Source organism: Shimia aestuarii, from assembly GCF_022814865.1.
Lineage (GTDB): Bacteria > Pseudomonadota > Alphaproteobacteria > Rhodobacterales > Rhodobacteraceae > Shimia > Shimia aestuarii_A.
Window position 1 is genome coordinate 1 of sequence record NZ_JAKVRD010000019.1, and the last position, 57,671, is coordinate 57,671.

The 57,671-nt window shown below is 59.4% G+C and carries 53 protein-coding genes and 1 pseudogene (1 of these 54 running past the window's edge); 24 read left to right on the forward strand and 30 right to left on the reverse strand.

What is annotated here, in order from left to right:
• Positions 1–105: 105 nt before the first annotated feature.
• Positions 106–369 carry an AMP-binding protein gene (locus tag MK745_RS15615; protein WP_243614189.1) on the reverse strand — a complete coding sequence of 88 codons (264 nt, stop codon included), beginning with the start codon at positions 367–369 and terminating at the stop codon, positions 106–108.
• A gap of 26 nt (positions 370–395) precedes the next feature.
• Positions 396–2,396, reverse strand: a complete 2,001-nt coding sequence (locus MK745_RS15620; protein WP_243614226.1) for an NADPH-dependent 2,4-dienoyl-CoA reductase — start codon at positions 2,394–2,396, stop codon at positions 396–398.
• Between MK745_RS15620 and MK745_RS15625 the strand changes: the two genes are divergently transcribed.
• From MK745_RS15625 to MK745_RS15710, 18 genes are all read left to right on the forward strand, one after another.
• On the forward strand, positions 2,363–3,706 hold the full coding sequence (locus MK745_RS15625) for an acyl-CoA dehydrogenase family protein (protein ID WP_317275319.1): 1,344 nt from the start codon (positions 2,363–2,365) through the stop codon (positions 3,704–3,706). The two genes, MK745_RS15620 and MK745_RS15625, sit on opposite strands and share 34 nt — an antisense overlap.
• Entirely contained in the window at positions 3,703–4,482 is a 780-nt protein-coding gene (locus MK745_RS15630) for an enoyl-CoA hydratase/isomerase family protein (protein WP_243614190.1), read from the forward strand. The genes MK745_RS15625 and MK745_RS15630 overlap by 4 nt, the downstream gene beginning before the upstream one ends.
• A gap of 9 nt (positions 4,483–4,491) precedes the next feature.
• The gene (locus MK745_RS15635; RefSeq protein ID WP_027264402.1) at positions 4,492–5,652 is read left to right on the forward strand and encodes an acyl-CoA dehydrogenase family protein; all 1,161 of its coding nucleotides are present in this window, start codon (positions 4,492–4,494) and stop codon (positions 5,650–5,652) included.
• A gap of 39 nt (positions 5,653–5,691) precedes the next feature.
• Complete coding sequence (locus tag MK745_RS15640) at positions 5,692–7,071, forward strand: phenylacetate--CoA ligase family protein (protein WP_243614191.1); 1,380 nt, start codon at positions 5,692–5,694, stop codon at positions 7,069–7,071.
• The gene (locus MK745_RS15645) at positions 7,068–8,675 is read left to right on the forward strand and encodes an acyl-CoA carboxylase subunit beta (protein ID WP_243614192.1); all 1,608 of its coding nucleotides are present in this window, start codon (positions 7,068–7,070) and stop codon (positions 8,673–8,675) included. The genes MK745_RS15640 and MK745_RS15645 overlap by 4 nt, the downstream gene beginning before the upstream one ends.
• A 10-nt stretch (positions 8,676–8,685) precedes the next feature.
• A complete protein-coding gene (locus tag MK745_RS15650) occupies positions 8,686–10,692 on the forward strand; it encodes an acetyl/propionyl/methylcrotonyl-CoA carboxylase subunit alpha (RefSeq protein ID WP_043753670.1) in 2,007 nt (668 codons plus the stop codon).
• A 4-nt stretch (positions 10,693–10,696) separates the two neighbouring features.
• A complete protein-coding gene (locus MK745_RS15655) occupies positions 10,697–11,656 on the forward strand; it encodes a hydroxymethylglutaryl-CoA lyase (protein WP_243614193.1) in 960 nt (319 codons plus the stop codon).
• Between the two features lie 12 nt (positions 11,657–11,668).
• The gene (locus tag MK745_RS15660) at positions 11,669–12,583 is read left to right on the forward strand and encodes an SDR family NAD(P)-dependent oxidoreductase (RefSeq protein ID WP_243614194.1); all 915 of its coding nucleotides are present in this window, start codon (positions 11,669–11,671) and stop codon (positions 12,581–12,583) included.
• A complete protein-coding gene (locus MK745_RS15665; RefSeq protein WP_243614195.1) occupies positions 12,583–13,377 on the forward strand; it encodes a citryl-CoA lyase in 795 nt (264 codons plus the stop codon). The genes MK745_RS15660 and MK745_RS15665 overlap by 1 nt, the downstream gene beginning before the upstream one ends.
• A 3-nt stretch (positions 13,378–13,380) precedes the next feature.
• Positions 13,381–14,544, forward strand: a complete 1,164-nt coding sequence (locus MK745_RS15670) for an acyl-CoA dehydrogenase family protein (protein ID WP_028288582.1) — start codon at positions 13,381–13,383, stop codon at positions 14,542–14,544.
• A gap of 11 nt (positions 14,545–14,555) precedes the next feature.
• The gene (locus MK745_RS15675; RefSeq protein ID WP_243614196.1) at positions 14,556–15,395 is read left to right on the forward strand and encodes an FAS1-like dehydratase domain-containing protein; all 840 of its coding nucleotides are present in this window, start codon (positions 14,556–14,558) and stop codon (positions 15,393–15,395) included.
• 211 nt (positions 15,396–15,606) lie between these two features.
• On the forward strand, positions 15,607–16,386 hold the full coding sequence (locus MK745_RS15680; RefSeq protein WP_028288584.1) for an ABC transporter ATP-binding protein: 780 nt from the start codon (positions 15,607–15,609) through the stop codon (positions 16,384–16,386).
• A gap of 4 nt (positions 16,387–16,390) precedes the next feature.
• Positions 16,391–18,388, forward strand: a complete 1,998-nt coding sequence (locus MK745_RS15685; RefSeq protein WP_243614197.1) for an AMP-binding protein — start codon at positions 16,391–16,393, stop codon at positions 18,386–18,388.
• A 15-nt stretch (positions 18,389–18,403) separates the two neighbouring features.
• A complete protein-coding gene (locus MK745_RS15690; RefSeq protein ID WP_028288586.1) occupies positions 18,404–19,288 on the forward strand; it encodes a branched-chain amino acid ABC transporter permease in 885 nt (294 codons plus the stop codon).
• A gap of 3 nt (positions 19,289–19,291) precedes the next feature.
• Positions 19,292–20,344 carry a branched-chain amino acid ABC transporter permease gene (locus MK745_RS15695; RefSeq protein WP_027264390.1) on the forward strand — a complete coding sequence of 351 codons (1,053 nt, stop codon included), beginning with the start codon at positions 19,292–19,294 and terminating at the stop codon, positions 20,342–20,344.
• Between the two features lie 34 nt (positions 20,345–20,378).
• A complete protein-coding gene (locus tag MK745_RS15700; RefSeq protein WP_243614198.1) occupies positions 20,379–21,617 on the forward strand; it encodes an ABC transporter substrate-binding protein in 1,239 nt (412 codons plus the stop codon).
• Positions 21,618–21,678: 61 nt separating this feature from the next.
• Complete coding sequence (locus MK745_RS15705; protein ID WP_028288589.1) at positions 21,679–22,470, forward strand: ABC transporter ATP-binding protein; 792 nt, start codon at positions 21,679–21,681, stop codon at positions 22,468–22,470.
• A 12-nt stretch (positions 22,471–22,482) separates the two neighbouring features.
• On the forward strand, positions 22,483–23,271 hold the full coding sequence (locus tag MK745_RS15710; protein ID WP_043753691.1) for an SDR family NAD(P)-dependent oxidoreductase: 789 nt from the start codon (positions 22,483–22,485) through the stop codon (positions 23,269–23,271).
• 25 nt (positions 23,272–23,296) lie between these two features.
• Here MK745_RS15710 and MK745_RS15715 read toward each other — a convergent pair whose 3' ends face one another.
• Positions 23,297–24,400 carry a CaiB/BaiF CoA transferase family protein gene (locus MK745_RS15715; protein WP_243614199.1) on the reverse strand — a complete coding sequence of 368 codons (1,104 nt, stop codon included), beginning with the start codon at positions 24,398–24,400 and terminating at the stop codon, positions 23,297–23,299.
• Between the two features lie 113 nt (positions 24,401–24,513).
• Between MK745_RS15715 and MK745_RS15720 the strand changes: the two genes are divergently transcribed.
• From MK745_RS15720 to MK745_RS15730, 3 genes are read left to right on the forward strand one after another with little or no spacing between them, the layout of a single operon-like run.
• Positions 24,514–25,302, forward strand: coding sequence for an enoyl-CoA hydratase/isomerase family protein (locus MK745_RS15720; protein WP_243614200.1), 789 nt, complete (start codon positions 24,514–24,516; stop codon positions 25,300–25,302).
• A 16-nt stretch (positions 25,303–25,318) separates the two neighbouring features.
• A complete protein-coding gene (locus MK745_RS15725) occupies positions 25,319–26,557 on the forward strand; it encodes a thiolase family protein (protein WP_152467122.1) in 1,239 nt (412 codons plus the stop codon).
• A gap of 16 nt (positions 26,558–26,573) precedes the next feature.
• Positions 26,574–27,740 carry an acyl-CoA dehydrogenase family protein gene (locus MK745_RS15730; RefSeq protein ID WP_136340189.1) on the forward strand — a complete coding sequence of 389 codons (1,167 nt, stop codon included), beginning with the start codon at positions 26,574–26,576 and terminating at the stop codon, positions 27,738–27,740.
• 42 nt (positions 27,741–27,782) lie between these two features.
• On the opposite strand, the gene MK745_RS15735 is transcribed toward MK745_RS15730, so the two are convergent.
• Complete coding sequence (locus tag MK745_RS15735; RefSeq protein WP_197918530.1) at positions 27,783–28,409, reverse strand: SDR family NAD(P)-dependent oxidoreductase; 627 nt, start codon at positions 28,407–28,409, stop codon at positions 27,783–27,785.
• Here MK745_RS15735 and MK745_RS15740 point away from each other — a divergent pair.
• Positions 28,360–29,337 carry an FAD-binding oxidoreductase gene (locus MK745_RS15740; protein WP_243614201.1) on the forward strand — a complete coding sequence of 326 codons (978 nt, stop codon included), beginning with the start codon at positions 28,360–28,362 and terminating at the stop codon, positions 29,335–29,337. The genes MK745_RS15735 and MK745_RS15740 overlap by 50 nt on opposite strands.
• Before the next feature lie 225 nt (positions 29,338–29,562).
• Here the strand turns inward: MK745_RS15740 and MK745_RS15745 are convergent, their stop codons facing one another.
• From MK745_RS15745 to MK745_RS15790, 10 genes are all read right to left on the reverse strand, one after another.
• Entirely contained in the window at positions 29,563–30,759 is a 1,197-nt protein-coding gene (locus tag MK745_RS15745; RefSeq protein WP_232237126.1) for a phenylacetate--CoA ligase family protein, read from the reverse strand.
• Positions 30,760–30,786: 27 nt separating this feature from the next.
• Positions 30,787–31,596 carry an enoyl-CoA hydratase/isomerase family protein gene (locus MK745_RS15750; RefSeq protein WP_028095226.1) on the reverse strand — a complete coding sequence of 270 codons (810 nt, stop codon included), beginning with the start codon at positions 31,594–31,596 and terminating at the stop codon, positions 30,787–30,789.
• Positions 31,597–31,624: 28 nt separating this feature from the next.
• Positions 31,625–32,776, reverse strand: a complete 1,152-nt coding sequence (locus MK745_RS15755; RefSeq protein ID WP_136340186.1) for an acyl-CoA dehydrogenase family protein — start codon at positions 32,774–32,776, stop codon at positions 31,625–31,627.
• The gene (locus MK745_RS15760; RefSeq protein ID WP_243614202.1) at positions 32,773–33,897 is read right to left on the reverse strand and encodes an acyl-CoA dehydrogenase family protein; all 1,125 of its coding nucleotides are present in this window, start codon (positions 33,895–33,897) and stop codon (positions 32,773–32,775) included. Before MK745_RS15760 ends, MK745_RS15755 begins: the two co-directional genes overlap by 4 nt.
• Positions 33,884–34,333 (reverse strand): MaoC family dehydratase, encoded by a 450-nt coding sequence (locus MK745_RS15765; RefSeq protein WP_136340184.1) that lies wholly within the window; start codon positions 34,331–34,333, stop codon positions 33,884–33,886. The genes MK745_RS15760 and MK745_RS15765 overlap by 14 nt, the downstream gene beginning before the upstream one ends.
• Entirely contained in the window at positions 34,330–35,049 is a 720-nt protein-coding gene (locus tag MK745_RS15770) for a transglutaminase-like domain-containing protein (protein WP_243614203.1), read from the reverse strand. Before MK745_RS15770 ends, MK745_RS15765 begins: the two co-directional genes overlap by 4 nt.
• A gap of 63 nt (positions 35,050–35,112) precedes the next feature.
• Positions 35,113–36,249: a CaiB/BaiF CoA transferase family protein gene (locus tag MK745_RS15775; protein WP_243614204.1), complete on the reverse strand. Its 1,137-nt coding sequence runs from the start codon at positions 36,247–36,249 to the stop codon at positions 35,113–35,115.
• Positions 36,250–36,259: 10 nt separating this feature from the next.
• Positions 36,260–37,117: a MaoC/PaaZ C-terminal domain-containing protein gene (locus MK745_RS15780; RefSeq protein ID WP_243614205.1), complete on the reverse strand. Its 858-nt coding sequence runs from the start codon at positions 37,115–37,117 to the stop codon at positions 36,260–36,262.
• 23 nt (positions 37,118–37,140) lie between these two features.
• Entirely contained in the window at positions 37,141–38,292 is a 1,152-nt protein-coding gene (locus MK745_RS15785) for a thiolase (RefSeq protein ID WP_243614206.1), read from the reverse strand.
• A gap of 3 nt (positions 38,293–38,295) precedes the next feature.
• Positions 38,296–38,673 (reverse strand): Zn-ribbon domain-containing OB-fold protein, encoded by a 378-nt coding sequence (locus MK745_RS15790; protein ID WP_152467115.1) that lies wholly within the window; start codon positions 38,671–38,673, stop codon positions 38,296–38,298.
• Between the two features lie 104 nt (positions 38,674–38,777).
• On the opposite strand from MK745_RS15790, the gene MK745_RS15795 reads away from it, so the two are divergent.
• Entirely contained in the window at positions 38,778–39,923 is a 1,146-nt protein-coding gene (locus MK745_RS15795) for a CaiB/BaiF CoA transferase family protein (RefSeq protein ID WP_243614207.1), read from the forward strand.
• 30 nt (positions 39,924–39,953) lie between these two features.
• The gene (locus MK745_RS15800) at positions 39,954–41,120 is read left to right on the forward strand and encodes a CaiB/BaiF CoA transferase family protein (protein WP_243614208.1); all 1,167 of its coding nucleotides are present in this window, start codon (positions 39,954–39,956) and stop codon (positions 41,118–41,120) included.
• 21 nt (positions 41,121–41,141) lie between these two features.
• Here the strand turns inward: MK745_RS15800 and MK745_RS15805 are convergent, their stop codons facing one another.
• The 16 genes and pseudogenes from MK745_RS15805 to MK745_RS15880 all read right to left on the reverse strand — a co-directional run.
• The gene (locus MK745_RS15805; RefSeq protein WP_243614209.1) at positions 41,142–42,299 is read right to left on the reverse strand and encodes an acyl-CoA dehydrogenase family protein; all 1,158 of its coding nucleotides are present in this window, start codon (positions 42,297–42,299) and stop codon (positions 41,142–41,144) included.
• A gap of 205 nt (positions 42,300–42,504) precedes the next feature.
• On the reverse strand, positions 42,505–43,431 hold the full coding sequence (locus MK745_RS15810) for an electron transfer flavoprotein subunit alpha/FixB family protein (RefSeq protein ID WP_243614210.1): 927 nt from the start codon (positions 43,429–43,431) through the stop codon (positions 42,505–42,507).
• Entirely contained in the window at positions 43,431–44,189 is a 759-nt protein-coding gene (locus MK745_RS15815) for an electron transfer flavoprotein subunit beta/FixA family protein (protein ID WP_090029138.1), read from the reverse strand. Before MK745_RS15815 ends, MK745_RS15810 begins: the two co-directional genes overlap by 1 nt.
• 42 nt (positions 44,190–44,231) lie before the next feature.
• Positions 44,232–45,014 (reverse strand): enoyl-CoA hydratase/isomerase family protein, encoded by a 783-nt coding sequence (locus MK745_RS15820; protein WP_136340178.1) that lies wholly within the window; start codon positions 45,012–45,014, stop codon positions 44,232–44,234.
• Positions 45,015–45,025: 11 nt separating this feature from the next.
• Complete coding sequence (locus MK745_RS15825) at positions 45,026–45,802, reverse strand: enoyl-CoA hydratase/isomerase family protein (RefSeq protein WP_152467190.1); 777 nt, start codon at positions 45,800–45,802, stop codon at positions 45,026–45,028.
• 79 nt (positions 45,803–45,881) lie between these two features.
• Positions 45,882–47,132 (reverse strand): ABC transporter substrate-binding protein, encoded by a 1,251-nt coding sequence (locus MK745_RS15830; RefSeq protein WP_152467189.1) that lies wholly within the window; start codon positions 47,130–47,132, stop codon positions 45,882–45,884.
• Between the two features lie 97 nt (positions 47,133–47,229).
• A complete protein-coding gene (locus MK745_RS15835) occupies positions 47,230–48,468 on the reverse strand; it encodes an ABC transporter substrate-binding protein (protein ID WP_411028170.1) in 1,239 nt (412 codons plus the stop codon).
• Positions 48,469–48,501: 33 nt separating this feature from the next.
• On the reverse strand, positions 48,502–49,311 hold the full coding sequence (locus MK745_RS15840; protein WP_243614229.1) for an ABC transporter ATP-binding protein: 810 nt from the start codon (positions 49,309–49,311) through the stop codon (positions 48,502–48,504).
• Between the two features lie 10 nt (positions 49,312–49,321).
• The gene (locus tag MK745_RS15845) at positions 49,322–50,395 is read right to left on the reverse strand and encodes a branched-chain amino acid ABC transporter permease (protein WP_243614211.1); all 1,074 of its coding nucleotides are present in this window, start codon (positions 50,393–50,395) and stop codon (positions 49,322–49,324) included.
• A 3-nt stretch (positions 50,396–50,398) separates the two neighbouring features.
• On the reverse strand, positions 50,399–51,286 hold the full coding sequence (locus MK745_RS15850) for a branched-chain amino acid ABC transporter permease (RefSeq protein WP_067919594.1): 888 nt from the start codon (positions 51,284–51,286) through the stop codon (positions 50,399–50,401).
• The gene (locus tag MK745_RS15855; RefSeq protein ID WP_243614212.1) at positions 51,287–53,206 is read right to left on the reverse strand and encodes an AMP-dependent synthetase/ligase; all 1,920 of its coding nucleotides are present in this window, start codon (positions 53,204–53,206) and stop codon (positions 51,287–51,289) included.
• Positions 53,199–54,005 carry an ABC transporter ATP-binding protein gene (locus MK745_RS15860; protein ID WP_243614213.1) on the reverse strand — a complete coding sequence of 269 codons (807 nt, stop codon included), beginning with the start codon at positions 54,003–54,005 and terminating at the stop codon, positions 53,199–53,201. The genes MK745_RS15855 and MK745_RS15860 overlap by 8 nt, the downstream gene beginning before the upstream one ends.
• A gap of 37 nt (positions 54,006–54,042) precedes the next feature.
• Positions 54,043–54,897 carry an SDR family oxidoreductase gene (locus MK745_RS15865; RefSeq protein ID WP_243614214.1) on the reverse strand — a complete coding sequence of 285 codons (855 nt, stop codon included), beginning with the start codon at positions 54,895–54,897 and terminating at the stop codon, positions 54,043–54,045.
• A gap of 105 nt (positions 54,898–55,002) precedes the next feature.
• Entirely contained in the window at positions 55,003–56,169 is a 1,167-nt protein-coding gene (locus MK745_RS15870; protein ID WP_243614215.1) for an acyl-CoA dehydrogenase family protein, read from the reverse strand.
• Entirely contained in the window at positions 56,166–57,377 is a 1,212-nt protein-coding gene (locus tag MK745_RS15875; protein WP_243614216.1) for a CaiB/BaiF CoA transferase family protein, read from the reverse strand. Before MK745_RS15875 ends, MK745_RS15870 begins: the two co-directional genes overlap by 4 nt.
• A 123-nt stretch (positions 57,378–57,500) precedes the next feature.
• Positions 57,501–57,671 (reverse strand): annotated as a pseudogene (locus MK745_RS15880) (IS66 family transposase) (its annotated part continues 252 nt past the right edge of the window); the annotation flags it as partial.

The following is a 57,671-nucleotide window of genomic DNA, read 5'->3' on the forward strand; positions in this document are numbered from 1 at the left end:
ATACATCGAGCTGTTCTACAACCCAAAACGCAAGCACACGAACAACGGCATGCTGTCGCCCGTTGACTTCGAAGAAAGACAGCGCAAACTGGAAAAGGCAGGTGTCTAGGAAACTAGGGGCACCTCAGCTGCAAGTTCGACCTCCAGGTATTCTGAGCGGTTATGCGACAGGATCGCGATCCTGTCTCCGGGCGCCACGCCTCGTGCCAGAAAGACAGCCGCCAGACGATCGACCCGCTCCAGCAGTTCTGCATAGGTCAGTTTCCTGCTGCCGTCCTCGATGGCGAGGGCGCGGGCGCAGTCATGTGCGCGGGTTCGAAAGATCGAATACAGATCAGCGCGCCCCGCGCGGATGACGTCGGTCAGCATAGTTTCCCCCTTGCCCGAGCCTCGGTTCAGAGATCCTGCGCCAGGCGCACGCCCTCATCAATGGCGCGCAGCGCATCCAGTTCGGCGGCCTCCTTTGCCCCGCCGATCATCGTAACCGGGACGCTGCGCGCGGCAAGCTCTTGGGCCAGAGCCCGTTCCGGTTCCTGACCGGTGCACAGCACAATAGTATCGGCTGCGATGACCTTTGGCATTCCGTCCGCGACGATATGCAGCCCCGCATCGTCGATATGTTCATAGGTCACGCCGCCCATTGCCTCGACCCCATGTTTGCGCAGCGCGTTGCGCAGGATCCACCCTGTCGAAACACCAAGCCTCGCGCCCGGTTTAGCGGTCTTGCGCTGCAGCATGACGACCTTGCGGCGCGACGGCTTCGGTGCCAGAGGGTCGCCCGCCAGGGCACCCGATGAGACAAATTCGGGGTCCACTCCCCAGGTTTCGCAAAAGACGTCGGAATTCGCGGTCTCGGCGGGTTTGGTCACTAGGAACTCGGCCACATCATGACCGATGCCCCCCGCCCCCATCACCACGACACGGTCGCCCGCCTCGCGGTCACCGGACAGAATTTCGGCGTAGGTCGCGACGCTGGGATGGTCGATACCCGGCAGGTCGGGAATGCGCGGCGTGACCCCGGTGGCGATGACCACATGGTCAAATCCCTCAAGATCGCTCGCCTCTGCCCGCTGTCCCAGACGCTGCGTGACCCCGTGTTTCTGCATCTGACCGGCATAATACCGAAGGGTTTCGTCGAATTCGTCCTTGCCCGGTGCGACGCGGGCCAGATTCAGTTGACCGCCCAGCTTGTCCTGCGCCTCGAACAGCGTGACAGCATGGCCCAGCCGCGCCGCCTCGGCGGCTGTGGCCATGCCCGCGGCACCACCGCCAACGACGGCCACTTTCTTTGGCGTGTCGGCTGGCGTATTCCGGAATTCCGTTTCACGCCCGGCCCTTGGATTGACCAGACATCCGACCGGCCGGTCCGAAAAGATGAAATCCAGACAGGCCTGGTTGCAGGCGATGCAGGTGTTGATCTCGTCCGCGCGGCCCTCTCGCGCCTTTTTCACGAAATGCGGATCGGCCAGAAACGGGCGCGCCATCGAGATCATGTCCGCATCGCCAGAGGCAAGTATGTCCTCGGAGAGCTGGGGTGTGTTGATCCGGTTCGAGGCGACCACCGGGATCGACACCGCCGCTTTCACGTTGGCTGCCGCCTTGCGCCAGGCACCGCGCGGCACCGGATAGGCGATCGTCGGCACGCGGGCCTCGTGCCAGCCGATGCCGGTGTTCAGAATATCCGCACCTGCGGCCTCGATCTTGCGCGCCAGTGCGGCAATTTCATCGGCGGGCGCGCCGCCCTCGACCAGATCGGCCGCCGAAATCCGGTAGATGACCAGAAAGTCGGGGCCGCAACGTTCGCGCACCGCTCGCACGATCTCGACCGGGAATCGGTGGCGGTTCGCGGCGCTGCCGCCCCAGTCGTCTTGGCGCTTGTTGGTGTGGGTGACGGTGAATTCGTTGATCAGGTATCCCTCGGACCCCATGATCTCGACGCCATCAAAGCCTGCGGCCAGCGCATTGGCGGCCGCCACGGCAAAATCCTCGATGGTACGGAGAATGTCGGCTTCGGTCATTTCACGCGGGATGAAACGATTGATCGGGGCGCGGATCGGCGACGGGGCCACACACCCTTCGATCTTGGCATAGCGCCCGGCGTGGAGGAGTTGCGCGCAGATCAGGCTGCCTTCGGCCTGCACCGCCTCGCAGATCGGGCGCAGGTCAAGCGCTTCTTCCGGGTCATCGATTCTCGGACCTTCTGGATCGAATATGCCCTCGGCATTGGGCGAAAACCCGCCGGTGACCAGAATCGCCGCCTCCCCCCGCGCACGCTCAGCGTAAAACGCGATCTGTTTGGCTATGCCGTCAGGCTCGGTTTCCAACCGCGTGTGCATCGACCCCATGATGACACGATTTCGCAATGTATGCTGGCCTGCGCGGATGGGCGAGAGCATGGTTTCAAAGCTTCCATCTGGTCTATTTTTCACTTTGGTTCTCCTCCTCAAAACTGCACTTGATCTACATTCTAACATTTGTTAGATTTTTTTGGAAAGAAGATTTTCGCTCATGGGGAGGAGCACCGATGCAATTCCAGCCTACAGACGATCAGAAGGCGTTTCGCGATACCGCAAAGCGCTTCGCAACTGAAAGGCTTGCGCCCACATATCAAGAACGCGCCAGCGGCCATACATTCGACCGTGCGCTGATCAAGGAGATGGGCGCACTGGGGCTGATCGGAGCCGATCTGCCCGAGGAATTCGGGGGACTCGGCGAAAGCTCTGTCACGTCAGGGCTGATCGTCGAAGAGATCGCCTATGCCGATTTCAATGCAAGTTACGTCCAGCTTCTGGGCTCTCTCATGGGCGGAATGGTTGCCAAACATGCCTCCAAGAACATCGCGTCGGAATGGGTGCCCAAGGTTGTTTCGGGTGATGCCGTCATTGGTCTGGGCCTGACAGAGCCGCGTGGCGGTTCGGATGCGGCGAACCTGATTCTGAGGGCCGAGAAATCCAGCAAAGGCTGGCGGCTGAACGGTGAAAAGACATCCATGAGTTTTGCCAGTCAGGCGGATGCGGCGGTCGTCTTTGCCCGTACCGGCGATCCTAACGGCGGCTCACGCGGGGTCAGCGCCTTTTTCGTCGATCTGAACCAGGAAGGCATCAAGCGCACCCATTTTGACGACATCGGCACCAAGCCTGTCGGGCGCGGCTCGGTTTTCTTTGACGATGTTTTCGTGCCGGCTGAAAACATGATGGCGGAACAGGACCGTGCCTTTGGCACGATCATGGCGGGCTTCGACTATTCCCGCGCACTGATCGGGCTGGAGTGCCTGGGGGCCGCGCAAGCGTCGGTGGATGAAACCTGGGCCTACGTTCAGGAACGCGAGGCATTCGGGGCCCCGATCGTGCAGTATCAGGGTGTCAGTTTTCCCTTGGCCGAGGCCGAGACCCAACTGACCATGATGCGCCAGCTTTGCTATTACACGCTGGACCTGCGCGACCGTGGCCTGCCCCACACCTCTCAGGCCGCCATGTGCAAATGGTACCTGCCCAAAACCGCCTGCGAGATCCTGCACCAGTGCCTGATCCTGCACGGACATTACGGCTACACCACCGACCTGCCCCACCACCAGCGCTACAACGATGTGCTCGGCTTGCAGATCGGTGACGGCACCGCGCAGATCCAGAAGCTGGTGATCGCCCGCGAGAAGGTCGGTCGCATGGCGCTGCAGTATGACAAGAAGGCGAAGGGAGCCTCGAAATGAGCGACCCCATCCTCGTCACTTCCGAGGGCAACACCGGCATCATCGAACTGGCCCGCCCCGAGAAATTCAATTGCCTATCACTTAAGGTGCATGAGCGTATTTCTGTCGCGCGTGCGGAATTCGAGGCGAACCCCGCTATTCGGGCGATCCTCATCCGGGCGCAGGGCAAGCACTTTTGCACCGGTGCCGATCTGGTGGAAGTGAAAGGTAAATTGAACGATCCCGCCGCGCTGGACCATTTCATCGCCTTTGGCATGAACAACCTGCGTGCACTCGAAACCTCCTCCCTCCCTGTCGTGGTGGCAGTGCAGGGGTTGTGTCTGGCCGGCGGGATCGAACTGATGCTGGCATGCGATGTGTGTTTCGCGGCCGAAAGCGCCCAGTTTGGCGATCAGCACGCGCAATTCGGGCTGATTCCCGGTTGGGGTGGCTCGCAGCGGTTGACACGGTTGATGGGGCAGCGCAGGGCGCTCGACCTGATGTTCTCGGCCCGCTGGCTCAAGTCGGACGAGGCCAAAGAGGCCGGATTGGTCAACTACATCGTGCCGGATGCGGACCTGCACAAGTCTGCGCTGGAATACTGCGAGAAAATCGCCACCCGTTCACGTCCCGGCATCGCCGAGATGAAGCGGTTGGCGCGCGAAGGCGCGGACCTTGGTATCGACCAGCAGATGCGGCTTGAGCGCGATGCCGCCGTGCGCGCACTGCCCAGCGATGACGTGGCGGAGGGCCTCGATGCATTCGAGAACCGGCGCGCCCCCGAATTCAAGGCTTGAGGACGAAACATGGATTTCATTTTGAACGACGAACAACGCCAGATTTACGACTATGGCGGCCAGCTGGCGCAGAAGTTCGACAACGATTACTGGCTGAGACACGCACGCAAGCACGAGTTTCCGCACGAAATGTTCCGCCAGATCGCCGATGACGGCTTCCTCGGCATCATGGTGCCCGAGGAATATGGCGGCGCGGGCCTTGGTATGACCGAAATGGCCCTGTTCATGGAGGGCACCGCCAATCACGGCATTCCGCTTTTGATGATGGTGGTCGGGCCGACCATGTCGCTGGCCCATATCGCCAGCCACGGGAGCGAGTTCCACAAGAAAGAACTGCTGCCGGCCGCCTGCCGCGGTGATATTCAGTTCTGTTTCGCGATCACCGAACCGGGGGCCGGGTCGAACACGATGAAGGCCACTACGCTGGCCAAGCGTCGAGGCAACCGGTTCAGCCTGTCGGGCGAAAAGACCTTCATCACCGGGGCCGAAGTGGCCGACTACTGCCTCGTGGTGGCGCGGACCAAACCGCATACCGAGGTCAGCCGCAAGACCGACGGCTTTACCCTGTTCGCCGTGGATCTGAAGAAAAAAGGCGTCGACAAGCAGCGGGTGAAGATCTCGATCCCCCTGCCCGAGGAGCAGTGGACACTGTTCTTCGACGATGTGGATCTCGGCCCCGAGGATGTGGTCGGCGAGGTGGACGAAGGGTTCTCGATCCTGTTCGACAGCCTCAACCCCGAGCGTATCATCCTGGCCGCCTTGTGCTGCGGCATCGGCCGGTTCGCCCTGAACAAGGGCGTGGCCTATGCCTCCGAGCGCAATGTGTTCGGCCAACCCATCGGTGCGCACCAGGGCGTGCAGCATCCTATGGCCAAGGCGCATACGGCAGTCGAAATGGCCAGTCTGATGACCCGGCGCGCGGCATGGGAGTTCGACAACAAGCTGCCTGCCGGTGCGTCGTCGAACATGGCGAAATATGCCGCCGCCGAAGCCGGGATCGAAGCGGTAGACGCGGCGCTTCAGGCGCATGGTGGATCGGGCTTTACCGAAGATACGGGACTTTACGAAATGTACCCGCTGGTCCGCCTGCTGCGCACAGCGCCGGTGAACCGCGAACTGTGCCTGAGCTTTATCGGCGAAAAGGTCATGGGCCTGCCACGATCCTATTGATCGCCACGGCTTGGAACGGAGAACGACATGCAATTTGGAATGCGCTTCCGGCGGGAAGATGCCGCCGACAAGGTAAATGATCGCTTCTGGCACGCGATCGAGGGCACGCCGCTCGACGAGGTGCGCCGTATTCAGGAAGAGCGACTGCGCGATCAGATGGCCTATCTCAAGGCAAACTCGACTTTCTATCAGGAGAAGTTCGCGAAAGCCGGTGTGGAATTCGACGATATCCGCACCATCGAAGACCTGCAGAAACTGCCCTATACCTACAAGACCGAGATCCGCGAAAGCCTGGCCGCCGATCCGCCCTTCGGCAAACACCGCGCCGCGCCCATGTACGAGATCATCCAAATGCAGGCATCGTCGGGCACCACCGGCAGCCCCTCATATGTGGCCCTGACCGAATCCGACGCCGAAATGTGGCACGAGATGACGGCACGCTGTTTCTTTGCCAATGGCGTGCGGCCGGGCGACATGGTGCTGCACGCGTTTTCGCTCGCCAAGGGCTTTGTCGGCGGCATCCCCGTGATGCAGGGATTGCAGTACATGGGCACGATCGATGTGCCGGTGGGCGCCGATGGCGGTGCGGAACGGCTGCTGCGCGCCTGCGCCGACACCCGCCCGCGTTGCGTGGTCGGCGCCCCGAACTTTGTGCTGCACCTGGCCGAAAAGGCGCCCGAGGTACTTGGCTGCAAGGCCAGCGAACTGGGTATCGAGCGCGTGATCGTCGGCGGCGAACCCGGCGGCGGCATTCCCGCAATTCGGGCAAAGATCGAAAAGGCCTGGGGTGCGAAATGCACCGAGATGCTGGGCGGCACCGATCTGGGCGTGACATACTGGGCCGAGTGCGACGCCCAGTCGGGTATGCACATGGTCAACATGGATTATGTCCTGACCGAGCTGCTCGACCCGGAGAGCGGCAGGATCATTCCCTGGAAAAAAGGCGCAGAAGGCGAGATGGTCTATACCGCGCTCGGCCGCCAGGCGAGCCCGCTCGTGCGGTTCCGGTCAGGCGATTATATCGAAGTGATCGATACCGAATGCTCCTGCGGCCGCACCGGACCGAAGATCCGCTGCACCGGCCGCACCGACGACATGCTGATCGTGCGCGGGGCCAATGTCTTCCCGTCGGCGATCAACAGCATCATTACCGAAATGGTGCCGGACACCAACGGCGTCATGCGCATCGTGGCCGATTTCGAGGGCCATACCACGCAGGGCGCGCTGACGGTGATTGTCGAACGGGGCCCCGATCGCGATCCGGCCGATGACGTCACCCTCAAAAAGAAAATTGAGCAGCGGCTTCGCGATTCCTTGGTCTTCAAGGCCGACGTTCACCTGGTTGCGGCCGACACTTTCGAAAAACCTGGCGCCGCCAAGGTCGCCTTCGTTCTCAGGAAATATCCAGACCTGCCATGACTAGAATGAAATCCCTTCTCGACAGCGGGTCGGACGACTTCCGCGCCAACGACGTGTCTTACCGCGAAAAGGTCGATGAACTACATGCCCTCCGGCTCTCACAGCGCGTCGGCGGCCCCGAAATGGCGCGCAAACGTCATGTGGACAAAGGCAAAATCCTGCCGCGCGAACGGATCGAACGGCTGATCGACCCGGGCACACCATTTCTGGAACTCGGCGAGTTGGCCGGACTGAATATGCACAAGGGAGTTCCACCCGGCGCCGGCATCATTACCGGTATTGGCGTGATCGAAGGCCGTCAGTGCATGATCATCGCCAATGATGCCACCGTAAAGGGCGGCACCTATTTCGGGATCACCTGCCGCAAACACGTCCGGGCACAGAAAATTGCCTGGAAAAACCGCCTGCCCGTCATCACCCTCGTGGACTCCGGCGGTGCCTTCCTGCCCGACCAGGCCAACCTTTTCCCCGACGAAGGCCAGTTCGGCTCCATCTTTCACCAACAGATCGGCATGTCTGGCGATGGTGTGCCGCAAATCGCCGTGGTCATGGGGCCCTGCACCGCGGGTGGTGCCTATATCCCCGCGCTCTGTGACGAAGTGGTGATCGTGCGCGGTCAGGGCTTTATGTATCTGGGCGGACCAGAATTGACCTTTGCCGCAACCGGCGAAAAGGTCGAAGCCGAAGAACTGGGTGGCGGCAAGATGCATTCGTCCGTTTCCGGTGTGACCGACCATTTGGCCGAAGATGACGCCCACGCTCTGGCCATCACGCGCGAAATTGTCAGCCATCTTGGCGAAAAACCCCAACCCCGCAAGACGCCCGAAACGCCCCGTGCGCCCGCCTACCCGGTCGAAGAGATTTATGGGCTCATCAGCCGCGACCCCAAGGTGCCGACCGACAACCGCGAAATCGTGGCTCGGTTGGTCGATGAGAGCGATTTTCACGAATTCAAGCCGCTTTATGGCGACACGATCATGACCGGCTGGGGGCGCATCCACGGCCACGAGGTCGGGATCATCGCCAATACAGGCGTGCTTTTCGTCGAAGCCGCGCTGAAGGCGACGCATTTCATCAATCTCTGCGTCCAGCGTGATATTCCGCTGCTGTTCCTGGCCGATGTGAACGGCTTCATGGTGGGCCGCGAGGTCGAGCAGATGGGCATTGCCAAGGCTGGCGCCAAGATGATCACGGCCATGTCTTCGGCCCGGGTGCCGAAATTCACAATCATCACCGGTGGCTCTTACGGGGCCGGATACCTGGCGATGCTGGGCCGCCCGTTCCAGCCGGACGCAATGTTCGCCTGGCCGACGGGACGGTCGGCAATCATGGGGCCGGAACAGGCCGCCAGCGTGCTGGCTCAGGTCCGCGCACAGATCAACGAACGCGAAGGCAAAAGCTGGACCCCCGAGGAGGAGGAAGCCTTCAAGGCACCGATCCGCAAGGAATACGAAGATTTTCAGGGAGCCTATAATTTTGCTTCCAACCTTTGGATCGACAGCGTGATCGAGCCCTGTGAGACCCGTGACGTCATGGCGCTGATGCTGGATGTGACATCGCGCAGACCCAAGGTCGATACCAACTTCGGCGTGTTCAGGATGTGAGGAGCGAACCGTGAAAATCAAAACGCTTCTGATCGCCAACCGCGGCGAAATTGCCTGCCGGATCGCGCGCACCGCGCGGGCCAGCGGTATCACCCCTGTCGGCGTGCATTCGCAGGCCGATGCCAATGCCCTGCATGTCCGCGAGATCGGCAAATCTGTCTGTATCGGTGCCGGGCCTGCATCCGAGAGCTATCTGAAAATCGACGCGGTGATTGCCGCTGCGCAATCGGTGGGCGCGGATGCGATCCATCCCGGTTACGGCTTTCTGGCCGAAAACCCCGATTTTGCCCGCGCGGTCGAAGCCGCCGGCATGATCTTCATGGGGCCGACGCCGGAAACGCTTGAACGTTTCGGCGACAAGGCCAGCGCCAAAGAGGCCGCCGTGGCGGCCAGCGTCCCGGTGATTTCGGGCGCCGAAGGTGCGCGGTCCGATCCCGAGCAGATTGCCGAGGAGGTGCGCCAAATGGGCCTGCCGGTGCTGCTCAAGGCTGTCGGCGGCGGTGGTGGGCGAGGGCAACGGCTCGTCACCGACGAAACCACGCTGGTCGAGGACATCGAAGGCGCGCTGCGCGAAGCAAAATCCACCTTCGGCTCCGAAGGGCTGCTGTTGGAGCGTTTCCTGCCCGAGGCGCGCCATGTTGAAGTGCAGATCGCAGGTGACGGCAAGGGCCATGTGGTGCATCTGTTCGAACGCGATTGCACGCTTCAGCGCCGCCACCAGAAGGTCATCGAGGAAGCCCCGGCCTGGGGTCTGCCCCGGACGCTTATGGACGACATCGCGCGCGACGCGGTGCGCCTTGGTGAAACGCTGGACTATCGCGGTCTGGGCACGGTCGAATTTCTGGTCGCGGGGGACGAGTATTTCTTCCTTGAGGTGAACCCGCGCATTCAGGTGGAACATCCCGTCACCGAAGCGATCACCGGGCTGGACCTTGTCGCGCTTCACCTGCGGATTGCCGAAGGCGCGGGCCTTGGACTGGTGCAGGACGATCTGACGATCAACGGCCACGCGGTCGAGGCGCGGCTTTACGCCGAAGATCCGGCGATGCAATTCGCCCCGTCGACGGGCACGCTCTCCACGCTCAGCCTGCCATCGGGCCTGCGCATCGACAGCGGCGTCGAGGAAGGCGATGCCGTCACGCCCTATTACGATCCGATGATCGCCAAGCTGATCGTGCACGCGCCCGACCGGGAAACCGCATTGGCACGTCTGGCCACGGCGCTTGATCATGTCGCGGTCGAAGGTGTCGAGACCAATCGCGCCTTTCTAACGGCGCTGGCGCGAAACCATGAATTCGAACGGATGCAGGTGCATACCCGCTGGATCGACGGCAGGCTGGATGAGCTGACACAAGCACCCGGACTGACCCGCCCCGATCTGTGGAAAGCGACCGCTGCCATTCTCTTCGTGACCCAGTCGCGCAGCGACACAAACGCCAATCCCTGGACCAACCGTGATGCCTTTACCGGCTGGCGGCTTGGCTTGGGCGGTGATGCGATTGAAGCGGGGCAGCGCGTGACGCTTACCGATTCTGACGAGGTATCCGAAGAACTGCGCATCGGCCCTGTCAAACCGGGCGCCAAGTACACCGTCCATTCGGAAAACGGCGAGGCGCTGACACTGTCGGCATGTGAACTGACCCCGGGCCGTTGGCGTGTCGGCGAAGGCGACACCGTCCATCTGATCGACGCGCGCCTGCACGCGGGCGTGATCGAACTGGACACGCCCGAAGGTCGCCTGGTCTTCCGCCCCGCCGCGCCCCTTGCTTTTGCCGGCGGCGATGCCGCGGCGGATCGCGCCGTGACCTCTCCGCTGACCGGAATGATTGTCGAAATCAAGGTCTCCGATGGTCAGAGCGTGGCCGAAGGCGAAGTGGTCGCGGTCATGGAATCCATGAAACTCGAAATCTCGATCCGGGCGGCCGCGGCCGGGATCGCCAGCAATATATCCGTCTCGAATGGAGACATGGTCGATCGTGGCCAAGTCATCGCCGAGATTCTGCCATCCGAGGAGTGATGAAATGAGCGACTTTCCCAAATTCGTCGAGTTTCGCGAAGAAGGCCCGCGTGAGGGTTTTCAGATCGAAAAGAAGATTTATCCGATCGAAGAGCGGATCGAACTGATCGACATGCTCAGCGAAACCGGTCTGAAGCGCATTCAGGTTGGCAGTTTCGTCAGCCCGAAATACGTGCCGCAAATGGCCGACACCGGCGAGTTGTTCCAGCGTATCAAGCGCGAACCGGGCGTGAATTACACATCGCTGTGGCTGAACGACAAAGGGTTTCGCAAGGCCCTGACCGCGCATGAGGTCGATATCGACCCGCGTCTGCTGTTCTATCCCTCCGAGGCATTCGCCCAATCGAACAACAATTGTTCCTCGGCGGAGATGCGGGAAAAACAACGTGACTGGGTCCGTCTTTACAAGGAAGAAGGATATACGGTCGACGCGGCCTATGTGATGACTGCCTTCGGCTGCAACCTCGAAGGCCCCATCCCCCAAGAACGCATCTTGGACGATTTCCGCTTCATTCTTCAGCTGTGCGAGGAAGAGGACATCCCCGTGCCGATCCTTGTGATCGCCGACACAATGGGCTGGGGAAACCCCGAGGCGGTCAAACGCATGATCGGCGCCCTGCGCGAATTGGCGCCCGAGGCGCGCATCGGTATGCACATCCATGACACACGTGGGCTGGGGATCGCCAACGTTTATGCCGCCCTGTCGATGGGCGTGGACATGTTCGAAAGCTCGGTCGCCGGTCTTGGCGGCTGTCCTTTCGCGGGCCACGGCCACGCCCGCGCCGCCGGCAACGTCTGCACCGAGGATGCAGTGTTCCTGTGTCACGAACTGGGCATCGAAACCGGCATTGATCTGGACAAGCTGATCGCGGCGGCGCTCAAGGCCGAAGAAATCATCGGCGTGCCGCTGATGGGCCGGGTCATGCATACCGGCGGGTTGGACAAATACCGCAAGTCACGCTGAGGGAGCAAGAAGATGACAAAAGCACTTGACGGAAAGGTGGTTCTGGTCACCGGGGCCGGCGGTGGGATCGGGCGTGATATCGCCTTGATGGCAGCCGCAGAAGGCGCCGCCGTGGTGGTCAATGATCTGGGCGCATCCCTGAAAGGCACCGGTCAGACAGAAACTGCGGCGCAGAAAGTCGTCGAAGAGATCAAGGCGGCGGGCGGCGATGCGATCGCCGATGGCGGCAACGTCACCGATCCGGACGCCGCGCGCGCGATGATCGAGGCGGGTGTCAAGGAATTCGGCCGCATCGACGCGGTGGTGAACAACGCCGGCATCCTGCGCGACGGGTTCTTCCACAAAATGACCTACGAGGATTTCGACGCGGTTGTGAAGGTCCATCTCTATGGCGCCTTCAACACCAGCCGTGCAGCGGCCGATTATTTCCGCGGACAAGAGGGCGGTTCTCTGGTGCACATGACCTCGACCTCGGGGCTGATCGGCAATCTGGCGCAGGCGAATTACGCGGCGGCAAAGCTGGGCATTGCGGCCTTCTCGAAATCGGTCGCGCTCGACCTGAAACGCTGGAACGTGCGGTCAAACTGCATCGCGCCCTTCGCCTGGAGCCGGATGATCTCGTCGATCAAGACAGACACCCCGGAACAGGTGGCACGGGTCGAAAAGATCAAGGAGATGACACCGGCCAAGGTTGCACCGATGGCCTGTTTCCTGATGAGCGACCGCGCGGCTGACGTGTCAGGACAAATCTTTGCGGTTCGCAAGAACGAGATCTTCCTGTTCAACCAGCCCCGCCCGGTGCGGTCGGTTCATTCCGATGATGGCTGGACCGCCGATGAAATCGCCGAGCGCGCCATTCCCGCGCTCAAATCACAGTTCACGCCGCTCGAAGTTTCGGCGGATGTCTTTTCGTGGGATCCGGTTTGATGGGAAAACGCAAAGAAAAAATCAGCTCCGACATTGCCTGGAGCACCTCTGACAAGATCAGCGTGCGTGGGCTCGATCTGCCCAACGAGATCCTGGGCCACATGAACCTCGGCGATCTGGCGTTTCTGCAGTTGACGGGTCGCAAGGCCACGCCCGAGGAAAGCCGCGTCTTTAACGCCATCGTCATTACCTTGGTCGAACATGGTATCACGCCCTCGGCCCTGGCGGCGCGGATGACCTATATGGGGGCGCCGGAATCGCTTCAGGCGGCTGTGGCGGCTGGCTTGTGCGGGCTGGGCACCGTCTTTGTCGGTTCTATGGAGGGTGCCTCGAAGATGCTTTACGAGGCACTGCCGCAGGACAAGTTGGGCACCGGTGTCGATCTGGATGCGCTGGCCGTCGAGACGGTGGAAAAATTCCGCGCCCGCAAGATGATCGTGCCGGGGCTGGGCCATCCGGTGCACAAGCCGGTCGATCCGCGCACACCTCGCCTGTTCCAGATCGCTGCCGAGAACGGCAAGTCCGGTGAATACATCGAGTTGATCCAGAAAATTCAGGCCGTTGCCGAAGAAGAATCGGGTAAGATGCTGCCGATCAACGCCACCGGGGCGATCGGAGCGATCTGCTGTGAATTTGGCTTCCCCTGGAAGATCGTGCGGGGCTTTGGCGTCATGGCACGCGCCATCGGTCTGGTCGGTCATATCCTCGAAGAGAGCGAAAACCCGATTTCCTATGAGCTTTGGCAGCGTGCCGAGCAGGAAATTCTTGAAACGTCGGGTCCGGGAGCGAAGTAACCGATGCAGACGTCAGCCCCAGACACTCACACCGATCTGCGCGACGCCTTGCGCGCACTTTGCGCGCAGTTTCCGCCAGAGTATCATCGCAAGTTCGGCGAAGACGAAACCTACCCCGAGGAATTCGTCGATGCGCTGACCCGCGAGGGCTGGCTTGCCGCGATGATCCCAGAGGAATACGGTGGCTCGGGTCTGGGGTTGACCGAAGCCTCGATCATCATGGAGGAGGTGAACCGCTGCGGCGGAAACGCGGGCCATTGCCACGGGCAGATGTATAACATGGGCACGCTGCTGCGGCATGGTTCGGATGAGCAAAAGCAGACATACCTGCCCGGTATTGCCAGCGGCGCGTTGCGCCTGCAATCCATGGCCGTGACCGAACCGACAACCGGGACCGACACCACCAAACTGAAGACCATCGCAGTCAAGAAGGGTGACCGGTATGAGATCAATGGCCAGAAGGTCTGGATCAGCCGTATCCAGCATTCTGACCTGATGATCTTGCTGGCCCGCACTACGCCGCTGAGCGAGGTCAAGAAAAAGTCGCAGGGCCTGTCGATCTTTATGGTCGATCTGAAAGAGGCAATCGGCAACGGGATGGAGGTCCGCCCCATCGCCAACATGCCCGGCCACGAAACCAATGAAGTGTTTTTCGACAACCTGGAAATCCCCGCCGAGAACCTGATCGGCACCGAGGGGCGCGGGTTTTACCATATTCTTGACGGGCTGAACGCCGAACGGACCCTGATTGCGGCGGAATGCATCGGTGATGGATACTGGTTCGTTGACAAGGCCCGCGCCTATGCCGGCGACCGCGTGGTCTTTGACCGTCCCATCGGCCAGAACCAAGGTGTGCAATTCCCTATCGCCAGGTCCTATGTGAACATCGAGGCCGCCAATCTGATGCGCTTTGAAGCCTGCAGGCGGTTCGATGCCGGACTGGATTGTGGTGCACAGGCGAACATGGCCAAGTTGCTGGCTTCGGAAGCCAGCTGGGAAGCGGCCAATGCCTGCATCCAGACCCACGGCGGCTTCGGTTTCGCACGGGAATACGATGTCGAGCGCAAGTTCCGCGAGGCGCGCCTCTATCAGGTCGCCCCGATCTCGACCAACCTGATCCTGTCATATGTCGGAGAACATATCCTCGGCATGCCAAGATCGTTCTGAAGGCTAGGATTATGGGTGAGATCGACCTTGACGCGCTGGCGCCCTGGCTGGGACGCACCGAGACTAAGGAAGATGTTCTGACGCACGGGCTGATCGACAAATTCCGCGCCACGCTCGGTCCGCATCTTTGGGACGGAGCGGGCGATGTCCCGCTGGGAATTCATTGGTGCCTTGCCCTTGATACCGTGCCAGCGACCGCCCTGTCAGAAGACGGCCATGCCGCGAGGGGTGGATTTCTGCCCCCTGTTCCGCTGCCCGCCCGCATGTGGGCTGGCGGCGATGTTGCGCATATCGCGCCGCTGAAAATCGGCGAAACCATCACCCGACGCTCTTCGATCAGGGATATTGTGGCCAAGCAGGGCCGTAGTGGACCATTGGTCTTTGTGACCGTCGAACATGAGTATCTGAGTGGCAACCGGCTTTGTATCCGGGAGCAGCAAACGATCGTTTATCGTGAGATTTCCGCCCCCCGCACGGGCGAGAGCGCACCTGACGCGGGTGACCCCACCACGCTCAGATCGACCCTGACACCGGATCCTGTTCTGCTGTTTAGCTATTCGGCGCTGACGTTCAATGCCCATCGCATTCACTATGACCACATCTACGCCACCGAAACCGAAGCCTATTCCGGGCTTGTTGTCCATGGCCCCTTGCAAGCCACGCTACTTCTGAATCTGGCGGCGGATGCGTTGAAAACATCGCCTCACCGGTTTTCTTTTCGCGGACTCGCGCCACTCACCCTGCCCTGCGAATTGCAACTGCACAATGAAGAGACCGGCACCTCCGGGACAGTCTGGTGTCAGGATCAAAACGGTCTTCGAAGCTTTTCCGCAGAGTACGCGGCTGTCTGATCGTTTTTCTTCGGTAGCGAATTCAATTGTTGACCAAATTTTCTAACATCTGTTAGGAATGACGGAGAAACTTGGTAAATAAACCAGGCAAACCTCTGAATTTAGAGGTGGGAGGAGGAACAATGCGAGGAAAACTCGTAACCAACGAAAAACCGTGCGGTCAGGCTATGCGCGCCTCCATGAGGTGTGGGGCAAAAGCACGGGCCGCAACATGACCACGAATAACGGGCACGTATCCTCACCGCTTGCGGTGCGTGGTGCAACTTTGAAATTTGGCGGTGTGACCGCGCTCGACGATGTGAGCATTTCTGTGGCCGACGATGAATTGCTTGCAATTATCGGACCGAACGGAGCCGGAAAAACATCACTTCTGAACGTGACTGCGGGCTTCTACCGTCCGCAGAAGGGCCGTGTCGAATTGTCCGGGCAGGACGTGACCGGCCTGCGTGTTGACCAGATCGCCCGGCGCGGTCTGGCGCGGACGTTTCAGGGCACCCATCTTTTTGCCGGGCAGACGGTGGTGGAAAACATTATGATCGGCCGCCACATGCTGATGAAATCGAATGTAGTCCAGGCCTTTTTCCAGTTCGGTCCCGTGATGCGCGAGGAATCGGAACATCGTGAAGCCGCAGAGGAGATCATCGATTTTCTCGAGATCGAGGCAATCCGCAACCGGCCCGTGGGCACGTTGGGGTATGGGTTGCGCAAGCGTGTCGATCTGGGCCGTGCATTGGCGCAGGAACCGTCGATCCTGCTGATGGATGAACCGATGGCCGGCATGAACTCGGAGGAAAAAGAAGACCTGGCGCGCTTCATTCTCGATGTGCGCGAGGCGCGCAAGATTCCGGTAGTTCTGGTGGAGCACGACATGGGCGTCGTGATGGACCTTGCCGACCGGATCGTGGTGCTGGATTTCGGGCGGGTCATCGCCGAAGGCACCCCGGAAGAAATCCAGAAGGACCCGGCTGTCATAAAGGCATATCTGGGGTAGCGGCATGGTCAAACAACGGACAGCAATGGTCTTTTCGGACCCAGCAGTGACACATAGCGAAACCCTGCCGCAGGTTTTGCTCGCGCGAGCGACATCCACACCGACCAACCTCGCCGAACGGCACAAGCGCCTGGGCATCTGGCGTGAATTCACCTGGGCCGATGTTCTTGACAGGGTTCGCGCCCTGGCTCTCGGGTTGGAGAACCTGGGCTTGTCGGCTGGCGAATCCGTCATGATGATTGGCGAAAACGAACCCGAACATTTCTGGGCTGAATACGCCGTCCAGTCGTTAGGCGGCAAAGTCCTGTCTGTCTATCCGGATCAAAACGCTGAAGAGATTCTGTATCTGGCCGAAGACTCGCAAACGCGGATTCTTCTGGCGCAGGATCAGGAGCAGGTCGATAAATGCATCGAGATTGCGGGCAAGTACTCGGGCGCCCTGGCGGTCGTTTACTGGGACGATTCCGGTCTGTGGGGCTATGATCATCCCCTGTTGCATTCGTTTGAAAGTGTGAGCGCGGCAGGGCGTCAGATCCACGCCAAGGAACCCGCCAGATTTGAAGAACACGTAAAACGTGGACGGGCGGACGATACCGCCTTGCTGTCCTATACCTCGGGTACCACGGGAAAACCCAAGGGCGTTGTCATCAGCCATCGCTACCTGTTCGACAATTGCTCGCGGGTGATGGGGGCAATCGAAATCGCGCCGGGCACCGAATACCTGACCTACATTTCGCCGGCCTGGGTCACGGAACAGATTTTCGGCCTGTCGATCGGTTTGATCGCGCCCATGGTCGTCAATTTCCCCGAAGGCCCTGAAGACGTACTGACCAACATTCGCGAACTGGCGGTCGACGCACTGGTGTTCAGCCCGCGCCAGTGGGAAAATCTCGCCTCCATCGTTCAGGCCCGGATGCTGGGGGCGGGCAAAATCCGCAATGCGATGTACAACTGGGGCATGAAGGTCGGCCACGACGTTTATGTGGAACGGCTGGAGGGGCGTAGCCCCAGCCTTGCCGCACGCCTGCAGCTTCCCTTTGCCGAAGCTCTGGTGCTGCATCACCTGCGCGACAATCTTGGCCTTGGTAAGGCCAAAAACGCAATGAGCGGCGGCGCCCTGATGGCACCTGACGTCTTTCGTATGTTCCACGCGATGGGGGTTAAGCTGCGCAACGTGTATGGCGCGACCGAAATCGGCCTTCTGACCGCGCATGTCGGCGAAAGCTATCAGCTGGAAACCAGCGGCAGCTGGATGCAAAGCAACACGAACTACGGCGAACCGCTGGAATACAGGGTCTCGGACGAAGGGGAGCTTCAGGTGCGTGGCGGATCGGGCTTCGGTGGCTATCACGGCAAGCCCGAAAAGACCGCAGAGGAATTGACCGAAGACGGTTGGTACAAGACCGGTGACGCGGTGTCGATGACCGACGACGGCGAGCTTTTGTTCTTTGACCGTGTCAAGGATATGCGCCGCCTGGCAAATGGGCACAGCTATCCGCCGCAATTCATCGAAACGCGGTTGCGGTATAGCCCCTTCATCAAGGATCTCATGACCTTGGGCGACGAAACCCGGAGCTTCGTCAGCGCGCTTATCAATATCGATATGGAAGTTCTCGGGCGTTGGGCGGAAGAGAACAAGATCAGCTTTTCGACCTACACCGATCTCTCGCAGAAACCCGAAGTTCTGGACCTTATCAAAGGCGAAGTGGCGCGCATCAATGCGCTCCTGCCCGAAGGCTCGCGCGTGGCACGTTTTGCGAATTTTCCCAAGGAACTCGACCCGGATGAAGGCGAGTTGACCCGCAGCCGAAAGCTTCGCCGGGCCTTTCTGGAGGAACGGTATGCCAAGCTCGTCGAGGCGATCTATGCTGGCGATGACGAGACAGATCTCGAAATCGCTGTGACCTATCAGGACGGCCGTCAAGGCGTTCTCAAGACCACGGTTCGCGTGTCGGATGTTGAAAACGCATCGAAGGCTGCCAAGCGGCAGTCCAAATCTTAAAGGAGGTCGGCGACAATGGTCTATTTCATCAATGACATCATTACCGGGGCTTTGATCGGCCTTCTGTATTCGCTGGTGGCCATGGGCTTTGTTGTGATTTACCGCGCCAGCAAGGTGTTCAACTTCGCGCAGGGCGAGCTTGTGATCATCGGCGGGTTCATCGTCTGGTTCACAACGATGCAAGCGGGGCTTAGCCTTTGGTTGTCGATACCCCTTTCGCTGGTTCTGGCCGGGCTGGTCGGGTACGCAATCGAACGGATTTTCCTGACAAAGCTGATCGGTGAATCGGTTTTCTCGATGGTCATGGTCACCGTCGGCCTTTTGATCCTGCTGCGCGGTTTGGTGCTGCTTGTGTTCGGTCCCGCGGTAAGACCCTTCCCGATCATTTTTCCGCTGAAACCCTTGTTCCTCGGCGATATGTTGATCCCGATGAACCTCCTGATAGGTGGGATCATCACCATTGTCGCGGCCGTCGGCCTGTCGTGGTTCTTCAACCGGACCCGGTCCGGCCTCCGTATGACCGCTGTGGCGGAGGACCACGTCGTAGCTTCCTCGATGGGCATTTCGGTGAAAGGCTCGATTGCCGTTGCCTGGGTTCTCGGGGCAATCCTGTCCACAATTGGTGCGATGATCTTTCTCAGCGGCAAATCGCTGACCTTCCTAGCCTCGGATATCGGGTTCGCGGCCCTGCCGGTGGCGCTCTTTGCCGGGCTGGAATCCATCGGCGGGCTTATCTTGGCAGGAATAATCATCGGCATCGCGCAGAGCTTGACCACCAACTACCTTGATCCGTTGATCGGTGGCTCGCTCGGCAGTGTCGTTCCATATATCATAATGCTTGCCATTCTGCTGATCCGGCCGACCGGCCTGTTCGGCTGGCGCACAATCGAACGGGTGTAATCCATGGATCCTTCTGGCGTATTCCCGACAAGCTATCGCAGTGACAGACGTTTGATCCGAACGCGCTGGCAGTTTCTGGCCCTCGTCGTATTCATGGCTCTACTGCTGTTGGCGCCTTACCTGGTGAGCAGCCGTATCATCGCTATCCTGAATATGATGATGATCAGCGCCGTCATCGCCGTCGGGCTTCAGATCTGCACCGGCTATGCGGGCCAGATCAACCTGGGTCAGGCGGCGTTCATGGGGGTCGGCGCCTATACGGCCTCGATACTGGCCTCGAAGACCGGCCTTACGTTTCTGCTGACCATTCCTCTGGCCGGGCTCTCGGCTGCGCTGTTCGGCTTTCTCTTTGGCTTGACCGCGGCGCGGATCAAGGGGTTCTATCTGGCACTGACCACGATTGCAGCTCAGTTCCTGTTCCACTTTGCCGTATTGAACCTGCCGTCAACCTGGCTGGGTGGATCGAACGGTATCACCGTGCCCCCGGCCGAGCTTTTCGGGCTGCGATTTGTCAGCGAATCTTCGCAGTTCTATCTGAATTTCGCCGTGACCGCGATCATGGTGGCGGGCGCGTTCGGGATCGTTCGGTCACGCTTCGGCCGTGCCTTCGTGGCGGTCAGGGATGATGACGTGGCCGCGGGTATAATGGGGATCAATGTCGCGGCCACAAAGGCAAATGCCTTCCTGATCGGCGCTTTCTATGCGGGCGTCGGCGGGGCGCTTTGGGCCTATCTGATCCGCTTCGTGGGGGTAGACCAGTTCACCCTGTTTCACTCGATCTTCTTCGTCGCGATGATCATCGTCGGCGGGATGGGTTCAATCGTGGGGGCCCTGATCGGCGTCTTCATTATCCGCATCATCCAGGAAATTATCGCGACGGTCGGCCCCAATATCGCCGACTCGGTATCATTCCTTGGCGGTGACATCGTGTTCGCTGGCATGAATGTCGTTCTTGGCGGCGTGATCGCATTGTTTATGATCCTCGAACCCAAGGGGCTGATGCACCGCTGGAACATCCTGAAGTCGTCATACCGTATCTGGCCGTTTCCTTACTGAGAAATAGAGCGGCTCTAAACCTGGGAGGAAGAATATGACTTACCAATCGAATCGAGGTCTTCGCGGCTTACTGGCAGCGGCTGCCTTGGCGGCCGCGGCGACCATGCCTTTGAAGGCGCAGGCCGAAGAGACCTATAATCTCGCCCTGCTGTCGGACTTTTCCGGCCCTTATGCTGACATCATGCCCATCCTGGCAGGCGGACGCGAAGCTGTGTTCACCTGGTGGAATGAAACCCGCGGCAAGGAACTTGGCGTCACGCTGAACTACAAAAACTACGAAACCCGCTATGACGCGGCACAGGTGGCAAGTCTCTGGCCCGGGATCAAATCGGAACTGGACCCGATTGCGGTTGTCGGCCTCGGCGGGCCTGACGTCGCGGCCCTTTCCGAACGCCTGCCGGAAGACAAAATCCCGATGTTCATGGCCACAGCGGCCTACGGTTTTGCCTGGCAACCGGATGCCTGGATTTTCAACCCACGCCCGACCTATTCGCACGAAAGTGTCGGCTTTCTGAACTGGATGCGTGAACAGCGCGGAGGAGACGAACCGCTCAAGGTTGCGATCCTCGCCTCCGAAGCATCGCCTGCCTATGTCGACATGGCAAAGGGCCTTGAACTCTATGCCGAAGAGCACCCCGAGGAGATCGACCTCGTCGAGGTCATCTATACCGAAGTTCAACCCACCGATCTGACGGGGCAAATGCGCCGCGTTGTACGAGCCGGGGCCGAGGCGCTGGTAATCCAAACTAACACCTCTATCGTGATTGCCGCGAAACGTGGGCTGCAGGCCAACGGGGCGAACATCCCGATCATGATGAGTTCGCATAACGGGCTTCCAGCCTCGGGTGGCGCGCTTGGCGGGCTTGAGCAAATGGAGGGGGACTTTGAAGCCTACGGCATGGCGATTGCGGCCGATGAGGACACTCCCGCGCGACAATTCTACGAGACATTGGTTGCCGATTACGGACTCGAAGCACATTGGAACGTCGTGACCGCAATGGGCGTATCTCAGGGTCTCTATACCGTGACCGTGATCGATCACGCGATCGAGGCGAACGGCGCCGAGGGCCTGACCGGAGAGATGGTACGTGAGGCGCTTTTTGCCAAACCGATCACCACCGAAGAAACCCATGGGTTCCTGCCGACCTTGTCCTTTACGCCAGAAGCACCGTTCCCATTGGAAGGCCTCAAAGTGAATGTGGGCACCGTCAAAGATGGGAAAATCACCATCGCGGCAACGGGTGTCGACGTTCCGCAAGTTGAGAAATGGTGAATTAATCCGGGCGCCGCAGTCGCGGCGCCCGTTCTGATCCTTAGCCCCGGGCAATATGACCATGCTGGAACTCAACAACGTAGAGGTGACATATTCCGACGTCATCCTGGCGCTCAAAGGCGTGTCCATGACAGTCCGTGCGGGACAATGTGTTGCTCTGCTCGGTGGCAATGGCGCAGGAAAAAGCACGACGCTTAAAGCCATCTCGGGAACGCTCAAATCCGAGGATGGAACCGTTTCGGCGGGGTCCATCGTTCTGGACGGAACTCCCATTCAGAACATGGAAGCCTCGGAAGTCGTGAAGAACGGTCTCATCCATGTGATGGAAGGGCGGCGCGTTTTGCGGCATCTGACGTCAGAGCAAAACCTGATCGTCGGCGGGCACATGGTGCCCAACTCCGCCGAGCTGAAAAAGCGCCTGGACCATGTTTACACCTTGATGCCCCGGCTTGCGGACCTGCGCAACCGCACCTCTGGCTTCATGTCTGGTGGCGAACAACAACTGCTGCTGATCGGCCGGGCCATGATGGCCAGCCCCAAGATCATCGCGATCGACGAACCGTCGTTGGGATTGGCCCCGATGATGATCCGGGATGTTTATGAAGTGCTCAAGCAGCTCAAGTCAGAAGGCACGACCTTCTTCCTGGTCGAACAAAACAGCGCTGCGGCGCTATCGATCGCCGACTATGCCTATGTGATGGAGAACGGCCGGATCGTGATGGACGGCCCTGCCGACAAGCTTGCTGACAACGAGGACATCAAGGAATTCTATCTCGGCGTCACCGCATCGGGCGAGCGCAAAAGCTATCGAGATATCAAACACTATCGCCGCCGGAAGAGATGGCTGGGATAGAAAGGAACGAAGATGAGTAACCTGCTTTCCATCAAAGGTCGTACCGCATTTGTAACCGGAGCGGGGCAAGGCGTTGGTCGGCAAGCCGCGCTTTATCTGGCGGAACACGGAGCCGGTGCCATCGTTGTCAACGATTTTCACGCCGAACGGGCCGAAAGCGTTGCCGCGGAAGTGGAGGCAGCGGGTGCAAAGGCTCTGCCGCTCGCCTTCGACGTCTCGGATTTCGACGCGGTTGGCGCGGCGTTTGCCGAAACGCAGACCACATTTGGCGGCGTGGATATTCTGGTCAACAATGCGGGCAACGCCGGGCCGACATCGCGGCTCGACGATCTGGTCCCTTTTTGGGAATCCGATCCCGACGAATGGCGCCGCTGGATGGCCACCAATTTCGATGGGGTGCTGAACTGCACCCGTCACGCCATGCCGTTGATGGTTAACAGTGGCTATGGGCGCATTGTGACCGTCATTTCCGACGCCGGCCGTGTCGGTGAACCGCATCTGGCGGTTTATTCCGGGGCCAAGGCCGGTGCGGCCGGCTTCATGCGGGCAATTGCAAAGGCCGGCGGCCGGTTCGGGATCACCGCGAATTGCGTCGCCTTGGGGGGCACAAGAACTCCGGCTGTCGCCGACCTGATCCCGGATGCAGAGACCGAGAAGCGGGCATTGTCGCAGTACGTGATCCGCCGTCTGGGCGAGCCGGAAGACCCCGCCGGAATGATCCTGTTCCTCTGCTCGGATGCTGCCAGCTGGATCACCGGTCAAACCTATCCGGTGAATGGCGGGTATTCTTTTGCCTGCTAGAGCCGCCATCGGACGGCTGCCGCCTCTAGTTGGAGCTGTCCGAAAAAACGCTGTCATTATCTGCCCCGAGCTCGGGGGGCAGATCCGGTATCGCGGTTTCGAAACCATCGAATTTCAACGGCTGGACAATAAAAGTCTCGGCCTTGCCGCCGTCATGCGTAATCTTGCGCAGCAGCTGGCGCGCACGCACATGGGGGTCGTCCAACGTTTCGACCAGGGAATTGACCGGACCCCATGGCACCCCCGCCTTATCCAGAAGGTCGCCCCATTCGGCGCGCGTCTTGTTGACCAAAATCGCCGCGATTTCTTCGCGCAGCGCGGCCTTGCCGGCGACACGGTCGCGGCCTGTCAACGGCGCAAGATCCGCCCTGTTGATCACATCGCAGAACGGTTTCCAGAACCAGTCCTCATGCGCGATGGACAAGGTCAAGAGCTTGCCGTCTTTGCAGGTGAACACGCCATAGCCCGGCTCGGCGATAAATTCGCCCAGCGGTGTTCCATTGGCGGCGGGAACGAGGAATGCGGTCAACATCGAAACCACCGCATCCGACATGGACACGTCCACGTAACGCCCCTGCCCTGTGCGCTGGCTCGACACCACCGCCGACAGGATTGCGATCGCCGCGAACAACGCCGCGCCAACATCCGCAAGGGGGATCGGCGGCACAGGGCCGGGCTGCTTTGCATCGGCCTGATCGGCCAGCAAACCGCCAACCCCTTCATAGCTCAGGTCATGGCCAGCCCTGTCACGATAGGGGCCGTCCTGCCCGTAACCCGAAATCGATACATAAACCAGCCGCGAGTTGACACGACGCATGTCCTCGAAACCGGCACCCAAGGCCGCAAGCTTGCCAGGGCGGAACCCTTCGACGATGACATCCGATTCCTTGGCCAGTTCGCGAAACCGTGCCAGCCCCTCGGCCGATTTCAGATCCAACGCAACGCTGCGCTTGCCTCGGTTCAGTGCCCGGAACAAGGGCGGAAATTGCCGGGCCGGATCGCCGACACCCGGTCGTTCGATCATGATCACCTCGGCTCCCATGTCGGACAACAGCATTGTGGCATAGGGACCGGGAAACTGTTCGGCAAGGCTGAGAATTTTCAGGCCGGCCAGGGGTGTAGTGCTCATATCAATCTCCAGCTCTTTTGTTTTCCACGTGCGGGTCCGCCCGAGTGCAGCGCAAATCGCCGCAAAAGACAAGGCGAAAAACCAATAATATGTATAATTATCAGGAGCTTAGCATGAGTGAAGCAAAGCAGACGCTATTCGTTGAGCGGGTCGAAAAAACTGAATGGATTACCTTCCAGCGCACCGAACAGCTCAACGCAATGTCAACGCAGATGCTGCGCGAGATGGCGGCAGCACTGGAATCGGCGCTGGCCGACGATGGGGTGCGTACAATTGTCCTGACCGGCTCTGGCCGGGCATTCTGCGCCGGTGCCGATCTGAAAGAAGTTGCTGGCGCCAAACATGCACCAGGCGAGCCGGATCTTCTGGATCTTGTCGATCACACGTTTGGGCTGATGCGACATGGCCCGAAACCGGTGATCGCCGCAGTGAACGGGCTGGCGATGGCGGGCGGTTTGGAAATGGTGATGGCCTGCGATCTGGTCTTTGCCGCCGAAAGCGCGCAACTGGGCGACGCACATTCCAACTTTGGCGTCTTTCCCGGGGCCGGCGGTGCGGCGATCCTGCCGCGTAGGATTGGCCTGAACCGCGCGAAATACCTGCTGTTCTCGGGCGAGAACGTTTCGGCACGGGACATGATGGACTGGGGACTGGTGAACAAGGTCGTCGCGGACGAAGACCTGCGACAAGCGGTGCAGGTCTTTACCGACAGGCTGGCAGAAAAAAGCCCGGCGGTCTTACGCCGCATGAAGACGGTTGCCAATCGGTCGCTGGACGTGGACGAAACCGCCGCGCTTTCCGAAGAGATGCTGAACCTGCGCGCGCACATGCGATCCTGGGACATGCACGAGGGTCTGTCGGCGTTCAATGAAAAACGAAAACCGCAGTTTCGCGGATACTAGGTCAGGAGGACAAACGATGCAGGACATTTACATCGTTGGCGTCGGGATGACGCCGTTCGGAAAGTTCCGGGACAAAACCATCAAGGACATGACCGGCGAGGCCGTCGCCGCCGCGCTTTCCGATGCCCGAGTGACGGCAGATCGCATCGACGGCGCATTCTTCTCGAACGCGGTGCAGGGCCACATGGAGGGCCAGCACATGATCCGCGGCGAAATCGCGCTGCGTGAAATGGGCATTCAGGGCATTCCGGTGGTGAATGTCGAAAACGCCTGCGCCAGCGCCTCGACCGGGTTCAAACTGGCAGTCGATTTCCTCAAGGCCGGCAATGGCGACTGCTGTCTCGCCGTGGGCGCCGAAAAGATGTATTCTGACGACCGTGCGTTGATGTTTTCGGCCTTCGACAGCGGCTGGGACGTCAGCAACAGCGAAGAGGTCGCGCAACGGCTGGCCGATCTGGGTGCAGGGGTCGAGGAACCCGAAGGATCGAAATCGCCCAAGCCCTACAGCGTGTTCATGGATGTCTACGCAGGCTTCGCCCGGCTGCACATGAAGACCTTTGGCACAACTCAGGAACAGTTCGCCGCCGTCGCCGCCAAGAACCATGCGCATTCCGTGCATAATCCACTGGCGCAATACCGAGAAGCCATGAGCGTCGATCAGGTATTGGCCGCGCCGCCGATCACCTATCCGCTGACCCTGCCGATGTGCGCCCCGATCTCGGACGGGGCCGCTGCGGCCGTTTTATGCACCGGCGAGGGGATAAAACGTCTGGGCCTAGATCCCGCGCGCGCGATCAAGGTCAAGGCCGCGATCCTGCGCTCGGGCACCGATCGTCCGCCGGAAGATTACAAGAACCACCTGACCCGGCTTGCCGCGCTTGAGGCCTATGAACAGGCCGGGATCGGCCCCGAGGATATATCGGTGGCCGAAGTGCATGACGCCACGGCCGTGGGCGAAGTGATCCAGATCGAGAACCTCGGATTTGTCGAATTCGGCGAGGGCGGTCCCGCCAGTCTGCGCGGCGAGACAAAGATCGGCGGACGCATTCCGGTGAACCCCTCGGGCGGGTTGGAATCCAAGGGCCACCCGGTCGGTGCCACAGGAATAGGGCAGGTTTTCGAACTGGTCACGCAACTGCGCGGCGAAGCTGGCGCGCGCCAGGTCGAAGGGGCAAAGAATGCCATCGCCGAAAACGGCGGGGGGTTGCACGGGGTAGAAGAAGCGGCCGCCTGCGTCATCATTCTGGGCCGTTGAAACAAGGAGACGAACCATGGAAAACGTGATCGCCGCCGCTCAGGCAATCTATACAGATGAGCAACGCATGTTGCTGGAAAACTTCCGCAAGATGGCCGAGGCAGAGTTCGCGCCGCTGGCCGAGAAATACGAGAACCTCGGCCACCCCCCCGATGCGAAAACCCTGAAGTCCCTGTTCGCCAAGGTCGAGGAATTCGGGCTGATCAGCGGCCTGATCCCCGAAGAGGAAGGCGGTGCCGGAATCGACCGCATGACCTATGGCATCCTATACGAGGAACTGGCCCGGATATGGGCCGATCTGGCAATCGCGGTGCTGATTCAGGGTCATGCCGTGTTCGCGGTCAACCTCTTGGGAAATGTGGCGCAGAAAGAGGCCTATCTGAAGCCGCTCCTGCGCAGCGAACGGATCTGTGCCACCTGTATTTCCGAACCAGAGGTCGGTTCGAACGTACGCGAGGTCAAGACACGTGCGGACCGAGAGGGCGATAAGATTTTCGTCACTGGCCAGAAGCTCTGGATTTCCAATGGGGCCCAGTCGGATTTCGCCATCGTTGTCTGCAATCTGGACGACGGTATTTCCATGGTCATCGTCGACCGCGACACCGGCAACTATGAGAGCCGCGAATTGCGCAAGATGGGACTTGTCGGTGCATCGACCTGTGAATTGTTTTTCGACCGGGCGGAAACCACCGCCGAGCATGTTCTGGGTAATGCAGGCGGCGGCCTGTTCCAGACGTTGAAACTGTTTGAGAGCGCGCGTGTGTTTGTTGGCCTGACCAGCATCGGCATTGGTCAGGCGGCATTGGAATGTGCGGTCAAATATGCCCAGGAACGCGAGCAGCATGGCAAGCCGATTGGCGGGCACCAGTTGATTCAAGGCTACCTGGCCGACATGGCCACGCACCTGGATGCCGCGCGCCTGTTGTGCCAGCGCGGGCTGCAACTTCTGGACCTGGGCGTGCGCTGTGACACCCAGACCTCGATGGCGAAATGGTATGCAACCGAAATGGCCGTCGAAATCGCCGGCAAAGCGGTGCAGATCCACGGCGGCAACGGCATCACCAAAGAGTTCGACGTTGAACGGCACTTCCGCAATGCAAAGGTCATGCCGATTCCCGATGGCACCACCGAAATCCAAAAACTGGTCATCGGGCGCAACCTGACCGGGCTTAACGCGTTCTGAAATCGTGACTCTAAGAATTGCGGCCGGGGATTCCCGGTCGCCTTATCGTAGGCCCCCGGTCCGGGGGGGGGCGGCCAACGGATCATGCCCCAACCGGCGCTGCGGGACGCGTTTGATCAATGCCTGTCCCGCGTCAGTGGCAAAAAACTCACGGTTCAGGTCGGTTTCGATATAACCGGGGCAGATGGCATTCACCCGGATGCCATGCCGCGCCCATTCAAGCGCCAGAGACCGGGTCAGTTGAATCAGCCCTTCCTTGGACGCGGCATAGGCGGACACATGGCTGGCCACCCGTGTGCCCAGAAACGAGGCGACATTGACGATACAGCCCCCGCGTCCGGCATCAATCATCGCTTTGGCGGCGATACGTGCGACATGAAATGCGCCCTTGAGATTTGTGTCTATGATCGCGTCGATTTCGGCCGGCCCGTGTTCCAATGCGGGAAGAGATGCCGTCGTTCCGGCATTGTTGATGACAGTGTCAAAGACCCGTCCCTTCAGCGCGGCTTCCACCGACTTCGGGTCCGCCACGTCCATCTCTATCACATCGGCCTGCCCCCCTTCCGCCGCTATCTTTGCGGAAAGCTCAGACAAGCGGGCGACGCGGCGGGCGGCCAATGTGACGTCGACATCCTGCCCCGCCAGCAGTTCGGCGAAATGCTCGCCCAATCCCGAAGATCTGGCGGACGACTATCAATTCATCCCGGGCCAGTACGTCACGCTGCGCCGTGCCGATGATATCGATGGTGTGCGGCGATGCTATTCGGTCAGCTCCGGCCGAGACGATGGCGAGTTGCGCGTTCTGGTCAAGCTGCTGGAAGGCGGAGCGTTTTCCTCTTTCGTTCATAGCGAACTGCCACCGGGCACCGAACTTGATGTCATGACGCCCGAAGGCACATTCGGATCAAAGATACGACAAGGCGGACCACGCACCTATCTCGCCCTGGCCCCGGGCAGTGGAACTACTCCAATCATTTCGATCATCCGCTCGGTGCTTGCCACCGAGGCCGGGGCCAACTTCATCCTTTTTTACGGCAGTCGAACGCTAAGTTCCATCATCTTCCGCGACGAATTGAACGATCTCAAGGATACCTATCCCGGACGGTTCTCTCTTTTTCATACACTGACGCGCGAAGGCACCGATTCCCCACTATTCTCGGGCCGGCTTGATGCGGAAAAGCTGCGCAAGTTCTCCGGTGCCCTGTTCGCTCCGGCAGAAATAGAAGATGCTTTTCTTTGCGGCCCCGCCGAGATGATTCAGGAACTCAAGACCGCGCTCCGCGACCTAGGCGTTGAAGAGAACCGTTTTCATGACGAGCTGTTCGCTCCCGCCGATGCTGACAATACCGCCACCGTCACGCTTGCGCCGCTTACGGCGGAAGCCGCCACTGGAAAAGGAGTTCAGGTCACGGCGATCCATGATGGCACCGCCCGCAGCTTTGTGATGACACCTGATCAGGAAAGCGTGGTCTCCGCCGCCGCAGCAGGTATCGAACTACCCTATTGCTGCAAGGGCGCAATGTGTTCCACCTGCCGCGCCAAAGTTATCGAAGGCGAGGCAGAGATGACGCTGAACTATGCTTTGGAGCCTTGGTAGTTGAAGGAGAACTTTGTCCTGACCTGCCAGGCCCGTCCGAAAACCAAAAAACTGACAGTCGATTTCGACCACGTTTGACCTGTGCCGCTTTCCGCGACACCCCACGGGCGCGCGGGGCCGGGATCCCCAAGACCTTCGCCAAGTTGAAAGTCTTGGGTCCACGAAAACCCGCGTGCCAGTGTCGGCTAAAAGGTCGGATTCAGGCAAAGCGCACAGAACCCGATCTCAGCGGTCTTTTTGGTTGACGATCAGTTCTGCATTTTCGGGTAGTTCCGAAACAATGTTCACCTCGTCAGCACGAATTCGTGCATGCAGTTTGAAGGTATCAGCGGCGGCTGCTTCTGCGGCGGAAGCGTCGGCACCGTCTTCCAGCACAAGCGAGAGGCGGATCATGTCGCGATCGTTCTCGCGCGTTACCACGGCCTGCGCGGCCTTTGCGCCCGGCGTGCCGATGACAACTTCTTCAACCACGCGCGGATAAACGAAAATCTCGCGCACTTTGACCGCTGCCCCGACCCGTCCCTGCAATGCTGAAATCCGGCTGACGGTGCCATCCGCGTTGCTTTCCAGGGCAAAGGCGCTGTCGCCGGTGCCGAACCGGATCATCGGCCAGGTGGCATCGCGCGCGGTCACGACAACCTCGCCAGGTTCGCCATGAGCGACCTGTTCGCCGCTGACCGGATCGCAGATCTGCACCACGCGGTCGGGATGAACCAGGTAGCCTTCGCCGCCATCCTCATAGGCGACAAGGCCCAGATCGGCGGTGGCATAGGCGGCCCAGGTGGACACGCCGTATTCGGCCTCGATCCGGCGGCGCTTGGCCATCCAGTCGCCCATCTCACCGCCGAGGAAGGCTGTCTTCACCTTCCATGCGTCGCGGCCATAGGTTTCGATCACCTTGTCCGCCAGCGTCAGGAAAAACGCAGTCGAAGCGCAGATCGAAGTCACGCCGGTTTCGGCGATGATCTGTGCCTGAAGCTCCGTATTGCCGACGCCTCCGGGGATCACCGTGGCGCCTGCGGCCTGTGCCGCTTCGTCGAACAAAAGCCCCGCGGGCACCAGATGATACATCCAGGTGTTCAGGATGATATCCCCCGGCCCCACGCCTGCCGCCTTGAACAGCCGGTCAAGGCCGTGGCCGCCACCGTCCGAAAGGGCCGGTTCGAAAATCGGGCCGGGGGACACGTAGATCCGCCCGACATCCTTCAGATCCGAGGCCAGGAACCCGCCAAAGGGCGGGTTCTCGCGCTGGATCTTCAGAAGCTCTTCTTTTTTCATCACTGGAAGACGCGAGAGGTCCGCCACCGATGTGACAGCTGCCGGATCGAATCCGGCAGCCGTAAATCGCGATTTCAGGCCAGGAGCTTTTTCGGCCGCAGCCGCATAGGCTTGAGCTATATCTTTGTAGATATCATCAGACATTTCCATGCCTCCTCGTCCAATCGGGCGTTAAAGCGGGCAGTCCTTACGGAAGTTCGGCGCGCGCTTCTCGCGGTGCGACAACACACCTTCCTTGACGTCCTCGCTCATGAAGCCAAGCATCTCCAGCGCGGTCGACGCATCAAAGATCGGCCCGGCCTGGCGCAGCCAGTTGTTCAGCGAATACTTGGTCCAGCGAATCGCGCTTTGCGAGCCGTTGGCCAGTTCGACGGCTGTATCCAGCGCGATCTGCTGCAGCTCGTCATCCTCGACGCACATTGATACCAGACCGATACGCTCGGCCTCTTCGCCCGACACCGGCTTGCAGGTCATCAGATAGTATTTCGCCTTGGCCATCGAGGTCAGCAGCGGCCAGATAATCGCCGCGACGTCACCGGCGGCAACACCAAGGCGGGGATGACCATCGACAATCTTGGCCTTCTTTCCGGCGATCGAGATGTCGGCCAGGATGGCAACCACAAGGCCTGCGCCGGCCGCAGGGCCATTGATCGCGGAAATGATCGGCTTGTTGCAGTTGATGATGTTATAGACGAGATCCTTGGCTTCTTTCCACGTCTTCATGATCTCGTGCGAATTGCCAATCATGTTTTCGATCAGGCTGAAATCACCCCCGGCGGAAAATGCCTTGCCCGCACCGGTCACGATGACCGAATTGATGTCTGGGTCACGGTCGATATCGATCCACATGTCCGTCATCTGAGTGTGGGTTTCGGCATCGACCGAGTTGAATGTCTCGGGCCGGTCGAACGTGATGCGCAGGACGCGATCCGCCGGGTAGTCAAATTTCAGTTTATCGTATTTTGCATAACGATCCGACATGGTTCTATTTCCTCCGTGGGGTATTGAGTCAGCCAGGCAGTCCCAGGACGGCCTTGGACAGGATGTTTCTTTGGATTTCGTTCGATCCACCGTAGATCGTGGTAGGTCTGGCCTTGTAGAAACTCGCCAGAACATCGACACTTACGTTGCCGACCTGAAGCGGCCCGATGGAGCCGCCATCGGGACCGGCTGCTTCGATCATCAGCTCGGTGATGCGCTGGAAGCATTCAGTCACCCAAATCTTCAGCATGGACACATCCGCACCGAGCGTCTCGCCACGTTTGAGCTGATCTGCAAAACGGGCATAAAGCGCGGCATGATCTTCCACATCCAGTGCCGCCTGGGCAAAGCGGTCACGGAACACCGGATCGTCAAACGCGCCACGGCCACGGGCAAAGCTTTCAAGCTGTCCCAGAGCGTTCTGGGCCAGACTTGGCGAACCGATGAAAATGCGTTCGAAGCTCAAGAGAGCCTTGGCCATCGTCCAACCCTTGTTCAGCTCGCCCACGAGGTTCTCGCGGGGCGTCCGTGCATTGTCAAAGAAGACCTCGCAAAACTCGGTCTCGCCCGACAGGGTCGTGATGGTGCGCACCTCGACTCCGGGTTGATCCATCGGAGCGAGCAGGAAACTGATGCCCTGCTGTTTCTTCGGCGCATCGGGATCGGTGCGCACCAGCATGAAAATATGCGTGGCGTCATGCGCCATCGTGGTCCAGATCTTCTGTCCGTTGATGACAAAGTCGTCGCCGTCAATCTCTGCGCGTGTGCGCAGGTTCGCCAGATCGGACCCGGCGCCGGGTTCCGAATAGCCCTGACACCAGATATCTTCGCAACTCAGGATACGCGGCAGCCAGTAATCTTTTTGTTCCTGGGTGCCGAATTTGATGATCAGCGGCCCGACCATCTGCACGCCCATGTCGCGGCCGCGATTGACGCCCCAGCGCTGCTGCTCTTCGTAAAAGATCAGCAACTTGGCGGCGTTCAGCCCCATACCGCCGAATTCAGCGGGCCAGGCTGGCGCGACCCAGCCCTTGGCGTGAAGCTTGCGGTGCCAATGTTCGATCTCGGCGAACTTCGGTCGGTGCGGCAGGTGACGCAGCTCCTCGGGATATTCCGCCTCGAAGAACTGGCGCACTTCTTTGCGGAACTCTGCATCGGTCATAGCGTTCCAGTCGGTCATTGTGCTGCCCCCTCTGCTTCGCGTGCCTCGAACCATATCCGCCTGTGATAGGCATCGTCGCCCAACCAGGCCGACAGCACCAGCGCCCGGTTCAGGTAGAGCCCGATATCGAACTCATCCGTGTACCCGACGGCCCCGTGCAGCTGGATGGCGTCGCGGGTGATTTTCTTGGCGGCGGTGACCGCGCGAGCCTTGGCCCGGCTGGCAAGCCGCGCCCGGACTTTTGGATCGGTTTCGCTGTCCATCTGCGCAAGCGCCTCCCGCACTCCGGCCTGCGCGACCTCGCACATCACGTTGAGGTCGACGGCACGGTGCTGGATGACCTGGAATGATCCGATCGGCTTGTCGAACTGCTCCCGCGTCTTGATGTAGTCGAGCGTGATCTCGAAGGCGCGCTCGCTCAGGCCGACAAGCTCGGCCGCGGCAAGCGCCGTTGCATCGGCGACAGCCTCGGCCAGTGCAGTGAGAACCGCACCGCTGCTGGCCAATTCCGCAGCCGGAGTTCCCGAAAACGAAAGCTCGCCCAGAGAGCTGCCATCGGCCTGCGTCCGCTTGTCGATGACAAGCCCCTGCGCGTCTGCCTCAGCCAGAACCAGAACCGGACCATCATCCTGTTCGGCCACGACAAGGAACCCGTGCGAACCGATCGCACCGACGACCCAGGCCTTGCTACCGGTCAGCTTTCCGTCCGCGTATCGGCAGGTCGCATCGGCAGGCGCCCCGTCGGGGCCGCGTTCCTGCCAGGCAACCGCCAATGAAATTTCGCCGCCGATGAGCTGTGCCATCTTCGGATGATCCGGACAAAGGCGGCGCAGAAGGCCGAGGCTCAGACCGATCGTCGACACGACCGGTTCCGGGGCAATCACACGGCCGACTTCCTCGGCGATGACACCCCCGGCGGCTAGGCCCATGCCAAGCCCGCCCTGATCTTCGGGCACCGCCACGCCGAAAACACCGGCCTCGGCCAGTTCCCGGACCATCTCCGGATCGAAACCGCCCCCGGCATCACGGAGTTGTCGGGCTCTGTCACTTCCGCCCGCCCGTTCAAACAACGTGCGCACGCTCTCGCGCAACAGGCGAAGGTCTTCTTGTTCGCTGGAAAGGATATCAGTTTGTGTCATTTTGTTTTCGCTGGATCATCACGGGGGTGTCGGTCGAAAAAACGACCTCGCCCTCGGGGTTTCTGGCGCTGAGCGTATAGTGCAAAACACCTCTGTCGGGCTTGCTTTTTGACGGTGTGACCGAGTTGACCGTCAGTTCGACATCAAGGGGTTCGTTCGGGTGCACAGGCCGCAGCCAGCGCAAATTATCAAAGCCCATGCCGCCGATATTGGCAACATCGACCATCATCTCGGTCATGACCGGCTTGAACACCTCAAGCATGGTCTGAAAGCCCGAGGCGATCAGGCTGCCATGTATGGCGGTTGCATAGTCTTCATCGGTGTGCAGCCGCTGCGGATCCCATTCCTTGGCAAAGGCCTTTATTGAATCCGCGCTCATCGGAGCGCTGCGAAAGCGATAGACTTGGCCCGGCGAGAAGTCTTCCAGATACCTCAAGAGGCACCCTCCTTTGCGAAACCGTCATCGTATCCGCTCGCATCCTTGGATATCCGGATGCGGTTGAATTCTTCCAGCTTCGGATAGGTTTGCTTGAACGCCACCAGGAACTCACCCATCGGCGCGTCGAAATAGAGACCACGGTCGTTCACATATTCCATGTGCCGGTGATTCTGTTGGTCGAACTCGTGAAAGAGCGCGTCGTTATAGCCGTCGAAGACCAGGGGTTTGACCCCGAATCTTTCACACAGTTCCATGTTGAATGCAGGTGTCACTTTGTAGGCCTCATTCCCCAACCACAGCTGAACATAGCCGTGGTAGATAAAGAGATCGGTCCCCATCAACTCCTGCAACTTGGGTGTATTCAGGTGGTTGCGCACATCCGCGAACCCCAGAGCGGCGGGGATACCCACAGCACGCAAACAAGCCGCCAGAAGAATTGCCTTGGGAACGCAAAACGCCGCTTCCGCCCCAGCGATACGGCTGGCACGGTAAGAGTCCTCATCCAGCGCAAAACAATAGGGATCATAGCGAATATCGTCGCGCACCGCTTCGAACAGGCGGATCGCCTTGTCTCGATTGGTTGCGTCCACAGGAAGATCACGCAAAGCCGATGTCACGAAACCCTGCACTTCCAAGCTATCGCTTTCCACAAAGCGCGATGGCATGACATAACGCTCAGCTTCAGTCGGCAGGTCATTGTCAGACTTGTTCATTGGCCCCTCCCTTTTTCTAACAATTGTTAGATTACCGATTCAAAACCTGCCCGTCAACGGGATTTACTCTGTCTTCGGTTGGTCTACGCCATAACGCGTATTGTCTTCGCCCAGAGTGGCTGCAACTCCGACCGAATTTCCCGAAGAACGGAACTCCGGCGCAATTGGCAGCGGCAAAGCAGGCGCGTCCCGGCCGGAGATTTTTACTGTCCGCCCGAACACGTCACGCGCTTTGAAATGCGGGTCATGTGCCGCCTCGGCGGGCGTTTTCACGACCGAACAGCAGCAACCTGCCGCTGCCAGCAAAGCCTCCCAATGGGTCGAGGGATGTTTCCTCAGACGACGTGCAACCTCCGCGGCACAGGCATTTGGATCGGACCAGTCATCGCGAAGGGCCACCGGCAAACCAATGACATCGCAGAACGACTGCCAGAACTTTTCTTCCAATGCGCCGACGGCGATCTGACGCCCGTCCGCAGCCGAATAAAGCCGATACCGGGCAAGGCCACCCGTCAGACGGCTGCCACCGCTTTCGATGTTCTGCCCGGCAATCACACCTTCGGCATGGGCCCAATAGGCAAAGGCGAACGCCCCCTCGGCCATTGCGATATCCAGATGCGTCCCCTGCCCGCTTGCCTGCCGTGCAATCAGGGCCAGCAGGATATTCATCACCGCAGGATAGGTTCCGCCGCCGATATCGGCGACCAGCCCGAACGGGGCCGTTGGCTGGTCATCCGGTCCACGACTGAGCGACAGGATACCCGCATCACCGACGTAGTTGAGGTCGTGGCCGGCGGCGCTGGCCTTTGGTCCGGTCTGGCCATAGCCGGTGATCGAACAATAGATGAGACCGGGATTGATCTTGCGCACCGCTTCATAACCAAGCCCCAGCCGGTCCATCACGCCGGGACGGAACTGCTCTACCAGAACATCGGCCCTCTCGATCAAGGGGCGCAGACGTTCCGCTGCGCCCCTTGACTTGAGGTCGATGGCCACCGATCGCTTGCCGTGGTTCAACACGGCAAATCCGATGCTCTCTCCGTCGATCTTGGGCTCGGTTTGGCGCGCGTCCTCGCCGACTCCGGGCCGTTCGAACTTGATCACTTCGGCGCCGGCCTCGGACAGCATGAGCGTCGCCATCGGACCGGGAAGAAGTGTGCTGAAATCCAGCACCAGGATATCCTTGAGCGGTTGAGCCATCTTCACTGCCTCAGGCGAAGCGCGCCGCGCCGTTGTTCAGAACAACCACGTCGCGTGCCGGTATAGACGCTCGAAACCGGGCCTCGCCGTCCTCTTCCCAGATTTCGAACCGCACGGTTTCGCCGGGATAGACCGGCGCCGAGAACCGAACATCCAGACCGACAAGCCGGGCAGAATCATAGTCCAGCAACGTCTTGAGAATCGCCCGGGCCGCCAGCCCATAGGTCGCCAGACCATGCAGGATCGGGCGGTCAAACCCGACAGAACGGGCAACATCCGGGTCAGCATGAAGCGGATTGAAATCACCGCTGAGACGATAAATAAGGGCTTGGCGCGGCAGGGTATCGATATCACATACATGATCAGGCGCCCGATCAGGCAGCACTGCGGGTGCCGGACCCGCCTGGTTTTCACCGCCAAACCCCCCATCACCGCGACAGAAAGCCGACATCGCCACGCGCGCCAGTTTTTCACCGCTGTCCGCGTCGATAATATCACGGCTTTGGTAAATGACGGCTCCCTTGCCCTCGCCCTTGTCGGCGATGAAGTCGATCTTACTGCGGCCGACAATCCGGCCATGTGTCGGCAGCGGCTTGTAGATGTCGAGCCACTGTTCTCCGTGCAGCACTTTTTGCCAGTTTACGCCGGTCTTGGGATCGCGCAGCCAGAAGCCGGGATACCCCAAAATGACCGCCATAGAGGGAACTGCCTTGAGCCCGTCCTCATAGACATAGGCCAGCTCCTTTCTGTCGGTCGGATCCTCGCCGAACCCAAGGCCGAGTGCATACAGGATGGTATCCCGCTCGGTCAGCGTCTGTTCGATTTCCTCAAAGTCCCAGTTCAACAGTGCATCGAAATCCAATGGCATTTACTTTCCTCCCTTAGTTGCCGTCAAAGCGTGTTTTGCGATCCAAGTATGGCCGTGACCTGACTGGACAGCACACCGCCGTTGCCATGCGCCAGCGCCAGATCGATATCCTTCAACTGAATGCCCGGCGCGTCGCCACGGATCTGACGGGCAGCCTCGATCACTGTGAAGATGCCGTACATCCCGGGGTGCACACAGGACAGGCCGCCGCCATTCGTGTTCACCGGCAAGACGCCGCCAGGCGCGATGCGTCCGCCCTCGACAAAGGCCCCTCCCTCGCCCTTGGCGCAGAACCCAAGATCTTCGAGAAACAAAATCGTGTTGATGGTGAAGGCATCATAGAGCTCGACCGCCTGGATATCCGCAGGGGTCACTCCGGCCGCCGCAAAGGCGCGCGCGCCCGAGTCACGGGCCGCGGTCACGGTGAAATCCTTCATCTGGGAAATCTGCCGGTGCGAGCTTGCCGTCGCACTGCCCAGCACATAGACAGGCACCTTGGGGAAATCCCGTGCGCGGTCCGCGCGGACCATCACGATCGCGCCACCGCCGTCGGTGACAAGACAACAGTCGCGCACGGTCAATGGATCGCCCACCATGCGCGCGCCCAACACGTCTTCTCGGGTCAGCGGGCCGCGCTCGAACGCTTCGGGGTTGTGTTGTGCCCATGCCCGCGCAGCAACGGCCACGTCGGCCAGCTGCTCTCGGGTGGTGCCATATTCATGCATGTGCCGGGCTGCGGCCATCGCATAGGCCGAGATCGGATAGCGCGGATTATATGGCGCCTCGTAGGCCGGCGGACGTGAAGCGGTCACGAGTCTGCCCGATGCGGTGCGCTGGTTGGAGCCATAAACAATCAGCGCGACATCACACAGACCGGCGTCCAGCGCCATGGTCGCGGACTTCAGGTAGTTTACGAAGGACGAACCGCCCGACATCGTGCCATCAATGAAACGGGGCTGGATGCCCAGATACTCCGCCGCCATAAGCGCCGGCATGCTGTCTTCCATCATGGTGCAGAACAGCCCGTCGACGTCGGACAGTTTCAGCCCGGCATCGCCAAGCGCCGCAAGCGCAGATTGCGCCATGACATCATAGGCCGTCAGGCCATGGGCTTCTCCGAAACCGGCATGACCGGTTCCCACGATGGCGGATTTCCCCCGAAGTTCTGTGGTCATGACTTATACCTCCGACGGCTTGAAGAGCACGGCCGGAACACCCTCGGCCTCGCCCACGAAAGCGGTTACAGCCATGTCGATGGCGACCTCACCCGGTGCAATGTCTTCGACCCGGCTCATCATTCGAACGCCCTCTTGAAGCTCGACCATGCACACGTTGTAGTCGCCACCGCGGTTTTGGCTGCGGCGCACGACGGTTGTGGTGTAGACCCGTCCCTTGCCGGTGGCCTGCTTCCACGAAATCGCGGCGCCATGACAATGTGGACACAGGACTCGCGGGAAAAAGTGATAGGCCCCGCAGTCGTCGCACTTGGGCAGCAGGATCTCTCCCTCTGCCAGCGCGCGTTGGAAAAGCTGGTCTGGTCCTTTGGCATCCTGCATAGGCGTTCTCCTTCAAGCGACCCAGTCTTTGTTCAAGCGTATTGATAATCTTTCTAACAATTGTTAGATTTAGTCAACCTTTCAGGATCAATTGAGAGAAACTCATGTCAGGTTCAGACTTAGCCCCCCTTTCCGGCAAACTCGTCGTTGCGCTGGAACAGGCAGTCGCTGCGCCTTTTTGCTCCTCGCGGCTGGCCGACGCCGGCGCGCGCGTGATCAAGATCGAACGCAAGGGCGCAGGCGATTTCGCCCGCGCCTACGATACCGCCGCCAACGGTGAAAGCGCCTATTTCACATGGCTGAACCGAGGCAAAGAATCGGTCGCCTTGGACATTAAAGCCGACGAAGACCGTGAAATCCTGCTCAGGATGCTGGAAAACGCAGATGTGTTTATTCAGAACCTGCTGCCGGGCGCGCTGGCCAAGCTGGGGCTCGATTCCGCGAGTCTGCGAGAGAGCTTCCCGCGTCTAGTGACCTGCGACATCACCGGATATGGCGAAGACGGCCCGATGCGCAACGCCAAGGCCTATGACCTTCTGGTGCAATGCGAGAGCGGTCTGGCATCAGTGACCGGTACACCCGACGGACCAGGACGGGTGGGCGTGTCGGCCTGCGATATCGCCACCGGTATGACAGCCCATGCTGGAATCTGCGAAGCACTTGTCGGGCGTGATCGCACCGGCAAGGGCAGCGGCGTTTCCGTGGCAATGTTTGATGTGATGGCCGACTGGATGTCGGTTCCACTGCTGTATCACGATTACCTTGGCAAGCCGACACCTCGTGTCGGACTGAACCACACGGTCATTTGCCCCTACGGGGCCTATGAATGCAAGGACGGTCAGCTTGTCGTCATTACCGTGCAACACAACGGCGAATGGCAACGGTTCTGTGAACACATACTGGGCGATGCGGCTTTGGCAACCGACCCCCGGTTCCATGACAACACGTCGCGAACTGAAAACAAACCCGCGCTCGAAGTTTTCATCAAGGCCGTGTTCGCCTCGCATGACCGCGCCGAGATGCTGAAGCGGCTTGACGCTGCGGGCATTGCCTCGGGCGCGGTGAACGACGTGGCGACCCTGTCCGGTCACCCCCAGCTTGACCGGTCCGTAATTCGCACGCCTTCCGGTGAAATCAACGTCCCGACCCCCCCGATCCGGCGCAGCCTCGGCGAAACGGCACTGGGCCCCTGCCCGGCCTTCGATGCGCAAGGCAAGGCCCTTCGCGCCGAGTTCGGCCGTTGTTCATAAAAAACGGTAGGCAACTAAGTGGACAATCAAATGACCGATGAGAACAATCCGGCGATCCTTCAAGACGTGAAGATCGTCGATCTGACTTCTGTAGTTTTCGGACCTTTGGCGACGCAGATGCTGGGCGATCTGGGGGCCGATGTGATCAAGGTGGAAGGCCCCGAGGGCGATCTTCTTCGCCAGGTCCAGCCATCGCGCAACAAGCTGATGGGTGCCGCTTTTCTGGGGGCCAACCGTAACAAGCGCAGTGTCGTACTGGACCTAAAAACGCAAACCGGACGCGATCAGTTGCGCAAACTGCTCATCGATGCCGATGTGATGATTTCGAGCATTCGACCTGCGGCGCTGGCCAGATTGTCTTTGGATCCCGAAACTCTACGCCAGGAAAACCCGAACCTGATCACGGTATCCGCCACCGGTTTCGGGCAGGACGGGCCCTATGCCGCCAAGCCTGCATTCGACGATTCCGTCCAGTCGGTGTCGGGATTGGCCAGCCTGGCGACCCTTCGCGACCCCGAGGCACCGCCCGCTTATGCCCCGACAATTCTCGCCGACAAGCTTGGCGGGGTCACCGCTGCCTATGCCGTGATGGGTGCACTATTCCACCGCGAACGTACTGGAGAGGCCCAGCATGTCGAGGTTCCGATGTTTGAGACGCTGGCCGCCTTCCTGTTGGCCGAACATATGGATGGTGCCACCTTTGAAGAGCTTCCGCAGGATTTCGGCTATGCCCGCATGCTGGTTCCGCACCGGCGTCCAGTTCAGACCGCTGATGGCTACATCACAATTCTGCCTTACACCAACGTACAATGGGCGCGGTTCTTCAAGACGGTTGGGCGCAATGACATGATCGACCATGTCTGGGTCACGGACATGGACGCCCGTAGCCGCAACATCGGCGCAGTATACGATATAGTGGCGCACATTGCGCTGACCCGGACCACAGATGAGTGGCTTGACCTCATGGAGCAGGCCGACATACCCGCCATGCCAGTGCGCCACCTGTCAGATTTGCCGAACGATCCCCATCTTGCCGCAACCGGGTTCTTTCAACGGATTGATCACCCGACCGAAGGTGCGATCTGGACGACACGCCCGCCGGTTCGCTTTTCGGCGACCCCTGCGCGACATGATCATCGCCCGGCCCCGCGACTTGGGGAACACAGCGACGAAATTCTGGGACCGGGCAGGGAATAGCCCCACCCGGCACCGGACGGATCAAACATCCATCGAGCGTGCGATCAGTTCCTTCATGATCTCGTTGGTGCCGCCATAGATCATCTGGACCCTGCTGTCGGCATAAAGTCGCGCGATGGGGTATTCCATCATGAAACCGTAACCGCCGTGCAGTTGCAGGCATTCATGCATGACCTCGTTCTGCGTCTGGCTGCCCCACCATTTCGCCATCGAAGCCGTGGCCGCATCAAGTTCGCCCGCTTCAAGACGCGCGAGCCCGTCATTTACGAAAGAACGTAGCAATTCGGCCTTGGTTTTGCATTCCGCCAGTTTGAAGCGTGTATTCTGGAAGTCCATGATCCGGCTTCCAAATGCCTTGCGGTCCTGAACATATTTCACCGTTTCATCGATCGCAAAATCAATAAAACCGAGCGCGGTAATGCCGATCATCAGCCGCTCCCAAGGCAGCTGCTTCATCAGCTGGTAGAACCCCTGCCCCTCTTCCGGACCAAGCAGGTTCGCCGTGGGCACGCGCACATCCTCGAAGAACAGCTCAGCAGTATCCGAACCTTTCATACCCAGTTTCTTCAGGTTCCGTCCCCGGCGAAAGCCTTCGGCGCCCTCGGTTTCCAGAACGATCAACGAAACGCCCTTGGCGCCGGCGTTGCGATCGGTCTTTGCCACGATAACAACGAGATCCGCCGTGTGCCCGTTTGTGATAAAGATCTTCGAACCGTTGATCTTGTAGTGGTTGCCATCCTTTTCCGCATAGGTTTGTACGTTCTGGAGGTCAGAGCCCGTTCCAGGCTCGGTCATGGCAATCGCCGCAACGCTGTCGCCGCTGACCAGTTTCGGCAACCACTTTTTCTTCTGTTCCTCACTGCCATATGCGTTGAGATAATGGATTACGATGGACTGAATCCCATAGCCCCAACCCGTATCACCGGTGCGCCCCTGCTCGTAGACGGTAATCGCGTCGAACCCGATGCCGCCACCGAACCCACCATATTCTTCGGCAATCGAGCCACCCATGACACCCTGCTGACCGACTGTTTTCCAGAAGTCGCGGTCAACAACTCCCTGCTCCGCCCATTTTTCAATCTTCGGAGCCATCTCTGCATCGAAAAGCCTGCGTGTACTATCGGCGAACATCTTGTGCTCATCCACTGCCCAACTCGGGGAGTTCTTGATCAGAGACATGTTTTATTCCTATCGAGTCATGCTTGCATTGAGGAAATCTAACAAGAGTTTTTTTCTCGACAATGAACCCGAGCCGTTCTGACGGAGCGTCACACGGCTTCGGACCGTGCGCATCCGGATTTTTCCAATCAACGCGCCGCCCATTCGGCTCGTACAAAAAGGCCCGACAAAACAGGCGGGCCTTTTTGTAATTTTTGCAATGGACTTACAGCTTGTCGGTCAATTCAGGCACAGCTTCGAACAGGTCGGCGACCAGACCGTAATCGGCCACCTGGAAGATCGGCGCCTCTTCGTCCTTGTTGATGGCGACGATGATCTTGGAATCCTTCATGCCGGCCAGGTGCTGGATCGCACCCGAAATGCCAACGGCGATGTAGAGATCAGGGGCGACCACCTTGCCAGTCTGTCCCACCTGCCAGTCGTTCGGGGCAAAGCCCGAGTCGACGGCGGCGCGCGACGCACCAACGGCGGCGCCCAGCTTGTCGGCCAGCTTCTCGATCAGCGCGAAATCGTCTTCCGAGCCCACGCCACGGCCACCCGACACGACCACGCCGGCCGAGGTCAGCTCGGGACGGTCGCTTTCGGCGACCTTGTCTTCGACCCATTCCGACAGGCCCGAAGCGGATGCGCCGCCCACGGTTTCCACAGTGGCCGAGCCTCCGGTGCCGGCCGCGTCGAAGCTGGCGGCGCGGAAGGACACGACCTTTTTCGCGTCGCCCGATTTCACCGTCTGGATCGCGTTACCTGCATAGATCGGGCGCTCGAACGTGTCGGCATCGACCACGCCCGAGACGTCGGTCAGCATCATCACGTCCAGCAGCGCGGCCACGCGGGGCAGCACGTTCTTGGCGTCGGTGGTGGCGGGCGCCACGATGTGATCGTAATCGCCTGCCAGCGACACGATCAGGTCGGCGGTCGATTCCGCCAGGCGATGACCCAGCGCGGGGTCTTCGGCGACCAGCACCTTGGCCACGCCGTCGATTGTCGCGGCTTCTTTCGCGGCGTCGGCGGCGGATGCGCCGGCGCACAGAACCGTCACGTCGCCCAGGGCCTTGGACGCGGTGACCGCCTTTGCGGTCGCGTCCATCGACAGTTCACCATTGTTGACTTCGGCAAGAAGAAGAACAGCCATCACACCGCTCCCTTTTCCTTGAGTTTCGCAACCAGCTCGTCGACCGAGCCAACCATTTCACCGGCGGCGCGTTCGGCCGGCTCGGACGTCTTGACCACGGTCAGGCGCGGGGTGACGTCGACGCCGTAATCGGCGGCGGTCTTTTCATCCAGCGGCTTTTTCTTGGCCTTCATGATGTTGGGCAGCGACGCATAGCGCGGTTCGTTCAGGCGCAGGTCGACGGAAACGACGGTCGGCATCTTGACCTTGATGGTCTGCAGGCCGCCATCGACCTCGCGGGTGACGACGGCGCTGTCGCCATCGATGCCCACTTCCGAGGCAAAGGTCGCCTGGCTCCAACCGAGGATCGCCGACAGCATCTGGCCGGTGGCATTCATGTCGTTGTCGATCGCCTGCTTGCCGCAGAGAACCAGACCGGGCTGTTCCTCTTCCACGACCTTGGCAAGGATCTTGGCCACTGCCAGCGGCTCGATATCCTGGTGCACGTCATCCGCTGCGACGACCAGGATGGCGCGGTCGGCGCCCATGGCCAGTGCGGTGCGCAGGGTTTCCTGCGCCTGTTTGACGCCGATGGATACCGCGACGACCTCTTCGGCTTTTCCCGCCTCTTTCAGGCGGATCGCCTCTTCAACGGCGATTTCGTCGAACGGGTTCATCGACATCTTAACGTTGGCGAGATCGACACCGCTGCCATCCGCCTTGACGCGGACCTTCACGTTGTAGTCGATCACGCGTTTCACAGGCACGAGTACCTTCATTGGCGTGGGCTCCTTGAGTTTTGCGATAAGGTTTCAACCGAGCTAACGGTCTTTGAATTCTGGAGTTCTTTTTTCCGAGAACGCTTTCATCGCCTCGGGAAAGTCATGCGCGCACAGCAAAACGCTTTGGGCATCGCGCTCGATATCCAGCGCCTCGAGATAGCTGCACTCGGCTGCGGCGCGCATCACACGCTTGGCGGTCTGAACGCCAAACATCGGGTGCGTTGCAATCTCGCGGGCAATTTCCAACGCCCGTACCTCGACCTGGTTGGCCGGCACGCATTCTTCGACAACGCGCAGGTCCCTAGCGGTGCGTCCGTCGATCTCGCGGCCCGTGAGCACCAGCATCCGCGCCACCCCCGCACCGGCACGCTGTTGAAGCAGCCAGCTTGATCCCGTGTCAGGACAGCCGCCGACGCGCGCAAAAACTTCGCACAGCCGGGCATCTTCGGCAGCAACGACAATGTCCGCCGACAAGGCCAGGCTTAAACCCGCGCCAAAAGCCACGCCGCATACCGCGGAAATCAGAGGTTTGCGAAACAGATAGGCCGCGCGTCCGCCATCGTGAACCAGCTCCACCATTTCCGATGTCGCCTTTGCGCCTTTCGCGATCTCAGACTGAAACCCGACAAGATCGCCGCCGCTGCTGAAATGATCGCCACCGGTCATAACAACGACACGGATCGTAGCGTCCCGTTCGGCTTCGCGCAGGAGCGCCACTAGTTCTTCGACGAACCCGATGCTGTAAGGGTTGCGTTTTGTCGGCTGAAGAAACCGCAGGATTCCGACAGGGCCATCCCTGTCCAGGCGAATAAGCTCAGTCATTCAAGCCTCCATCAGGTCCCGGTCCAGACGGGTGCTCGCTTTTCAGCAAAGGCCTTTGGGCCTTCAATCGCGTCGTTGCTGGCGTAAACCACCTCGTGCAGGCGCTTGCCCTCTTCCAGACCACCGGCACAGCCAAGATCCATGGTTGCGCGAACACTGCCTTTCGCGGCAACAACCGACAGCGGGGCCGCGCTGGCAATGCGTTTGGCAAGGTCGAAGGCCCGTGCGCGGACAGCATCGGGAGTGTCTTCGATATAGTTGGTGAACCCGTATTCGTGCAGGCGCTCGATCGGCATCAAGTCGCCGGTCAGAACTATTTCCATAAGGATGGGCTGCGGCAGCATGGACAATGCTGGCGATGCCCAAGGCGATCCACGACCGATCTTTACTTCGGTGATACCGACCTTGGTCCCCTTGAGACCGACCCGCAGATCGCAATTCAAAGTCAGCATCATTCCGCCCGCCATCAGCGACCCCGTCATCGCCGCGATGATCGGTTTCTTGCAGGCGCGCATTGTCTCGTGAAACGGGTCGCGCATCTTGGTCAGAATATCGACGCCCTCGTCGCGTGCGATTTTTGTGGCTTCCTTCAGATCCAGTCCGGCGCTGAACACGCCACAATCGGCCGAAGTCAGAATGGCCACACGAACGCTGTCATCCGCCTCGATCTTTTCCCAAGCATCGGTCAGCCCGTTCGTAGCCGCCACGGAAAGTGCGTTTTTGCGTTCGGGCCGGTTAATACAGACGGTTGCAATTCCGTCTTCGATCTTCACGTCAATGGGGCTCATGATACCTGCTTCGCTTTCTCGGGACAATCTAACTGCGGAAAGCTTCCCCGCGACGTGTCTGCCGCGGGGAAGCCCAGTCTTATTCGACGGTGAAAGTCGCCGAGCTGTGCTTGATGACATCCCAAACAACGTCGAGATAGTCGGCGCTCCAGTCGGTCAGCGGAACCCAGGTTTCGCCATTCCACTGTTCGACCCGGGTCTTGCCACCACCTCCGTGGTCTTTGTCGGTCACTGTAACCGGGGCCATGATGCCGTTTCCATCGAAGTTCTCGATCGATTCAAAGGCATTCTTCATGGTTTCCGGTGTGATCGGCCAACCGTTTTCGGTAATCGCAATACGCGCAGCTTCGAAACCGGCCGAGTAGATCGCCATGCCCGTATTGTAGTACACGTCGCGCACGAGGCTCTCGGGTCCGCTGCCCTTGCCATTGGCATAGTAGGTGTCCAGCATCGTCTTGACGATCGGAACTTCCTGGCCACCGGCCACGTTCGTCCCGCGCAGGATGCCTTTCGCCTCTTCCGCGCCGATATTGGCGATATCGACTTCGTTCAGCCAGTTCACCGACAGATAGCGGTCGATCGGGAAACGGTTGCGGCGCATTTCCTTCGAGGCGACCACATGTCCGCCCGCCAGTAGCCAGCTGATCACATAGTCGGGCTTGTCGCGGCGGATTTTGCTCCATGCGCCGGCTTGATCCGACCCGGGAAGCGGTACGGGATACAGCTCCAACTCGAACCCTTCCTTTTCGGAAAGCGTTTTCAGGATCTCGATCGGTTCCTGGCCAAAGGGATAATCCAGATAGATGAACCCGATCTTCGCCTTGCTCAAGTCACCGCCCATCTGACCCTTGATGAAGGCAACGTCATTTGCCGCCTGCTGCCAGTACGTCGGACCGACCGGGAAAACCCATTCGAACACTTCGCCGTCCACCGCGTCACCGCGGCCAACGAAAGACTGCATCAGTACGTTACCGTCCTTCATGGCACGCGGCAAAACCGCGTTCGTGACCGGCGTGGACAGAAAATTGAAAAGGAAAACGCCTTCGCGCTTGAGCTGCTCATAGCATTCCACGCCACGCTGCGGTTCGTTGCCGTGATCGCGAATGATGACTTCAACCGGATGCCCTTCAATACCACCGTTTTCGTTGGTGTACATCGCGAGATCCTGCGCGGCCTGGGCCACCTGCGGCGAAATGAACGTGTAGGATTTACTGAGGTCGAAGCAGAGTCCGAAGCGGATCGGCTCCTTGTCCTGCGCTGAGGCCACAGTCGCGCTTGCTGCCAGCGCAGTAGCAAGGACCACTGCCTTAATGTGCTGTTTGACTTTCATGTTTTCTCTCTCCCGTTTCTAGGGTTTAGGGCGATGATACCGTTTCGTAAGCGCCGCTGCCGCCCTGCGTAGCGTCACCCTTCCTGCTACCTGTCTTTCACTGCTCGTATTTTGAGGAACTTTCTTTCACCACGTCCCACACGACGTCCGTGTACTCAGAGATCCAGTCGGTTTGCGGCACCCAAGTCTCCCCGTCCCACATCTCGATCCGGGTCTTACCGCCGCCGCCATGATCTTCGGCCGTCACCGTAATGGGGGCCATCAGCCCGTTCGCGTCGTATCCCTCAAGAGATTCCAGTCCGGCTTTGTAGGACTCCGCGGTTATCGGAAGGCCTTCCTGTTCTGCCGCCCTGCGCGCGGCTTCGAACATGATTGAATACATCGCCAGACCGGTGTTGTAGAAAACGTCCTGCGTCTTCTCGATCGGGCCGGACCCCTCGCCCTTGTCATAAAGCTCGGACATGATTTCCTGATACAGGGCAATATCCTGACCGCCCACGACATTGGTACCGCGCTTGATACCCTTGGCGGCCTCTTCACCGATGTTGGCGATATCGACTTCGTTCAACCAGTTGACCGATATGTACTTGTCCATCGGAATGCGATTGCGCTGCATCTCCTTCGACGCAACCACATGCGCACCGCCCAACATCCAGACGATTACATGATCGGGCTTGTCGCGGCGCACCTTGGACCACACACCGGCCTGGTCACTGCCCGGAAGCGGCACGGGGTACAGCTCAAGCTCGAAACCCTCTTTTTCGGACAAGGTTTCCAGGATCTCGATCGGCTCCTGTCCGAAAGGATAATCGAAATACACAAACCCCACCTTCACGTCCGACAAGTCGCCATCATGCAATTGCTTTATGTAGGCAACATCATTGGCCGCCTGTCCCCAATAGGTCGGTCCGACCGGATAGACCCATTCGAAAACGGTGCCGTCAACGGCATCGCCTCGGCCGACAAGCGACTGCATCAGGATACGCCCGTCTTCCATGGCCCGCGGCAGGATAGCCAGAGAGACCGGAGTGGACAGGGTATCGAAGACGAATACACCCTCGCGGCTGAGCTTGGAGTAGCACTCGATTCCGCGCTGCGGTTCGTTCCCGTGGTCACGCACGTTGACTTCGACCGGTTCCCCACCGATGCCGCCCTTCATGTTGATGAGCTTGGCAAGGTCCATCGCGGCCTGCGAAACCTGCGGCGTGGCAAAGGTATAGGCCTTGCTGAGATCGTAGCAGATGCCGATCTTGAATGGCTCTGCCAGCGTCTGGGTGCCGAACATTGCTCCGCCGAACATTGATAATACGGCCAACGCTTTGGTAAGTTTCTTCATTTGTTCCTCCCTGAACAGTTTCCGAATAGTACGTTAGCTCAGCCAACGTTTGCGTCGGCTGTAGTGCTTGACGTTGTGAAAATCAGTCTCTCCGCCGCCTAGATAGAACTCCTGAATATCGGAGTTAGATTTGAGCGCCTCGGCCGTGCCGTGCATAACAACGCGGCCGTTCTCGATAAGATACCCTTGCGAAACGATCTCCAGAGCCGCCAGGGCGTTCTGTTCCACCAGCAGTACGGACAGGCCCTCATCCTTATTGATCTTTTGCAGGATGCCGAAGATTTCCTCGACCAGGAACGGAGCAAGCCCGAGACTTGGTTCATCAAGCATCAACAGCTTCGGCTGGGTCACGAGGGCCCGCCCAATGGCAAGCATCTGTTGCTCACCACCCGACAAATAGCCTGCTTGCGAATTTTTGCGTTCGGCAAGCCGCGGAAAATATCCGTAGATCTTTTCCTTTTCCGCATTCAGCGTTGATCGGGACATTCCGCGTGGCGCGGCGGCGGTCAGGTTCTCGTCGGGGGTCAGGTGTTCGAAGACCCGCCGCCCTTCGATGACATGACAGATGCCCATCTCGACGCGTTTTTGCGCGAGCGCTTCGGTAATGTCCGTTCCCTGGAACGTTATCTCACCTCGGCTGATGCGTCCGCGCTCGGCCTTCAAAAGACCGCTGATCGCTTTCAACGTGGTACTTTTCCCAGCTCCGTTCGATCCCAAGAGTGCGATCATCTCGCCCTTTGGGACTTGGACCGAAACACCTTTGATCGCCAGTATTACATTGTCGTACAGTACTTCGACGCTGTTCATGGATAGAATGTTCTGGGCTTCAACTTTTTCTTGCATCGGCATTCCCCTATTTCTTGAACTGATCGAAGGGCCAGACCATCAGATAGTCTCTGATGTTGCCGTAGAGTTTTCCCAAACCGAGTGGTTCGATCAGAAGGATAATGACGATCAGTGCGCCATAGACTGCGTTCGGGATGTGAGCGAGTGTTTCAACATCGATCTGCATGCCAAGCCCGTCACTCAGCGTGACGACGAGACCGTTCACGATACCCGGAACAAGAAGGATCAGGGCAACACCGAAATAGGAACCGATAATGCTGCCAAGGCCGCCAACAATCACCATCGCAAGAACCTGGATCGAAACGGCAACCGAGAATTGCTCGGGTGCGGCGAGAAAGAAAAAGGTGGCAACAAGCAACGCACCGCTGACGCCTGCGATGAACGAAGAAGTCGCGAATGCGAGGATTTTGTAGTAGAAACTGTTCACACCCAGGATCGCGGCCGCAAAGTCTTTTTCCCGGACAGCGACCAAGGCGCGACCGAGTCCAGTACGCTTGAGATTAAGCATGAAGATCGTCACCAACACACACCAGCCGAAGGCGACATAGTAGAAGCCAGTATCAGTGGTAATCTCTTGCCCGAGCAGCGCCAATGTCGGTGACTGGAGCGACGCGTGTGAGCCCCCCGAGATCGCCGGAGAGTGGGTCAGAACCCAGTCCATCACGAATTGCATCGCAAGAGTGGTAAGGGCGAGATACAGTCCCTTGACCCGCAAAGCGGCAAAAGCAAATAGGCTGCCGATTACCGCTGACGTCAATCCGCCGATGATAAGGGCGAATTCCCACGGCACCCCGAAACGCGCGGCATGGATCGCCGAATAGGCGCCGACGGCCATGACCGCAGCATAACCCAAGTGAAGTTGGCCTGCCCAACCTGTCACCAGATTCAATCCAAGCGCGGCGGCCGTCCAGATCAGCCAGGGAAGCATGTAGCTGTTCAGATAAAGCGACGGGATGATGAATGGCGCGGCAAGGCCAATCAAGAAGATGAATGCTGTCAGATTCCGGTCAGCAGGCACCTTGAAGATTCGGCTATCCGAAACGTAGTTGGCGTGATGGACGCCAGAAAGTCTGTAAAACATGCCTTACACCCTTTCGATGTCGTGACGACCGAACAGCCCGTGCGGACGGATCATGACGGTAAGAATGAGCACAGCAGCGACGATAAGCTCACGGCTTCCGCCTCCGACAAGCGGATCGAGGAAATCAGCGCCAACGTTTTCGACGACACCTAGGATGATGCCTGCGATCACGGCGCCAAGGATACTGTCGAGACCACCGAGAACGGCAACCGTCAGACCTTTGAGAAGCAACAGCGACAGCGCCTGATCGACACCCTGAATCTCACCCCAGATGACGCCAGCGGCGACGGCAACAACTGATGCCAATGCCCAGGACAACCCAACGCCGCGCTCAACCGAGATACCTACCGACCATGAAGCCATGTAATCATCCGCGATCGCCCGCAACTTGATCCCGGTCCGGGTTCGGAAAAACAGCATGAATGCGACAAACAAGGCGAGCGCAACACCGGCACCAACCAGATGGATGCGGCTGATGAAGATGTCGCCCAGGAACAGCGGATCATAGCTGACGCCCAGTTCCATCGAACGCGACGTCCCGCCCCAGATCGCAAGCGTTGTACCCCGAAGGAAAATGTCGAGGCCGAGTGTCAGCATCAAGATCATGACAACCGGCCGACCTGCGAGACGGCGCAAAGCAACACGCTCAATGCCGAACCCAAGGCCGAACATGACAACCGCAGCCAGAGGGATGGCCAGCCACAAGGGTAAACCCACGTCGCGTGCCAGCGCCAAGACCACATAGGCCCCGACCATGGTCAACCCGCCCTGCGCCAGATTGGGCACCGAAGATGCCTTGTAGATCAGCACAAGGCCGATGGCGAATAGCGAGTACAGCAGACCCGTCAAGGCTCCGTTGATCGCAAGCTCTGATAGAAAGACCCAGTCCATTTATACCTCCCTGATGGGAAGGCTTCTTTCGACCTTCCCTACTTCCCCGGTCTCGTAAGTCACCTGCGCGCTTACATGGACCTCTTTTGAACCGTCGTAGAGCGCCGCGATCACGTCAGCATAGCGTTCCTGAACGACCTTGCGCCGTAGTTTTCGTGTCCGTGTGATTTCACCATCGTCCGGGTCGAATTCTTTCGGCAGACTGACAAAGCGTTGCAGGCGCAATGGTTCGGTGACGGCCTTGTTGACCCGTTGGAAGGCCTCGCGAAGCAACGTCGCGACCTCTTCACGCTGAGAAAGATCGGCATATGACACGTAAGGTACGCCGTTCACTTCGGCCCAGTGCCCCACGGCCTCGAAATCCACGCAGACCATCGCCGTCAGTTCCTTCAGCCCGGCGCCGATTACGGCAGCATCCTTAATATACGGGCTGAATTTCAACCGGTTCTCGATGTAGTTTGGCACAAACCGCTCGCCTCCGGCCGTATGCATGACCTCGGAGACGCGCCCCAGAACAACCAAGTGTCCATCTTCCTCCAAATACCCGGCATCACCTGTATGCAGCCACCCGCCCTCAAGGGCTTCGGCGGTCGCTTCGGGTTTGTTGAAGTACCCTTCGAATACGCTGTCCGAGCGTACCAGGATCTCCCCGTCCTCGGCGATGGTCACCTCGACGCCGGGCGCGGGTTTGCCAACGGTATGAAGGCGCACTTCACCCGGAGACTGAATTGCATTGATCGCGCTGTTTTCGGTTTGGCCATAGAGTTGGCGCAATTTGATTCCCAAGGCTCGGTAGAAAACAAAGGTGTCTTCGCCGATCGCTTCACCGCCGGTGAACGCGTTCTTGAGGCGGTTCATTCCGAACTGGTCCTTGATCGGACCGAAAATGATTGCCTCACCCAAAAGTCGGCCCAAAGGCTCCAATATACCACCGCTTTTTCCGTTCAGCTTGCGTGTCTCAGCTGCGATGGCCCGATCCATGAAGAAATGGTACAGCCATTTCTTGAAAGGGGTCGAATTCTCGATACCCACCTGGATTGTCGTCAGCATTTGGTCCCAGCTTCTCGGCGCCGCCAGATAGAAGGTCGGAGCGATCTCGCGCATGTCGCGCACGACCGTTTCCTGGCGCTCAGGCACATTCACGGTGAAACGCCAAAGGAGTGCCGCGGCAACGGTTATGGCGAAGTCTCCCACCCAGGCCATCGGCAAGTACGCGAGGATCTCCTCATTTTCGTCGAAGGCACCCGCCGCATGTCCATTCCGAGCAGCAGCAAGAACGTTCTTCTGACTCAGTACGATGCCCTTCGGCGCGCCCGTCGTTCCGGAGGAGTGCAGAAAAATGGCCGGATCTTCCGGCTTCGCACGACTAAGCAGTTCCTCACGCAGACCCGGGGTTTCGTTCAGATCGTGCTGACCAACTTCGATCAGGTGATCCCAGGACATCAGCCCTTCAACCTCGTAGAAGCCAAGACCGCGCGCTTCATCATAAATGATGTGGTCGATGCCCTCGGCGCCCGCGTCCTTCAGTTCCAGGATCTTGTCAACCTGTTCCTGATCTTCCGCAATAGCCGCGACGATCTCGACTTCGCCAAGAAAGTGCCGTAGTTCCTCAAGAGTTGCGCCCGGATAAGCGGGCATGGCGTAGGCACCCAGCAACGAAACAGCCAGCATGCCGCCATAGAGCCGCGCACGGTTATCGCCCAGAACAAGCACTGCTTTGCCAGGCTTCACGCCGAATTTTTCAAGCCCAGCCGCACAGGCCACCACCTCTTGGGCGTATTCCGCCCAGGTGGTTTCTTTCCATATCCCACGCTCTTTTTCGCGACGGGCGATATCTTTTCCGTGGAGCGACGCGTTCTTCGCCAGAAGTGCACCAATCGTTTCGCCGCCTGAAGACCGGTTCTTCGTAAAATCAGTCATGCGACCCTCCGATATATGCCTCGATGACCCGCGGGTCCTTCACAACCTCCTTGGGGATGCCACTGGCGATCATTTCACCGTAATTCAGGGCCAGCATCCGATCACAAATGCCGGTGATGACATCCATATGGTGTTCGATCAGCAGAACGCTGACGCCGCGTTCGGCACGGGCATCCAGAATGAAACGGGACATATACCCTTTCTCTTCCTGGTTCATGCCAGCCATCGGTTCATCGAGAATCAGCATCTGTGGCTCGGCCACCAATGCCCGCGCCAGCTCGACCCGCTTTTTCAACCCGATCGGAAGACCATCGACCAACTCATGCCGGATGCTCTCGAGTTGTAGAAACTCGATCACCTCCTCGACGATTTTACGGTTCTCGATTTCTTCACGCTGTGCTGCCCACCAATATAGCGCCGTGCGCAAAACGCCTGGGCTCATGTGGATGTGCCGCCCGAGCAGGATGTTGTCCAGAACACTCATCCCGTTGAACAGGGCAAGATTTTGGAACGTCCTGGCAACCCCAAGCTTGGCAACCTTGTGAGGCGCTGTGCCCGTGATGTCTTTTCCTGCCAGCCGGACTTTGCCCTCGTTTGGCGGATAAAATCCGGTAACTGCGTTTGTTAGCGTTGTCTTGCCGCTGCCATTCGGACCGACAAGTCCAAAGATTTCCCCTTGTCGAATAACGAGGTCAACACCGGTGACAGCGACGATGCCGCCGAACCGTCGTTCAACCCCGCTGCACTCCAGTATCGCCCCATCATCGGCTCCGATTGCTGTTTTAATCTTTGTCGTCATCTAGATATCATTGTCCCCCTAAGGTTCACGGCCAACATCAGGTAATCCGGAAGTAGTCCGGCCGCCCCGTTGGCCATGGATCCCCCCACAATTGCTGCCCACCGTCGATGTTCAGAACTTCACCGGTTACGAATTTCCCTGAATTCGCTGCCATATAGACAACCCCTTCAGCGACATCCCATTCGTCCCCGGCGTGCCGCATCGGGTTGGAGTCCTGAAAGGTCGCAGAACCCTCCGGAGGGTAGTTCCCGAAACCGTTGCTTTCGCAGCAACCCGGCGCCACGCAGTTCACTCGGATACCGTGCGGGGCCCACTCCACCGCAACCGACTTGGACAGGTAAACTACCCCTGCCCGGGCCGCACAGGTATGCGCGATGCCGGGCATGCCGCGCCAGATATCGGCCACGATGTTGACGATGGAGCCCGATTGCTTGTTGGCCACCCAGTGGCGCGCCGTGGATTGCATCATCCACCACGTGCCGTTCAGGTTGGTGTCTATGACCGCATTCCAGCCCTTTGGACTAAACTCCAACGCTGCTTGCGGAAACTGACCCCCAGCATTGTTCACCAATACGTCAATCGCCCCGAACTCCTGGTTCGTCTTGGCGACAAAATCCTCGACCTGCTCAGGCTCCCGGATGGTCATAGGCACAGCAAAAACTTCGCCCCCGAAACTTTCAAGGAACTCCTTGGCCAAAGCCAGTTTCTCTTCGTTGCGTCCATTGATCGCCAGATTGGCCCCAAGCCTTGCGAACAGGGTCGCAATTGCCAGCCCCAATCCGCCTCCGGCCCCAGTCACCACAACGATCTTGCCGGTGAATAAACCGCTTGTGTAAACGGTTGCACGTTTTGACAGATCCCCCCTCGAAGACCCAAACTGCGTCTTATTCATGACGCCTCCTCCCATTCCCCACTAGGGGTATCTGCCATTAATCTAACGTATGTTAGAAAACTGGTCAAGTCACCTTTTCCCACCAGCCCCGCCTGTCATCTCCGATCAGTAAGACTTTGGAAGCCCAAGGGCTTTTTCTGCTATGAACGACAAAAGCATCTGCGGTGTCACCGGTACGATGCGGAAAAGCAGAGCCTCCCGCACTAACCGCTCCACGTGATATTCCTTGGCATATCCGAATCCGCCAAATGTAATTTGTGCGGCTTCGGTCGCCTCAACCGCGGCGTCGGCGGCCAAAAGTTTGGCGGCGTTCGCTTCGACGCCGCAGGGCTCTCCCGCATCGTAAAGGGTGGCGGCGTGCATCACCATGAGATTGGCAGATTCCACTCGCGCCCAGGCTTTGGCGAGTGGATGCTGAACACCCTGATTTTGGCCGATCGGGCGGTCAAAAATCACACGTTCGTTTGCATAATGTGCCGCTCGCGCCAGTGCGTTGCGCGCAATACCGATGCATTCACCGGCCACCAGGATGCGTTCGGGATTCAACCCGTGCAAAATTTGCCTAAAGCCTTTGCCCTCCTCCCCGATCAGGTCCTCAGCCGGAATCGGCAATCCATCGATGAAGACTTCGTTCGAATCGACAGCCTTTCGACCCATCTTTTCGATCTCTCGCACGTCAACGAAATTTCGGTCGAGATCTGTATAGAACAGGCTCAGCCCTTCGGTCGGGCTGCTCACATCCTCAAGCCGCGTTGTTCTGGCCAGAAGCAACATCTTGTCTGCCACCTGCGCGGTAGAAATCCAGACTTTTTGTCCGTGCACGACATATCTGTCCCCCCGCCGCACCGCCATGGTCTTCAGCTTTGTGGTATCCAGCCCCGTCGTCGGTTCGGTCACGGCGAAACAGGCCTTTTCATCGCCTGCTATTAGAGGGCCAAGCATACGCGCGCGCTGCTCATCGGTCCCAAACTTCACCACCGGGTTGAGCCCGAAAATGTTCATGTGGATGGCCGAGGCTCCGCTTGCGCCGGCCCCCGACTCGGCGATTGCCTGCATCATTATGGTCGCCTCGGTGATCCCCAGACCCGCGCCGCCGACAGCTTCTGGCATGGCGATACCTAGCCAGCCGCCATCGGCCATTGCCCTGTGCAGTTCATGGGGAAAACCACCGTTGCGATCCCGATCCAGCCAGTAGTCGTCGTCGAACCTTGCGCAAATCCGCAGAACCTGGTCGCGAATCTCTTGTTGGTCGGCGGTCAATCGAAATGTCATAGCGCGCGCCCTCTTTCCAATCTTACGAGCCCAGCCTCACATAGGGCAGCGATCCGCTCATCGTCAAAACCAAGATCACGCAGAATGCTTTGGCTGTCTGCGCCAGGCGGTCGTCCCAGCCAACGAAGCTGACCGGGCGTCGCGCTGAGATGAGGGACCGGACCAATGACCTGAGTCTGTTCGCCAGCGACCGACACGATATCCCCGCGATGGCGTATCTGCTCGTTCGTCGCGATTTCCTCGACACTCAACACACGCGAGGCAACGGCATCATGGCGGGCGAATACCGCCTCCACTTCCTTAGCCGTGTGCTGCATGACAAAATCATTGATCGCATCGAAGACCACAGCCATGTGCTGCGACATCTCGCCGAGTGTCGCAAACCGCGGATCATCGGCAAGGGCGTCCCCGCCGACTGCCCGCAACAGTCGTTGCGCGGTTTCCGCGCTCCCTGCTGAAACGGTCAGCCACACCCCATCGGACGTTCGGAACATCCCCCCCGGAGCAAAGTCCATCGGCTGGCGAAGCCCATTGCGCCGCGGCGAGAGGTTCGCGCCCGTCAATGCGGGAACCGGATAATCCATTAACCGAAGCAGGGCCTCGAACACTGCAAGATCGACGACCTGACCGCGTGCTATCCCCTTTTCGCGAGCAAATAGCGCGATCATGATTCCCAAAGCGCCCACTAGCCCTGTCGTGCTGTCGGCCGCCGGAAAGCCGGGGTGCATCGGCGGCCCTTCGGGAAAACCGGTCAGATGTGCCAAACCACTCATGGCCTCTGCAGCACGTCCAAACGCTGGCACGTCGCGCATCGGACCGTCCTGTCCGTAACCTGAAACCCGCAAAACAACCAAGTCCGGGTTCCAATCGTGCAAGACGTCTGGTCCAACACCAGCACGTTCTAGCACACCCGGACGGAAATTTTCGATCAGCACGTCGGCATCTTCGACCAACTTTCGCAGGATGTCCCGGCCCTCGTCGGACTTCCAGTCCAGGCCTAGTGTTTTCTTGTTACGGCCCAAAGTCTTCCACCAGACGCCCACCCCATCCTCTGCCTTGGGTCCAAGGTCGCGCATCATATCCGTCCGGTTGGGGGCTTCGATCTTGATGACATCTGCACCAAAATCCGAGAGTAAAGCTGCCGCAAGTGGTCCGGCAATTACGTGACCAAGTTCTATAATCTTCAGTTGATCAAGGGGTCCAGACATCTGCACTTTCGACTTTGCTAATTTTCTAATGGTTGTTCGATTCCTAGCAAAGGCGAAGTCGGACCTCAAGATTCAAAGGTAATCACTTCCCCAAAAACGTAACCGCCCGGTTGTTACCGCGGATCAGTTCATCGGCGTCCAGTTCCATGAAAGCAGTTCGTTGAGCGGGTTGGTCATGTGATTGTGGATGCGGTCGAGGATTTCGGCCAGCCAGGCTTGCCGATCGTGGCCGTTCATCTTGGCTGTCTCGACAAGGGACATCGCCCGGGACAGCGTTTCGCCACCGCTGTCGGA

Coding starts and splice junctions, on each gene's coding strand:
- MK745_RS15860 (WP_243614213.1), bottom strand. CDS start 54,005: ATGACGACAAAGATTAAAACAGCAATCGGAGCCGATGATGGGGCGATA.
- MK745_RS15870 (WP_243614215.1), bottom strand. CDS start 56,169: ATGACATTTCGATTGACCGCCGACCAACAAGAGATTCGCGACCAGGTT.
- MK745_RS15710 (WP_043753691.1), top strand. CDS start 22,483: ATGAGTAACCTGCTTTCCATCAAAGGTCGTACCGCATTTGTAACCGGA.
- MK745_RS15625 (WP_317275319.1), top strand. CDS start 2,363: ATGTATGCTGGCCTGCGCGGATGGGCGAGAGCATGGTTTCAAAGCTTC.
- MK745_RS15705 (WP_028288589.1), top strand. CDS start 21,679: ATGCTGGAACTCAACAACGTAGAGGTGACATATTCCGACGTCATCCTG.
- MK745_RS15820 (WP_136340178.1), bottom strand. CDS start 45,014: ATGACTGAGCTTATTCGCCTGGACAGGGATGGCCCTGTCGGAATCCTG.
- MK745_RS15700 (WP_243614198.1), top strand. CDS start 20,379: ATGACTTACCAATCGAATCGAGGTCTTCGCGGCTTACTGGCAGCGGCT.
- MK745_RS15680 (WP_028288584.1), top strand. CDS start 15,607: ATGACCACGAATAACGGGCACGTATCCTCACCGCTTGCGGTGCGTGGT.
- MK745_RS15655 (WP_243614193.1), top strand. CDS start 10,697: ATGAGCGACTTTCCCAAATTCGTCGAGTTTCGCGAAGAAGGCCCGCGT.
- MK745_RS15790 (WP_152467115.1), bottom strand. CDS start 38,673: ATGCAGGATGCCAAAGGACCAGACCAGCTTTTCCAACGCGCGCTGGCA.
- MK745_RS15620 (WP_243614226.1), bottom strand. CDS start 2,396: ATGCTCTCGCCCATCCGCGCAGGCCAGCATACATTGCGAAATCGTGTC.
- MK745_RS15675 (WP_243614196.1), top strand. CDS start 14,556: ATGGGTGAGATCGACCTTGACGCGCTGGCGCCCTGGCTGGGACGCACC.
- MK745_RS15855 (WP_243614212.1), bottom strand. CDS start 53,206: ATGACTGATTTTACGAAGAACCGGTCTTCAGGCGGCGAAACGATTGGT.
- MK745_RS15760 (WP_243614202.1), bottom strand. CDS start 33,897: ATGACACAAACTGATATCCTTTCCAGCGAACAAGAAGACCTTCGCCTG.
- MK745_RS15745 (WP_232237126.1), bottom strand. CDS start 30,759: ATGTCTGATGATATCTACAAAGATATAGCTCAAGCCTATGCGGCTGCG.
- MK745_RS15615 (WP_243614189.1), bottom strand. CDS start 369: ATGCTGACCGACGTCATCCGCGCGGGGCGCGCTGATCTGTATTCGATC.
- MK745_RS15830 (WP_152467189.1), bottom strand. CDS start 47,132: ATGAAAGTCAAACAGCACATTAAGGCAGTGGTCCTTGCTACTGCGCTG.
- MK745_RS15640 (WP_243614191.1), top strand. CDS start 5,692: ATGCGCTTCCGGCGGGAAGATGCCGCCGACAAGGTAAATGATCGCTTC.
- MK745_RS15840 (WP_243614229.1), bottom strand. CDS start 49,311: ATGCAAGAAAAAGTTGAAGCCCAGAACATTCTATCCATGAACAGCGTC.
- MK745_RS15660 (WP_243614194.1), top strand. CDS start 11,669: ATGACAAAAGCACTTGACGGAAAGGTGGTTCTGGTCACCGGGGCCGGC.
- MK745_RS15725 (WP_152467122.1), top strand. CDS start 25,319: ATGCAGGACATTTACATCGTTGGCGTCGGGATGACGCCGTTCGGAAAG.
- MK745_RS15645 (WP_243614192.1), top strand. CDS start 7,068: ATGACTAGAATGAAATCCCTTCTCGACAGCGGGTCGGACGACTTCCGC.
- MK745_RS15665 (WP_243614195.1), top strand. CDS start 12,583: ATGGGAAAACGCAAAGAAAAAATCAGCTCCGACATTGCCTGGAGCACC.
- MK745_RS15825 (WP_152467190.1), bottom strand. CDS start 45,802: ATGAGCCCCATTGACGTGAAGATCGAAGACGGAATTGCAACCGTCTGT.
- MK745_RS15795 (WP_243614207.1), top strand. CDS start 38,778: ATGTCAGGTTCAGACTTAGCCCCCCTTTCCGGCAAACTCGTCGTTGCG.
- MK745_RS15800 (WP_243614208.1), top strand. CDS start 39,954: ATGACCGATGAGAACAATCCGGCGATCCTTCAAGACGTGAAGATCGTC.
- MK745_RS15715 (WP_243614199.1), bottom strand. CDS start 24,400: ATGAGCACTACACCCCTGGCCGGCCTGAAAATTCTCAGCCTTGCCGAA.
- MK745_RS15750 (WP_028095226.1), bottom strand. CDS start 31,596: ATGTCGGATCGTTATGCAAAATACGATAAACTGAAATTTGACTACCCG.
- MK745_RS15685 (WP_243614197.1), top strand. CDS start 16,391: ATGGTCAAACAACGGACAGCAATGGTCTTTTCGGACCCAGCAGTGACA.
- MK745_RS15810 (WP_243614210.1), bottom strand. CDS start 43,431: ATGGCTGTTCTTCTTCTTGCCGAAGTCAACAATGGTGAACTGTCGATG.
- MK745_RS15850 (WP_067919594.1), bottom strand. CDS start 51,286: ATGGACTGGGTCTTTCTATCAGAGCTTGCGATCAACGGAGCCTTGACG.
- MK745_RS15755 (WP_136340186.1), bottom strand. CDS start 32,776: ATGACCGACTGGAACGCTATGACCGATGCAGAGTTCCGCAAAGAAGTG.
- MK745_RS15780 (WP_243614205.1), bottom strand. CDS start 37,117: ATGCCATTGGATTTCGATGCACTGTTGAACTGGGACTTTGAGGAAATC.
- MK745_RS15770 (WP_243614203.1), bottom strand. CDS start 35,049: ATGAACAAGTCTGACAATGACCTGCCGACTGAAGCTGAGCGTTATGTC.
- MK745_RS15875 (WP_243614216.1), bottom strand. CDS start 57,377: ATGTCTGGACCCCTTGATCAACTGAAGATTATAGAACTTGGTCACGTA.
- MK745_RS15865 (WP_243614214.1), bottom strand. CDS start 54,897: ATGAATAAGACGCAGTTTGGGTCTTCGAGGGGGGATCTGTCAAAACGT.
- MK745_RS15775 (WP_243614204.1), bottom strand. CDS start 36,249: ATGGCTCAACCGCTCAAGGATATCCTGGTGCTGGATTTCAGCACACTT.
- MK745_RS15805 (WP_243614209.1), bottom strand. CDS start 42,299: ATGTCTCTGATCAAGAACTCCCCGAGTTGGGCAGTGGATGAGCACAAG.
- MK745_RS15635 (WP_027264402.1), top strand. CDS start 4,492: ATGGATTTCATTTTGAACGACGAACAACGCCAGATTTACGACTATGGC.
- MK745_RS15670 (WP_028288582.1), top strand. CDS start 13,381: ATGCAGACGTCAGCCCCAGACACTCACACCGATCTGCGCGACGCCTTG.
- MK745_RS15785 (WP_243614206.1), bottom strand. CDS start 38,292: ATGACCACAGAACTTCGGGGGAAATCCGCCATCGTGGGAACCGGTCAT.
- MK745_RS15695 (WP_027264390.1), top strand. CDS start 19,292: ATGGATCCTTCTGGCGTATTCCCGACAAGCTATCGCAGTGACAGACGT.
- MK745_RS15690 (WP_028288586.1), top strand. CDS start 18,404: ATGGTCTATTTCATCAATGACATCATTACCGGGGCTTTGATCGGCCTT.
- MK745_RS15720 (WP_243614200.1), top strand. CDS start 24,514: ATGAGTGAAGCAAAGCAGACGCTATTCGTTGAGCGGGTCGAAAAAACT.
- MK745_RS15835 (WP_411028170.1), bottom strand. CDS start 48,468: ATGAAGAAACTTACCAAAGCGTTGGCCGTATTATCAATGTTCGGCGGA.
- MK745_RS15845 (WP_243614211.1), bottom strand. CDS start 50,395: ATGTTTTACAGACTTTCTGGCGTCCATCACGCCAACTACGTTTCGGAT.
- MK745_RS15815 (WP_090029138.1), bottom strand. CDS start 44,189: ATGAAGGTACTCGTGCCTGTGAAACGCGTGATCGACTACAACGTGAAG.
- MK745_RS15730 (WP_136340189.1), top strand. CDS start 26,574: ATGGAAAACGTGATCGCCGCCGCTCAGGCAATCTATACAGATGAGCAA.
- MK745_RS15630 (WP_243614190.1), top strand. CDS start 3,703: ATGAGCGACCCCATCCTCGTCACTTCCGAGGGCAACACCGGCATCATC.